The sequence below is a fragment of the Mesorhizobium sp. SP-1A genome (genome assembly GCF_032460275.1).
GTDB lineage: Bacteria > Pseudomonadota > Alphaproteobacteria > Rhizobiales > Rhizobiaceae > Mesorhizobium.
Window position 1 is genome coordinate 482541 of the sequence record NZ_JAVXZD010000004.1, and the last position, 56024, is coordinate 538564.

General features: G+C 66.4%; 58 protein-coding genes (2 of these 58 cut by a window edge). 12 read left to right on the forward strand and 46 right to left on the reverse strand.

Annotated elements, in window-relative coordinates; translation table 11 throughout:
- Positions 1-1856 carry the 5' portion of a M3 family oligoendopeptidase gene (locus QU595_RS20680; protein WP_315925386.1) on the reverse strand. Its footprint begins 7 nt before the window's first position, so only the first 1856 of its 1863 coding nucleotides appear in the window; the start codon lies at positions 1854-1856; the stop codon falls past the left edge of the window.
- 147 nt (positions 1857-2003) lie between these two features.
- Here QU595_RS20680 and QU595_RS20685 point away from each other — a divergent pair, with 147 nt between their 5' ends.
- The gene (locus tag QU595_RS20685) at positions 2004-3518 is read left to right on the forward strand and encodes a sigma-54 dependent transcriptional regulator (protein ID WP_315925388.1); all 1515 of its coding nucleotides are present in this window, start codon (positions 2004-2006) and stop codon (positions 3516-3518) included.
- 282 nt (positions 3519-3800) lie between these two features.
- Entirely contained in the window at positions 3801-5642 is a 1842-nt protein-coding gene (locus QU595_RS20690; protein ID WP_315925716.1) for a DUF882 domain-containing protein, read from the forward strand.
- Between the two features lie 209 nt (positions 5643-5851).
- On the opposite strand, the gene QU595_RS20695 is transcribed toward QU595_RS20690, so the two are convergent.
- Together QU595_RS20695 and QU595_RS20700 are read right to left on the reverse strand one after the other, a co-directional pair.
- Complete coding sequence (locus tag QU595_RS20695; protein ID WP_315925390.1) at positions 5852-6490, reverse strand: 2-dehydro-3-deoxy-phosphogluconate aldolase; 639 nt, start codon at positions 6488-6490, stop codon at positions 5852-5854.
- A gap of 98 nt (positions 6491-6588) precedes the next feature.
- Entirely contained in the window at positions 6589-7485 is an 897-nt protein-coding gene (locus QU595_RS20700) for an N-acetylmuramidase domain-containing protein (RefSeq protein ID WP_315925392.1), read from the reverse strand.
- A 179-nt stretch (positions 7486-7664) separates the two neighbouring features.
- On the opposite strand from QU595_RS20700, the gene QU595_RS20705 reads away from it, so the two are divergent.
- The 3 genes from QU595_RS20705 to QU595_RS20715 all read left to right on the forward strand — a co-directional run bounded on the left by QU595_RS20705 (position 7665) and on the right by QU595_RS20715 (position 10528).
- Positions 7665-8594 carry a rhodanese-related sulfurtransferase gene (locus tag QU595_RS20705; RefSeq protein WP_315925394.1) on the forward strand — a complete coding sequence of 310 codons (930 nt, stop codon included), beginning with the start codon at positions 7665-7667 and terminating at the stop codon, positions 8592-8594.
- A 132-nt stretch (positions 8595-8726) separates the two neighbouring features.
- The gene (locus QU595_RS20710) at positions 8727-9473 is read left to right on the forward strand and encodes a tellurite resistance TerB family protein (RefSeq protein ID WP_315925396.1); all 747 of its coding nucleotides are present in this window, start codon (positions 8727-8729) and stop codon (positions 9471-9473) included.
- A 287-nt stretch (positions 9474-9760) separates the two neighbouring features.
- The gene (locus QU595_RS20715) at positions 9761-10528 is read left to right on the forward strand and encodes an SDR family oxidoreductase (protein WP_315925398.1); all 768 of its coding nucleotides are present in this window, start codon (positions 9761-9763) and stop codon (positions 10526-10528) included.
- Between the two features lie 9 nt (positions 10529-10537).
- Here QU595_RS20715 and QU595_RS20720 read toward each other — a convergent pair whose 3' ends face one another.
- A complete protein-coding gene (locus tag QU595_RS20720) occupies positions 10538-11722 on the reverse strand; it encodes a pyridoxal phosphate-dependent aminotransferase (RefSeq protein ID WP_315925400.1) in 1185 nt (394 codons plus the stop codon).
- Between the two features lie 69 nt (positions 11723-11791).
- On the opposite strand from QU595_RS20720, the gene QU595_RS20725 reads away from it, so the two are divergent.
- The 4 genes from QU595_RS20725 to denD all read left to right on the forward strand — a co-directional run bounded on the left by QU595_RS20725 (position 11792) and on the right by denD (position 14779).
- Positions 11792-12490, forward strand: coding sequence for a GNAT family N-acetyltransferase (locus tag QU595_RS20725; RefSeq protein WP_410000543.1), 699 nt, complete (start codon positions 11792-11794; stop codon positions 12488-12490).
- 14 nt (positions 12491-12504) lie between these two features.
- The gene (locus QU595_RS20730) at positions 12505-13491 is read left to right on the forward strand and encodes a cation diffusion facilitator family transporter (RefSeq protein ID WP_315925403.1); all 987 of its coding nucleotides are present in this window, start codon (positions 12505-12507) and stop codon (positions 13489-13491) included.
- 107 nt (positions 13492-13598) lie between these two features.
- Positions 13599-13808, forward strand: a complete 210-nt coding sequence (locus tag QU595_RS20735; protein ID WP_315925405.1) for a hypothetical protein — start codon at positions 13599-13601, stop codon at positions 13806-13808.
- Positions 13808-14779 (forward strand): D-erythronate dehydrogenase, encoded by a 972-nt coding sequence (gene denD, locus QU595_RS20740; RefSeq protein WP_315925407.1) that lies wholly within the window; start codon positions 13808-13810, stop codon positions 14777-14779. Before QU595_RS20735 ends, denD begins: the two co-directional genes overlap by 1 nt.
- Before the next feature lie 102 nt (positions 14780-14881).
- Here the strand turns inward: denD and QU595_RS20745 are convergent, their stop codons facing one another.
- The 4 genes from QU595_RS20745 to QU595_RS20760 form a co-directional block, all read right to left on the reverse strand.
- Positions 14882-16003: a nickel/cobalt transporter gene (locus tag QU595_RS20745; protein WP_410000544.1), complete on the reverse strand. Its 1122-nt coding sequence runs from the start codon at positions 16001-16003 to the stop codon at positions 14882-14884.
- A 29-nt stretch (positions 16004-16032) separates the two neighbouring features.
- On the reverse strand, positions 16033-16653 hold the full coding sequence (locus QU595_RS20750) for a DUF1007 family protein (RefSeq protein WP_315925718.1): 621 nt from the start codon (positions 16651-16653) through the stop codon (positions 16033-16035).
- 126 nt (positions 16654-16779) lie between these two features.
- On the reverse strand, positions 16780-17679 hold the full coding sequence (locus QU595_RS20755) for a LysR family transcriptional regulator (RefSeq protein WP_315925411.1): 900 nt from the start codon (positions 17677-17679) through the stop codon (positions 16780-16782).
- Positions 17680-17683: 4 nt separating this feature from the next.
- Positions 17684-18883, reverse strand: a complete 1200-nt coding sequence (locus QU595_RS20760) for an amidase (protein WP_315925413.1) — start codon at positions 18881-18883, stop codon at positions 17684-17686.
- 554 nt (positions 18884-19437) lie between these two features.
- Here QU595_RS20760 and odc2 point away from each other — a divergent pair.
- Both odc2 and QU595_RS20770 read left to right on the forward strand, forming a co-directional pair.
- Positions 19438-20571, forward strand: coding sequence for an ornithine/lysine decarboxylase (gene odc2, locus QU595_RS20765; protein WP_315925415.1), 1134 nt, complete (start codon positions 19438-19440; stop codon positions 20569-20571).
- Positions 20572-20672: 101 nt separating this feature from the next.
- A complete protein-coding gene (locus tag QU595_RS20770) occupies positions 20673-21242 on the forward strand; it encodes an N-acetyltransferase (protein WP_315925417.1) in 570 nt (189 codons plus the stop codon).
- Between the two features lie 28 nt (positions 21243-21270).
- Here QU595_RS20770 and QU595_RS20775 read toward each other — a convergent pair whose 3' ends face one another.
- From QU595_RS20775 to flhA, 7 genes are all read right to left on the reverse strand, one after another.
- The gene (locus QU595_RS20775) at positions 21271-21555 is read right to left on the reverse strand and encodes an SCP2 sterol-binding domain-containing protein (RefSeq protein ID WP_315925419.1); all 285 of its coding nucleotides are present in this window, start codon (positions 21553-21555) and stop codon (positions 21271-21273) included.
- A 207-nt stretch (positions 21556-21762) separates the two neighbouring features.
- A complete protein-coding gene (locus QU595_RS20780; RefSeq protein ID WP_315925421.1) occupies positions 21763-22296 on the reverse strand; it encodes a hypothetical protein in 534 nt (177 codons plus the stop codon).
- Between the two features lie 11 nt (positions 22297-22307).
- Positions 22308-22724, reverse strand: coding sequence for a hypothetical protein (locus QU595_RS20785; protein ID WP_315925423.1), 417 nt, complete (start codon positions 22722-22724; stop codon positions 22308-22310).
- Positions 22725-22727: 3 nt separating this feature from the next.
- Positions 22728-23303, reverse strand: coding sequence for a rod-binding protein (locus tag QU595_RS20790; protein ID WP_315925425.1), 576 nt, complete (start codon positions 23301-23303; stop codon positions 22728-22730).
- 73 nt (positions 23304-23376) lie between these two features.
- Entirely contained in the window at positions 23377-23760 is a 384-nt protein-coding gene (locus tag QU595_RS20795; RefSeq protein ID WP_315925426.1) for a hypothetical protein, read from the reverse strand.
- A 5-nt stretch (positions 23761-23765) separates the two neighbouring features.
- Positions 23766-24449 (reverse strand): flagellar biosynthetic protein FliR, encoded by a 684-nt coding sequence (gene fliR, locus QU595_RS20800; RefSeq protein WP_410000545.1) that lies wholly within the window; start codon positions 24447-24449, stop codon positions 23766-23768.
- A 112-nt stretch (positions 24450-24561) separates the two neighbouring features.
- Positions 24562-26649, reverse strand: a complete 2088-nt coding sequence (gene flhA / locus QU595_RS20805) for a flagellar biosynthesis protein FlhA (protein ID WP_315925428.1) — start codon at positions 26647-26649, stop codon at positions 24562-24564.
- Between the two features lie 190 nt (positions 26650-26839).
- Here flhA and QU595_RS20810 point away from each other — a divergent pair, with 190 nt between their 5' ends.
- Positions 26840-28621: a chloride channel protein gene (locus QU595_RS20810; RefSeq protein WP_315925722.1), complete on the forward strand. Its 1782-nt coding sequence runs from the start codon at positions 26840-26842 to the stop codon at positions 28619-28621.
- Between the two features lie 54 nt (positions 28622-28675).
- On the opposite strand, the gene QU595_RS20815 is transcribed toward QU595_RS20810, so the two are convergent.
- The 31 genes from QU595_RS20815 to QU595_RS20965 all read right to left on the reverse strand — a co-directional run.
- A complete protein-coding gene (locus QU595_RS20815; protein WP_315925430.1) occupies positions 28676-30340 on the reverse strand; it encodes an MFS transporter in 1665 nt (554 codons plus the stop codon).
- A gap of 134 nt (positions 30341-30474) precedes the next feature.
- Complete coding sequence (gene fliQ / locus QU595_RS20820) at positions 30475-30741, reverse strand: flagellar biosynthesis protein FliQ (protein WP_315925432.1); 267 nt, start codon at positions 30739-30741, stop codon at positions 30475-30477.
- 4 nt (positions 30742-30745) lie between these two features.
- Positions 30746-31165: a flagellar hook assembly protein FlgD gene (flgD, locus tag QU595_RS20825; protein WP_315925434.1), complete on the reverse strand. Its 420-nt coding sequence runs from the start codon at positions 31163-31165 to the stop codon at positions 30746-30748.
- 1 nt (position 31166) lies between these two features.
- Entirely contained in the window at positions 31167-31610 is a 444-nt protein-coding gene (gene flbT, locus QU595_RS20830) for a flagellar biosynthesis repressor FlbT (RefSeq protein WP_315925436.1), read from the reverse strand.
- Positions 31607-31954 carry a flagellar biosynthesis regulator FlaF gene (flaF, locus tag QU595_RS20835; protein ID WP_315925438.1) on the reverse strand — a complete coding sequence of 116 codons (348 nt, stop codon included), beginning with the start codon at positions 31952-31954 and terminating at the stop codon, positions 31607-31609. The genes flbT and flaF overlap by 4 nt, the downstream gene beginning before the upstream one ends.
- 20 nt (positions 31955-31974) lie before the next feature.
- Positions 31975-33021, reverse strand: coding sequence for a flagellar hook-associated family protein (locus QU595_RS20840; RefSeq protein ID WP_315925440.1), 1047 nt, complete (start codon positions 33019-33021; stop codon positions 31975-31977).
- A 4-nt stretch (positions 33022-33025) separates the two neighbouring features.
- Positions 33026-34477, reverse strand: coding sequence for a flagellar hook-associated protein FlgK (gene flgK, locus QU595_RS20845; RefSeq protein ID WP_315925442.1), 1452 nt, complete (start codon positions 34475-34477; stop codon positions 33026-33028).
- 64 nt (positions 34478-34541) lie between these two features.
- Entirely contained in the window at positions 34542-35783 is a 1242-nt protein-coding gene (locus QU595_RS20850; protein WP_315925444.1) for a flagellar hook protein FlgE, read from the reverse strand.
- 85 nt (positions 35784-35868) lie between these two features.
- Positions 35869-36537 (reverse strand): response regulator transcription factor, encoded by a 669-nt coding sequence (locus tag QU595_RS20855; RefSeq protein ID WP_315925446.1) that lies wholly within the window; start codon positions 36535-36537, stop codon positions 35869-35871.
- Positions 36538-36734: 197 nt separating this feature from the next.
- Complete coding sequence (locus QU595_RS20860; RefSeq protein WP_315925448.1) at positions 36735-37328, reverse strand: transglycosylase SLT domain-containing protein; 594 nt, start codon at positions 37326-37328, stop codon at positions 36735-36737.
- Positions 37255-38493, reverse strand: a complete 1239-nt coding sequence (locus QU595_RS20865) for a flagellar hook-length control protein FliK (protein WP_315925450.1) — start codon at positions 38491-38493, stop codon at positions 37255-37257. The genes QU595_RS20860 and QU595_RS20865 overlap by 74 nt, the downstream gene beginning before the upstream one ends.
- Positions 38490-39854, reverse strand: a complete 1365-nt coding sequence (locus tag QU595_RS20870) for a chemotaxis protein MotC (protein WP_315925452.1) — start codon at positions 39852-39854, stop codon at positions 38490-38492. The genes QU595_RS20865 and QU595_RS20870 overlap by 4 nt, the downstream gene beginning before the upstream one ends.
- Positions 39851-41176, reverse strand: coding sequence for a MotB family protein (locus QU595_RS20875; protein WP_315925454.1), 1326 nt, complete (start codon positions 41174-41176; stop codon positions 39851-39853). The genes QU595_RS20870 and QU595_RS20875 overlap by 4 nt, the downstream gene beginning before the upstream one ends.
- Positions 41173-41799, reverse strand: a complete 627-nt coding sequence (locus QU595_RS20880; RefSeq protein ID WP_315925456.1) for a hypothetical protein — start codon at positions 41797-41799, stop codon at positions 41173-41175. The genes QU595_RS20875 and QU595_RS20880 overlap by 4 nt, the downstream gene beginning before the upstream one ends.
- Positions 41799-43442, reverse strand: a complete 1644-nt coding sequence (fliF, locus tag QU595_RS20885) for a flagellar basal-body MS-ring/collar protein FliF (RefSeq protein ID WP_315925458.1) — start codon at positions 43440-43442, stop codon at positions 41799-41801. The genes QU595_RS20880 and fliF overlap by 1 nt, the downstream gene beginning before the upstream one ends.
- A 116-nt stretch (positions 43443-43558) precedes the next feature.
- The gene (locus QU595_RS20890) at positions 43559-44497 is read right to left on the reverse strand and encodes a flagellin (protein ID WP_315925460.1); all 939 of its coding nucleotides are present in this window, start codon (positions 44495-44497) and stop codon (positions 43559-43561) included.
- A 181-nt stretch (positions 44498-44678) separates the two neighbouring features.
- Positions 44679-45614 carry a flagellin gene (locus QU595_RS20895; protein ID WP_315925462.1) on the reverse strand — a complete coding sequence of 312 codons (936 nt, stop codon included), beginning with the start codon at positions 45612-45614 and terminating at the stop codon, positions 44679-44681.
- A gap of 186 nt (positions 45615-45800) precedes the next feature.
- Complete coding sequence (gene fliP, locus QU595_RS20900) at positions 45801-46532, reverse strand: flagellar type III secretion system pore protein FliP (protein ID WP_315925464.1); 732 nt, start codon at positions 46530-46532, stop codon at positions 45801-45803.
- Positions 46529-47017, reverse strand: coding sequence for a flagellar basal body-associated FliL family protein (locus tag QU595_RS20905; protein ID WP_315925466.1), 489 nt, complete (start codon positions 47015-47017; stop codon positions 46529-46531). Before QU595_RS20905 ends, fliP begins: the two co-directional genes overlap by 4 nt.
- A gap of 8 nt (positions 47018-47025) precedes the next feature.
- Positions 47026-47733 (reverse strand): flagellar basal body L-ring protein FlgH, encoded by a 708-nt coding sequence (gene flgH / locus QU595_RS20910; RefSeq protein WP_315925467.1) that lies wholly within the window; start codon positions 47731-47733, stop codon positions 47026-47028.
- On the reverse strand, positions 47730-48356 hold the full coding sequence (locus QU595_RS20915) for a MotE family protein (protein ID WP_315925469.1): 627 nt from the start codon (positions 48354-48356) through the stop codon (positions 47730-47732). The genes flgH and QU595_RS20915 overlap by 4 nt, the downstream gene beginning before the upstream one ends.
- Before the next feature lie 9 nt (positions 48357-48365).
- On the reverse strand, positions 48366-49610 hold the full coding sequence (locus tag QU595_RS20920; protein ID WP_315925471.1) for a flagellar basal body P-ring protein FlgI: 1245 nt from the start codon (positions 49608-49610) through the stop codon (positions 48366-48368).
- Positions 49607-50080: a flagellar basal body P-ring formation chaperone FlgA gene (flgA, locus tag QU595_RS20925; protein WP_315925473.1), complete on the reverse strand. Its 474-nt coding sequence runs from the start codon at positions 50078-50080 to the stop codon at positions 49607-49609. The genes QU595_RS20920 and flgA overlap by 4 nt, the downstream gene beginning before the upstream one ends.
- Positions 50081-50085: 5 nt before the next feature.
- The gene (gene flgG / locus QU595_RS20930) at positions 50086-50874 is read right to left on the reverse strand and encodes a flagellar basal-body rod protein FlgG (RefSeq protein WP_315925475.1); all 789 of its coding nucleotides are present in this window, start codon (positions 50872-50874) and stop codon (positions 50086-50088) included.
- Positions 50875-50884: 10 nt separating this feature from the next.
- Positions 50885-51214 carry a flagellar hook-basal body complex protein FliE gene (locus QU595_RS20935; RefSeq protein ID WP_315925477.1) on the reverse strand — a complete coding sequence of 110 codons (330 nt, stop codon included), beginning with the start codon at positions 51212-51214 and terminating at the stop codon, positions 50885-50887.
- Positions 51211-51630: a flagellar basal body rod protein FlgC gene (gene flgC, locus QU595_RS20940; RefSeq protein ID WP_315925479.1), complete on the reverse strand. Its 420-nt coding sequence runs from the start codon at positions 51628-51630 to the stop codon at positions 51211-51213. Before flgC ends, QU595_RS20935 begins: the two co-directional genes overlap by 4 nt.
- A gap of 7 nt (positions 51631-51637) precedes the next feature.
- Positions 51638-52015 (reverse strand): flagellar basal body rod protein FlgB, encoded by a 378-nt coding sequence (gene flgB / locus QU595_RS20945; protein ID WP_315925480.1) that lies wholly within the window; start codon positions 52013-52015, stop codon positions 51638-51640.
- A gap of 77 nt (positions 52016-52092) precedes the next feature.
- Complete coding sequence (locus tag QU595_RS20950; protein WP_315925482.1) at positions 52093-52854, reverse strand: hypothetical protein; 762 nt, start codon at positions 52852-52854, stop codon at positions 52093-52095.
- The gene (gene fliI, locus QU595_RS20955; protein ID WP_410000546.1) at positions 52841-54208 is read right to left on the reverse strand and encodes a flagellar protein export ATPase FliI; all 1368 of its coding nucleotides are present in this window, start codon (positions 54206-54208) and stop codon (positions 52841-52843) included. Before fliI ends, QU595_RS20950 begins: the two co-directional genes overlap by 14 nt.
- A gap of 92 nt (positions 54209-54300) precedes the next feature.
- Positions 54301-55023 (reverse strand): flagellar basal-body rod protein FlgF, encoded by a 723-nt coding sequence (flgF, locus tag QU595_RS20960; RefSeq protein ID WP_315925484.1) that lies wholly within the window; start codon positions 55021-55023, stop codon positions 54301-54303.
- Between the two features lie 126 nt (positions 55024-55149).
- Positions 55150-56024 carry the final stretch of a DUF1217 domain-containing protein gene (locus tag QU595_RS20965; RefSeq protein ID WP_315925486.1) on the reverse strand. The gene runs 937 nt beyond the window's last position, so 875 of the gene's 1812 nt are visible here — the last part of the coding sequence; its start codon lies off the right edge, out of view; its stop codon occupies positions 55150-55152.

Sequence of the window (56024 nt, forward strand, 5' to 3'; positions counted from 1 at the left end):
AAAGCTTCCAGCTCGTCGATCAGATTGCCTATGACGCCGAGGCCGATCTGCCAGAAGGCAGGATCGGAGGCGTCGAGGCCGAACGGCTTGAGGAGCTCCGAATGGTGCTTGGTGCCGCCGGCGCGCAGCATCTCGAAATATTTCTCCTGAAAGCCGCGCTCGGAGTTCTGGTAGACGGCATAGAGCGAGTTCACCAGGCAATCGCCGAAGGCATAGGCATAGACGTAGAAGGGCGAGTGGATGAAGTGGGGGATGTAGGTCCAGAAGGTCTCGTAGCCCTCGCGCAGCCGGATCGCCGGCCCGAGGCTTTCGGCCTGCACCTCCAGCCAGAACTTGCCGAGCTGGTCTGACGTCAATTCGCCGTTCTTGCGCTCGGTATGGACCCTGCGCTCGAATTCGTAGAAGGCGATCTGGCGCACGACCGTGTTGATCATGTCCTCGACCTTCTGGGCGAGCATCGCCTTGCGCTCGCGCCTGTCCGAAGTGCCGTCCAGCAGCGAACGGAAGGTCAGCATCTCGCCGAACACGGAAGCCGTCTCGGCCAGCGTCAGCGGCGTCGAGGCCATCAGCGCGCCCTGGCCGCCGGCCAGAACCTGGTGCACGCCGTGCCCGAGCTCATGCGCCAGCGTCATCACGTCGCGCGGCTTGCCCATATAGTTGAGCAGCACATAGGGGTGGACCGAAGGCACGGTCGGGTGCGCGAAGGCGCCCGGCGACTTGCCCGGACGCACCGGCGCGTCGATCCAGTTGCGGTCGAAGAAGGTGCGCGCGATATCGGCCATCTGCGGTGAGAAGCGGTTGTAGGCCGACAGCACGGTGTTGCGGGCGTCGTTCCAGGGAATGGTCGCCTGCGGCGTCTCCGGCAGCGGCGCGTTGCGGTCCCAATGGTTCATGGCCTCCATGCCGAGCCAGCGCGCCTTCATCGCATAATAGCGGTGCGACAGGCGCGGATAGGCTTCGCGCACGGCGGCAGCCAGCGCATCCACCACGCCGCGCTCGACGCGGTTGGCGAGGTGGCGCGAGTCGGCGATGTCCTGGAAGCCGCGCCAGCGGTCGGAAATCTCCTTGTCCTTCGCCAGCGTGTTGGTGATCAGCGTGAAGGTGCGCAGGTTCTCGCCGAAGGTGGCGGCCAGCGCCTCGGAGGCCTTGCGGCGCACCTCGCCATCGGCGTCCTGCAGGCGGTTCAGCGTCGGCTCCAGCGTCAGTTCCTCGCCGTCCACATCGAATCGCAGGTCCGTCATGGTCTCGTCGAACAGGCGGTTCCAGGCGCCGCGCCCGGTGACGGATTTCTCGTGGAAAAGCTGCTCGATGCGGTCCTCGAGCTGGTAGGGCTTGTCCATGCGCAGGTCCACCACCCACGGCCTGTAGTGGCCGAAGGCCGGATCCGCATCCAGGGCCTTTTCCAGCGTAGCGTCTTCGATCTTGTTCAGCTCCAGCGCGAAGAACAACAGATGCGAACTGGCGTCGGTCATCTTCTCCTGCACGTCGCCGTAGAGCTTGGCGCGCTTGGGATCGGAGGTGTCGCCTGCATAGACGAGACCGGCGTAGGAAACGATGCGGCCGATCAGTTCCTCCAGCGCCTCATAGGCTTTCAGCGCTTCGCCCAGCCGGCCTTGCGCGCCGCGCCCGGCTTCGGCGGCCAGCTTGCCCTTCCAGCGTTCCTCGAAGGCAGCGGCGTCGGCGGCGGCCTTGGCAAGGTCGCGCTTCAGTTCGGGCGCTTCCATGCCCGTATAGAGGTCGGCAAGGTTCCACTCCGGCAGGTGGCCGAGATCGGCGGCAGCCGACGCCGTCTTTTCGGCGGCCGCAGCCTGGCCCGAATATGCCGGCGAACCCCGGCGGCCCGAAAGATCTTTCATGCCGATACCTTCCTGACGGCGTGGGATGGGAAAGCCGGTCAAATCCTAAGCAATTCGTTCACCGGCTTTTTTGAAAGCTTATTTAGAACCCTGTACCAGGATGATCCATAGGCTATTGCCTGTCGGGCGGGAGATTTCCAACATCTGATGGCGGGTTCCATTCTCATAGTCGACGACGATCCCGTCCAGCGCCGCCTGCTCGAGGCGGCGGTGACGCGGGCAGGGCATTGCGCCGTCGTCGCGGACGGCGGGGAAGCCGGGCTCGACGCCATGGACGGACCCGGCGCGCGCGACGTTTCGGTCGTCATCCTCGACCTCGCCATGCCCGGCCTCGACGGCATCGGCGTGCTGAAGGCGATGCGCGCGCGCGACATCCGCATCCCCGTCATCGTGCAGACCGCGCAGGGCGGCATCGAGACCGTGGTGTCGGCCATGCGCCACGGTGCCTTCGATTTCGTGGTGAAGCCCGCTTCGCCGGACAGGCTGCAGGCCGCGATCGGCAATGCGCTGAAGGTCGAGGTGGCGGAGGGCGAGGTGAAGCGCTCCGCAAGGCGCGGCGGCACGACCCTCACCTTCAAGGACCTCAGCACCCGCAGCCCCGCCATGGAGCGCGTCGTGCGGCTTGGCCAGAAGGCGGCGGCCTCCAACATCCCGATCCTGATCGAAGGCGAATCGGGCGTCGGCAAGGAGATGGTCGCGCGCGCCATCCAGGGGTCCGGCGACCGGCGGGGCAAGCCCTTCGTCACGGTCAATTGCGGGGCGATCCCCGACAACCTCGTGGAATCGATCCTGTTCGGCCACGAAAAGGGATCGTTTACCGGCGCCACCGAGAAGCACACCGGCAAGTTCGTGGAGGCCCACACGGGAACGCTGTTCCTGGACGAGATCGGCGACCTGCCGCTCGACGTCCAGGTCAAGCTGCTGCGGGCGGTGCAGAGCGGCGAGGTCGATCCCGTCGGCGGGCGCGCGACAATGCGGGTCGACATCAGGCTGATCTCGGCCACCCACCGCGACCTTTTGCAGCAGGTGAAGGAAGGCAGGTTCCGCGAGGACCTGTTCTACCGGCTCAACGTCTACCCGATCTTCGTGCCGCCCTTGCGCGAGCGCAAGCAGGACATTCCGCATCTGGTGCGGCAATTCATGGAGCATGTCGCGCCCGTCGACCCGCGCCGGCGGCTGAGGGGCATCTCCGAGGGCGCGCTGGCCATGCTCACCGCCTATGACTGGCCCGGCAACATCAGGCAGTTGGAAAACGCCGTCTTCCGCGCCTCCGTATTGTGCGAGGGCGACGTCCTGACGGTGGAGGAATTCCCCCAGATCCGCGCCCAGGTGGAAGGCACGGTCGATCTCGGCGCCGCTGCCGCGCAGAAGCAGGAACTGGCTCAACCTGTTGATATTGCGGCTCCTTCATCCTCGCCGGAGATCGTGGCGCCGGCCGTGACGACGGGCTTCGGCCTGCTCAAGGCGCTGGACGATCGCGGCGACGTGCGCTCGCTCGCCTCGGTGGAGCTCGAAATGATCCGGCTGGCGATCGACCGTTACAACGGCCAGATGAGCGAGGTGGCGCGGCGCCTGGGCATCGGCCGCTCGACCCTCTACCGGAAGCTGAAGGAATACGGCATCGATCCCGAAACGGGCCGTGCCGAGCGCCTCGCATCTTGAATCGTGCGCAAGCTTCGCGGTAGTTTCGATCTTTAAACCAGCGATTTACCACGATGACAGACATGCATTTTAGGCGGGAAATCGCCACGCTCCGACCGCATTTCGTCTTCAATAAGCGGTGATTAACCATTAGGATCGATATTCGGGGCGAATCCAAACGTTTCCGTTGTGTCAAATCCGGGGACAAACGGCACTGCAAGGCCATTTGATTTGAGCAGAATCGAACCGACCGAGAACCGACGCGAACTGTCAACGATCGTCCGGCCGAAGTGGCTGGCTGCGATCGCGACCGCCGTCGGACTCCTTGCCGCGACGGCTGGCAGCGCCAGCGCCGAGGTGCGCTCGCTGAAGCTGTATCATCTGCACACGCACGAAAAGGCGGAGATCGTCTACAAGCGCAACGGGCGCTACGTGCCCGAGGGCCTGAAGAAGATCGACTATCTGCTGCGCGACTGGCGCCGGAACGAACCGACGCGCATGGACCCGCGCCTGCTGGACCTCGTCTGGGAGGCTTATCGCGAGAGCGGCGCCACCGGTTACATCCAGGTCATATGCGGCTATCGCGCGCCGGCGACCAATGCGCTGCTGCGCAGCCGTTCGAAGGGCGTCGCGCAGAAGAGCCAGCACATGCTGGGCAAGGCGATGGACTTCTACATCCAGGGCGTGTCGCTCAAGACGCTGCGCGACATCGGCCTGAAGATGCAGGGCGGCGGCGTCGGCTACTATCCGACCTCCGGATCGCCTTTCGTGCATATGGATATCGGCAATGTGCGGCACTGGCCGGGCATCAGCCGCCAGGAACTGGCGCGAGTGTTCCCGAACGGCAAGACGCTTCATGTGCCGTCCGACGGCAAGCCGTTGCCCGGCTACGAGCAGGCCATGGCCGCCTACAAGTCCCGCAAGGCCAGCGGCACGCCCAATATCGAACTGGCCAGCGCCGGCGGCACGCGCAAATCCGGTGGCCTGCTGGCCGCCCTGTTCGGGGGCGGCGGCGCGGACGAGGCGGACGACATGGCCGATGTCGCCTCCGCGGAAGCGCCCGCCCCGCGCGCCAAGGCTCCTAAGCCGGCGGCGCAGCCGAAAGGGGCCGCGCCGGGCATAGCCATCGTGGCGCCTGAGAACGCGCAGCGCGCGGACATCCAGATGGCGTCCGACGAGGAGCCGGTGGCCGAAGAGAACAAGACGCCGGAAACCATCATCGCGGCGCTGCCCGTCCGCTCCGTGCCGGTCCCGGCCTTCGCGCCGCGGCCTAAGGCCGATGTCGGCCTCGAGGCGCCGCAGAACGTGCCGTTCGGCCAGGCCGACGCCACCGAGGTGGCGTCCGCGGTGCCGGCGCCGCGCCCCGGTCAGCCTGTGCCCGGCGATGTTCCTTTCGGCGCGGCAGATGCGGAGACCGCGACAGCCACGCGCGAGATCGCAGCGAACAACATCCCGCTGCCGACCTGGCGTCCGGAGCATTCCACGCCGCCGGAACTTGCGCCCAAGAACCAGGCGGCGGTGCTGATGGCGCTGGCGAATACGCCTGAGCGCGGGACGGCCGCCGTCAACGCGCTGGCCATGCTGCCGTCGCCGCGCCCCGGCAATGACGACGCCAAGGTGACGCAGGCTTCGGTGCGCAGCGACGAGGTCAAGGCGATGCTCGAAAAGGTCGCGGCCGAGAAGGTCGCCGCCGAGAAGGCCTCGGCCGACAGCTACACCGTCGCCGCGCTCGACCCGGCGCCCCGGTCCGTGTTCGAAGATTCGGCGGGCACGGATTCAGCGGTGTCGCCGCGCGCGGCGCTGGCCTCGCGGCCGGCCGGATCCGATCCTGCGGCGGCGCTGAGCGGCGTGAAGACCACGCGCAAGGAAGCGCGCCCGAGCCCCCAGGACGTCAGGCCCGAGCGAAAGGCGACGGTGGTGGAAGCGCAGCCGAAGGCCGCCCGCTGGGCCCTGCAGACCAACGAGCAGATCGTGCATGTCGCGGATGCGACGACGGCACCGAAGCTCGCCTATAATCTGGTCCGCACCGCGCCGAGCGAGGTCTACACGGCCGGCTTCCAGCCGGGCAACGAAATGGCCGATGCCCATAAGTTCAGCGGCAACGCCGTCAGGTTCCTCTCGGTGGCCCGCTTCCAGACCAAGTAGCGTCCGGCGAGCGCCGGAAAGCCCGGTTCCAATATCGAAAAGGTCGCGCCGGAAATCTCCGGCGCGGCCTTTTTTTACGGTGTGTCTCTCAAGACGTGGGAGCCGGCTCGCAGGAATTTCCGTGCGATCGTTTCAACTTGTTTGCGCCGCGCGAGGCGGAGCCCGCTCGCCGCAAAACGCCTTTGAAACGCTTGCGCCAGCCTTGAACGTCAGCGGCGAAGGCGGTTCGCCTCGCGCGCCAGTGCCTCGATTTCGTCCCAGCGGCCGGCCTTGACCAGGTCGTCCGGCGCGATCCAGGAGCCGCCGACGCAGATGACGTTGGGCAGTGCCAGATAATCCTGGGCGTTCCTGGCGCTCACGCCGCCCGTGGGGCAGAAGCGGATGCCGGCGAAGGGAGAGGCGAGGGACTTGAGAAAGGCCGCTCCGCCTGCCTGCTCGGCCGGGAAGAATTTCAGGAAGTCGAGCCCGGCCTCGCGCGCCGCCATGATCTCGCCGGGCGTGATCGCGCCCGGCAGCAGCGGAACCGGGCTGCCGGCGGCGGCTGCGAGCAACTCGCGGGTCACGCCGGGGCTGACGATGAATTGCGAACCGGCCTCGGCCGCCTCGTCGAACTGGCGGGCGTCGAGAATGGTGCCGGCACCGACGACCGCCTCCTCGACCTCCGCCGCCGCGCGCCGGATGGCTTCCAATGCGCCGGCCGTGCGCAGCGTGATCTCGATCACCCGCAGCCCCCCGCGCGCCAGCGCGCGCGCCAGCGGAACGGCGTCGGCGGCGCTGTCGATCTTCAGGACCGGAATCACCGGCTGGCCATCGAGCAGGGAGAGGAGCTTTTCCGTCTTGTTGGACACTTTTTCGGCCTTTTGAAGGTGGTTTCCTGCGTACGTGCGGAATTTCAATCGATTTGGCGCCGTCTAGCAGACAGGCGGCGCCAAGTCCACGAGCGGGCTCATGAGCGGCGTATTATCAGCTTCGAAAAACGGTTCAGCAACAACGCAAGCAATCCCGTCCCGTCCGACTTCTCCTTCGAAGAACCGGAACGCAGGGCTTTCAAAGTCTGCGGTCCGGCAATGCCGTCTGCGGCCAGGCCGTGGGCCGACTGGAAGTTCCTGACCGCTGCTTCGGTCGCGGGGCCGAACAAGCCATCTGCTGAAAGGGCATGGCCGGCCCGACCCAGTTCGTCCTGCAGCGTCCGCACGGCCTCGCCACGGCTGCCGCGCCGCAGCAGGGGCGTGGCCGGAGTGGCATCCTGCCTTTCGCTTCCCTTCGCGTGGCGGGCGTAGGCGGCGGCAAGTTTCCTGTCGTAGCCGTTGCGCTCGTAGCCCGGCCCGTTATAGCCGCGCGCGAACGCGGCCCAGTCGCGGCTGCGCAGCGCCTGCGCCAAACCGGCCTTGTCGATGTAGCGCAGCATCAACCTTATCTGGCCGGCCACGCCGGACCTCGCTTCCGCCACCAGGGCGTCGACACCGGCATAGCCGAGCCAGGCCCAGTGCGAGCCCATAACCTGCCCCAGCCCCCAGGACGTCGATTCGTAGGCCGCCTTGGCGTCGATCGCGGCCGCCCTTTCCAGCATGCGCCAGCGCGCGGCCTGCGTTTTCGGATTGGGAACCGCGCCGGCCACTGGCGCGGCCAGGCCCTGCTCGCGGGCTTCGGCGCGCTTGTCGGCATCCAGCCGGCGGTCGAAATAATGCGCCTCGAAGCGGATCAGCGGTTCACGCCTGCCGTTCACGACCGCATGGGCGCGGCCGCCGCTTTCCAATTCGGCAACGGCCAGAAGAGCGGCCGGCTCGATGTTTGCGGCGCGCGCGGCCTCGTCGATCTCGTTGAGAATATCCTGGCTGAACATGGCGGCGATCTCCTTTTGTCCGGCAGACTTTCGGCGGATTTCAGACCCCGTGGATGGATTTTGCTCCGACGTATCGGCCATGCGGCTGCAAGATGCTGGAAAGGCTTCCGCTTTTTTCCGAAGACGAAGCGGATGCGCGCGACTTGAATCCACGCCCCCGAGGCGGTACGGGCTTGCCGATGAGCCCGTCCCCAACTCCCGCACCTTTCCGCGTCGCCGCGCTGTATCGCTTCTGCCGGCTGGAAAGTTTTGCGGAACTGAAGGCGCCGCTGGCGGCGCTGTGCTGCGCGAGCGGCATCAAGGGAACGCTGATCCTGGCGCGCGAAGGCATCAACGGCACTTTGGCCGGCAGCCATGAGGCGATTGCCCGCTTGATCGCCCATCTGGAAGCTGTTCCCGAACTGGCCGGACTGGAAGTGAAGTACAGCGACGCGGTCGAAATGCCGTTCCACCGCATGAAGGTGCGGCTGAAGGCCGAAATCGTCACCATGGGCGTGGAAGACATCGATCCGCTGCGCAGCGTCGGCACCTATGTCGCGCCCGCCGACTGGAACGCGCTGATCTCCGATCCGGACACGATCCTGATCGACACGCGCAACGACTATGAGGTGGCGCTCGGCACCTTCCGTGGCGCGCTCGACCCGGAAACGAAGAGTTTTCGCGAGTTTCCGGCGTGGGCCGAAGCGCATCGCGAGGAGTTCGACGGACGCAAGGTCGCGATGTTCTGCACCGGCGGCATTCGCTGCGAGAAGGCGACGGCCTATATGCGCTCGCTCGGGATAGAGGAGGTGTTCCATCTCAAGGGAGGCATCCTCAAATATCTGGAGGAGACGCCGGCCGGGCAGAGCCTGTGGGACGGCGAATGCTTCGTCTTCGATGAGCGTGTCTCGGTTTCCCACGGGCTGGAGGAGGGCGAGGCGCAATTGTGCCGGGCCTGCCGCCGGCCGCTGACGCCGCAGGACCGGCAGTCGCCGAAATACACGGCCGGCGTTTCCTGCGCCTATTGCCACGACAGCCGGTCCGATGAAGACCGCGCGCGCTATGCCGAGCGGCACCGGCAGGTCGAACTTGCCGAGGTGCGGGGCGCCGCGCCGCATATCGGCGGCTGACCCCGGCCAGGCCTTCGGCCGGACGCGGCATCGCAAAAGCTATTGCGCCATTGCGGCGCGCCTTTGCCGTGCCTACCTCCGTTCTGTCCGAAACGCGCCCGCGCTACCGCCGGGGCCAAACTGGAGGTGTTGATGTTCGACCCCAAGAAGCTGCTCGACGATCTGCTCGGCTCGAAAATTCCCGGCACGGAAGGGACCGTCCGCGACAAGGCCGGGCAGGCGGCGCAGCTTGCCAGGGACAATCCGCTCGCGGCCGGCGCCTTGGCCGCGGTTCTGCTGGGAACCGGCCCGGGACGGAAGCTGACGGGCACCGCCGTCAAGCTGGGCGGTCTCGCCGCCGTCGGCGGGCTGGCCTACAAGGCCTATCAGAACTACAGGAACGGCCAGCAGCCGGCGCAGACGCCGACGGCCGCCGAGCCGGTGCTTCTGCCGCCCCCGCCCTCGGGAACCGATTTCCATCCTTCCGCGGCGCCGCAAGGCGAGGCCGAATTCGCGCTGGTGCTGGTGCGGGCGATGATCGCCGCCGCCAAGGCGGACGGCCACATCGACGAGGACGAACGCAGGAAGATCGGCGAGCGGCTGAACGCCATCGGGGTCGATACGGAAGTCGAAGCATTCCTGAAAGCCGAAATGGAAGCCCCGCTCGATCTCGACACGCTGGTCGCTGCCGCCCGGACCGAGGCGCAGAAGGTGGAGATCTACACCGCGACGCGGCTGACGATAGATCCGGACACGCGTGCCGAGCGCGGCTATCTCGACCTGCTCGCAGGACGCCTCGGCCTGCCCGACGCGCTCGTGGACCACATCGAGGCGACCGTGTCGGCCGTGAAAGCGCCGGTGGATGCGCCGGCCGGAACGACGCCCAATCCGCGCTGGTAGAAGCGCGCCGGCGTTAACCTTTCGTTAACCCATCAAGCGCATCATTTTACCAGTCGGATCGGTTCTCCTCCTCCCAAGCCGGTTCAGATTAGAGGGCGGTCGCCAATGACCGCCCTTTTTGTACGCCGGAGCGGCGAACGCCCAAACAGTCCGGCCTGTCGCTTGTCCCCTTGTCTCGCCGCCGTTGTGCGATCCGGGCGCCGCCTGCCGGCTGCAAAATGCCCGGCCTCCTTGCCATTGCAGGCGGTATTTGCGATGCCGTGGCTCGACAGCCAGGGAGGATCATCATGGCAAGCAGTCGCGCAATCAAGGGAACCGCGATCGTGACCGGTGCCGGCACCGGCGTCGGCAAGAGCGTGGCGACGGCGCTGCTCAAGGAGGGTTGGAACACGGTCTTCTGCGGGCGGCGCAAGCCGCTGCTGGAACAGGCGATCGGCGAAGCCGGCAGGACCGAGGCAAAGGCGCTCGCCGTCGCCTGCGACATCGGCAAGCCGGACGAGGTGGACGCGTTGTTCGCCGCCACGGTGCAGGCCTTCGGCCGCGTCGACCTTCTCTTCAACAATGCCGGAATCGGCTACAAGTCGACGCCGATCGACGAAATTCCGGTCGACGTGTGGAACGATATCGTCGCGGTGAACCTGACCGGCTCGTTCCTGTGCGCCCGCGCCGCCTTCGGCGCCATGCGGCGACAGAGCCCGATGGGCGGGCGCATCATCAACAACGGCTCCGTCTCGGCCACCACGCCGCGTCCCGGATCGGTTCCCTATACGGCGACCAAGCACGCCATCACCGGCCTGACCAAGACGCTGGCGCTGGACGGCCGGCCCTACGACATCGCCTGCGGGCAGATCGACATCGGCAACGCGCTGACCGACATGGCGCGGCCGATGACGGTGGGCGTCCCGCAGGCCAACGGCACGATAGCGCCGGAGGCGGTGATGGACGTGCAGCGCGTGGCCGACGCCGTGGTCCACATGGCCAGCCTGCCGCTCGACGCCAACGTGCTGTTCATGACCGTGATGGCCACCAAGATGCCCTTCGTCGGGCGCGGGTGAGAAGAAGCCTCAGCGCTTCAGGAATTTCTCAATGCGCTCCAGCGCGCGCAGGATGTTCTCCTCCGAATTGGCGTAGGACAGGCGCATATAGCCTTCGCCGAGAATTCCGAAATCGGGACCGCCGATCAGCGCCACGCCCGCTTCTTCCAGAAGCGCCGCAGCCAGTTTCTTGGCCTTCCAGCCGGTGCCGGAGACGTTCGGGAAGGCGTAGAAGGCGCCTTTGGGCGTGATGCAGGAGATGCCCGGGATCCCGTTCAGCCCTTCCACCACCACTTTGCGGCGGCGGTCGAAGGCGCGCAGCATCTTGTCCACTTCGTCCTGCGGGCCGTCGATGGCCGCGATGCCGGCATACTGGCTCGGCGCGTTGACGCAGGACCAGCAATTGACCGCCAGCTTGCGCACCTTGTCGTAGAGATTGGCGCTCTTTTCGCCGTTCGGCCAGATCGACCAGCCCATGCGCCAGCCGGTCATCGCCCATGTCTTCGACCAGCCGTTCAGCACGATCAGCCGGTCGCGGATTTCGGGGAAGGTGAGCAGCGAGCAATGCGTCTCGCCGTCATAGGTCATCACGTCGTAGATCTCGTCGGAGAGGACGGCGACGTCGGGATGCTTTTCCAGCCCCTTCACCAGCTTCTCGATCTCTGCGCGCGGCGTGACGCCGCCGGTCGGATTGGCCGGAGAATTGAGGATCAGCAGCCGCGTCTTCGGCGTGATCAGCGAAAGCGTTTCCTCGGCCGAGAAGGCGAAGCCGTTCTCCTCGCGGATCGGCACGGGGACAGGGGTCGCACCGGTGAATTCGATCATGGAGCGGTAGATCGGGAAACCCGGGTCGGGATAGAGGATCTCTGCGCCCGGCTCGCCGAACATCAGGATCGCGGCGAACATGGTCGGCTTGCCGCCGGGCAGGACCATGACGTTCTCGGGCGACACCTCGACGCCGGTCGTGGCGAGCGTGCGGCGCACCACCGCCTCGCGCGTCGCCAGCAGCCCGGTGGCGGGCGTGTAGCCGTGATGGCCGTCGCGCAGGGCCTTGATCGCCGCCTCCACGATATGCGGCGGGGTTTTGAAATCCGGCTGGCCGATGCCGAGATTGACGATATCGTGGCCTTCATGGGCAAGCTGGGTGGCGCGGGCGAGCACCGCGAAGGCGTTTTCCTCGCCGAGCCGGTCGAAAGCCGCAATGGTGTGGAGCATTTTTCTCGTCCGTGTGGTTCTTTTGCCTGCAAGGCGACTTGTGAGCCAATGGCGGCAAAAGTCAAATGGATGGAGGGCTTCTTGTCTCGGGATCTCAGCAACTGGCAGGCGCGGCCAAGGCCGGAACGAAAGGCGATGGAGGGCCGCTACGTGCGGCTCGAGCCGCTGGACGTCGCGCGTCACGGCGACGGGCTGTTCGCGGCCTCGAGCGTGGCCGATGCCGACGGCCGCTTCCGCTGGCTGCCGGAGTTGCCGCCGCAGACGCGCGAAGCCTTCCAGCCCTGGCTTGAAAAGGCGGCGGCCAGCCCCGACCCGCTGTTCTTCGCCGTCATCGACAAGGCCAGCGGCAAGGTCGCCGGGCGGCAGACGCTGATGCGCATCGATGCCGCCAACGGCGTGATCGAGATCGGCAATATCTATTGGGGGCAGCTCGTGTCGCGCAAGCCGGCGGCCACGGAAGCGCAGTTCCTGTTCGCGCAATATATCTTCGACGAACTCGGCTACCGGCGCTACGAATGGAAGTGCAACAACAACAATGTGCCTTCCAAGCGGGCGGCGGAGCGCTTCGGCTTCAAATTCGAGGGCATTTTCCGCCAGCATCTGGTGGTCAAGGGTGAAAACCGCGACACGGCGTGGTATTCGATCATCGACGCCGAATGGCCGGCCCTGAAACAGGCCTACGAAGCCTGGCTGGACCCGGCCAACTTCGACGCCCAAGGCCAGCAGAAGAAAAAGCTGGAGGAATTCCGCGCCGAAACCGGCGCTTGAGAGGTTTTCAGCGAATGGAGCATGCCCATTCCCACGACCAGGACGGGCACGGACACAGTCACGGCCCGGAGGGACATGCGCACGGGGCCGCCGACAAGAAGCGGGTGCTTCTGGCCGCCAGCCTGACCGGCGGCTTCATGATCGCCGAAGTCGTCGGCGGGCTGCTGACGGGCTCGTTGGCGCTGCTGGCCGATGCCGGCCACATGCTGACCGATTCCGTGGCGCTGGGGCTGGCCTGGTATGCCTTCCATCTGGGTGAGCGGCCGGCCACCGAGCGCCTCACCTATGGCTTCGGCAGGGTCAAGACGCTCGTCGCCTACACCAACGGCCTCGCCATCTTCATGGTGGCTTTGCTGATCTGCTACGAGGCCTGGCGCCGGTTCCAGGCGCCGCCGGCCATTCTGGGCGGGCCGATGCTGGTCGTCGCCTGGCTGGGGCTGCTGGTCAATATCGCCGGTTTCCTGATCCTGCATGGCGGCAGCCGCGAAAGCCTCAACATGCGCGGCGCGCTGCTGCACGTGCTGGGCGACCTGCTGGGCTCGGTCGCCGCCATCGCCGCGGCGCTGGTCATCCTGGCGACCGGCTGGATGCCGATCGACCCGATCCTGTCGGTGCTGGTGGCGGTGCTGATCCTCAGCACGGCCTTGCGGCTGATGCGCGACGCCGCCCACGTGCTCCTGGAAGGCGCGCCGGTCAGCCTGGACCGGGACGCGATCGCAAGGGACGTGGAGGTTTCTGTCCAAGGCGTGGTCGAGGTGCATCACGTGCATGTGTGGTCGCTCGACGGCGAGCAGAACATCGCCACCCTGCATGTGCGCCTCCAGGAAGGCGTCGACCAATATGTCGCTGTCAGCGCCGTCAAGACCCTGCTTGCGGTCCGCCACCACATCGGGCACACCACCGTGGAGGCGGAGTATGCTCATTGCGCCGATGGTGAGCAGAAGGCGCTTGGGTTTGACCATATGCACGGCGCGCCGCCCGACCGCCGGCATTATCATTGAAGACGGGCATTGAAGACGGGCATTGAAGACAGGCATTGAAGACGGGCGGCAACGAAAGCGGCCGGGGCCGCCGGCTTCGGAACCTTACTGCAAACCGGAGTTCTGCGATGGATCGCGATACCAGGAATGCGGCCATCGCCGCACTTATCATCTTGGTGCTGTTCGGGCTGTTTGCCTATTGGCTGCCCACGATCATGCTCGCGGCAGGAAGCGTGTCGTCCGCGCTGGCCGTGGTCGTGATGGTGCTGTTTCTGTTTTCCTTCTTCGCGGTGCTGTGGCTGCGCAGCCGCGCCCAGCGCAGAAAGGGTGAACGCTGATGCGTGTCCTCGTCACCGGCGCGGCCGGAATGGTCGGCCGCAAGCTGGCCGCGCGCCTTGCAAAGGACGGGGCGCTGCGCGGCTGGCGCATCACCGCGCTCGACCTGCATGACATCGTGCCGGCGCAGGCGCCGGACATGGCGGGCGCGGTCGTCTCGATCCACACCGGCGACCTGGCCGTGCCCGGCGCCGGCGAAAGGCTGCTGGCAGGGCGGCCCGACGTGATCTTCCATCTTGCGGGCGTCGTCTCGGGCGAGGCGGAAGCGAATTTCGACCTCGGCTACCGCGTCAATCTCGACGGCACGCGCGCCTTGTTCGATGCGATCAGGCTGGCCGGCCACAATCCGCGCGTCGTCTTCACCTCGTCCATCGCCGTGTTCGGCGCGCCGTTTCCCGAGGTGATCCCGGACGATTTCCACGCCACGCCGCTGACTTCCTACGGCACGCAGAAGCTGGTAGGCGAGGCGCTGCTGGCCGACTACACGCGGCGCGGCTTCTTCGACGGCATCGGCATCCGCCTGCCCACGATCTGCGTGCGCCCCGGCAAGCCGAACAAGGCCGCCTCCAGCTTTTTCTCCGGCATCATCCGCGAGCCGCTGGCCGGCATGGAAGCGGCGCTGCCCGTGCCGCGCTCGGTCGTGCATACCCATGCCAGCCCGCGCTCGGCGGTGAATTTCCTCATCCATGCCGCCGGAATCGACGGTCAAGCCGTCGGCCCTCGCCGCAACCTCACCATGCCGGGAGTCGCCGTCAGCGTCGGCGAGCAGATCGAGGCGCTGGAGCGCATCGCCGGCACGAAGGCGGTGAAGCTGATCCGCGAGATGCCCGACGAGACGGTCTGGTCGATCGTCAAGGGTTGGCCGACCCGTTTCGAGGCGCGGCGGGCGCGGGACCTGGGATTCGCGGCGGAGCAGAGCTTCGACGAGATCATCCGCGCCCATATCGAGGACGAACTGGACGGAAAAATATAGGCTGGACCGAGACGGCCTCTGCCGAAACCGGAGGCTCGTTCCAGGCTTTGATTTCGAGGCATTATCCTGTCCGAAAAGTCTGCAACTTTTAGGGACCATGCCTCAGCCGCTGAGGCTGGCCGACAACAGCAGCAGCCCGAACAGGAAGACGAGGGCCGCACCGCCGATCTCGACGATCGCGTGCACGCGGTTGCCGAGGCGGCCGTCGCCGGCGATCGTCACCGCCCAGTCCTTGGCGGTCACCGCCAGCGTGGCGAGCAGCGAAACGGTGATGGCCGTGCCCACCGACATGGCCAGCACCGACAGGATGCCGCCCGCCCACAATCCGTTCAGAAAGGCGAAGGACAGCACGATCAGCGCGCCGGAGCAGGGGCGTATGCCGACCGCGACGACCGCCGACCAGGCGGTGCGCCAGTCGAAGCGGTCGCCCGAGATCAGCGCCGGGTCCGGCGCGTGGGCGTGGCCGCAGGTCGCGCAGACCTCGTCGGTGGCGCGGAAGCGGAGCGGCCGGCCAGCATCGCTGCCGCAGGCATGGTCCTTCGCGCGGAGCGGACGGGCGCGTTCGTAGCGATGTTCCAGCCCCTCGGCATTTTGCCCGACGGCAGCAGGAACGGCGGTGCCACCAGTGCGCGCGGCGGAAAGGCTGTAGGCGGGTGCAGCGCCGAACAGGCGCAGCAGCGGCGGGCCGGCCTTCTTCCACAGCAGCCAGGCGCCGAAAAGCGTGACCAGCACGTAGCTGGAAATCTCCAGGAACCAGGCGGCGTCGGTCATGGAGACCGTTGTGCCACGCAGCGCGAAGAAGGCGAGCAGCATCACGCCGATCGCCGTGACCGCCTGCAGGAAGGCCGAGACGAAGGAGAGCAGGATGCCGCGCCTGAGCGCCACTTCGTTGGCCACCATGTAGGACGAGATGACCGCCTTGCCGTGGCCGGGGCCGGCGGCGTGGAAGATGCCGTACAGAAAAGACAGTCCTATCAGCAGCCAGAGCTTGGAGCCGTCCTCGCGCATCGCCTTCATGGCGCCGGCCAGCGCGCGATAGAATTCCTGCTGCTTGAGGTTTATCCACATGAGCTGGTGGGCGAACAGGCCGGTGCCGGAAGGCATGGCGTCGTTGGTGCCGATGCCGAGCGAGCTTTGGGCATGGGCGTGTCCGGCCGCGAGGGATGTCAGGGCGACGGCGGCGAGGCTCGCCACGGCGAATGCGGGCAGGGCGCGCGGGGCCATAAGGCGCGGGGGCAGACGGCGCATCGAAACTATCCTTCCGGCGGGCAGTTCAATTCCAGCTTGGTGGCAAAGATCTTCGACATGTCGGTTCCGGTCGGGTCGTTGAAGAAAGCGTCGGTCAGGGTCTTCTGGTTTTCCGCGATCGCCGTATCGGGGTCGGGGCGGACGACCTTTTGCGTGCAGCCCGCCGGCAGGCCCTCGACCGTCATGTTCGCGTCCTCGGTGAAGTCGATCGCGGTGTAGAAGGTCGGGTCGTAGACGCCGAAGTCGATCTTGCCGGCAAGCTTGATCGGCGTGGCCGGCTCGGATTCGAAAAGCACGATGAGCTGGTTGTTTTCGAAATTGGTCATGACCTGCGAGGGCGCCTTCATGTGCACGTCCTTGCCGTTCACGGTGACGAGCTGGAAATAGTCGTACTCCTTCAGAGAGGCGAAGATGGTATCGGCCACCTCCTTCAGCTCGGCATCGTCCAGCTTGAGGTCGGAGTTCTTGTCGAACTCCATCAGCACGGTCGAGGAGAACAGCTCGTCGAAGCGCCAGAGATGCCGGAGCGATTTCACGCTTTTGTGATCGGGCGAAAGCACCACGTCCAGGCGCGCTTCGGCGAAGACATGCGGATGCACCTCGGCCGGCACCGTCAGAGCCAGCATGGCCGCGCAGGCCGCTGCCGGCACCAGGATCGCTCGCGTCGTGTTCAGGCTTGATTCCCCTCTCGTCGGCAGGTCGCGCCGAGGGTTACCAGAAAGCGGGCGAAATTGGGACCCGGCGGGAAAAGTTCAGCCGGCCTCGCGCGCCTTGAACCATTGCACCAGGAAATCGACCAGCACCCTCACCTTGGCCGGAAGGTAGCGGCGGTGCGGGTAGACCGCGAAGATGCCGCCACCTTGCAGGATGCGGTCGTCCAGCACCGGCAGGAGGCGGCCGCTGGCGATTTCGGAAGCGGCGATGAAATCCGGCAGCACGGAAAAGCCGAGACCGGCGACGGCCGCCGCGCGCGCGGCAATCGGGCTGTTGACCTCGATCGGCCCGGACACGGAAACGCTGATCGTGTCGTTGTCGTCGCCTCGGAACGGCCAGTTGGACAGCCAGCGGCCATTGGTGTCGATGATGCAGGGCAGCCTGGCCAGGTCCTGCGGCTGGGTCGGCATGCCCTTGGCGGCGATCAGGTCGGGCGCGGCGCAGATCCTTACCGAGAAGGGGGCGAGCCGGCGCGCGATCAGCGAGGAATTCTCCAGCCTCGTGATGCGCACGGCAAGATCGAACCCCTCCTCGACCATGTCGACGAAGCGGTCGTCGAGATGGATTTCCAGGACGATATCCGGATATTGCCTGGCGAAATCGATCAGCGAATGGCCGATCTCGGCGTCGGCGAAGGTGCGGGGCGCGGAAAGCTTGATGCGGCCGCGCACGTCGCCGGAGGATTCGCGCACGGCGTCGGCCAGGCTGTCCACCTCGCGCACGATCTCGGAAGCGCGGCGATAATAGGTGTGGCCGGCTTCCGTCAGCGAGAACTGGCGCGTGGTGCGGTTGAGCAGCAGGGCGCCGAGCTCGTCCTCCAGTTCGCGCACATATTTCGAAAGCAAGGCCTTGGAACGGCCGATCTTGCGCGCCGCCGCGGAAAAGCCCTCGGCCTCGACCACGTCGATGAATGCGCGCATGCGGGTGAGGGTGTCCATGGGTTCAGCCCCTTCCTGCGGCCTCGAGAAGCTTGCGCCCGAGGCCGATGAGTTCGAGGTCGGAGCCGGCCAGGCCGAGCAGGGACAGGCCGAACGGCGCGCCATCGACCTTGCCGAGCGGGACGGTGATCTGTGGGAAGCCCGACAGCGCTGACAGGGACAGGAGCTTCAGCGCCCGCTCCCGGTAGGCAAGCAGGTCGCCGGCCGGCGCCGCGACGAGCGGAGCGGCTCCGGGCACGGTCGGCAGCACCAGGACGCCGTCCCGGCCGAGCAGCGTCTCCAGCTCCTTGCGGAATCCGGCGCGCAGCCCTTGGGCCTGTGCGAGCATTGCATCGTCTATCGTCAGGCCGAAGCGGAACCGTTCTTCGACGGCCGGATCGACGTCGCCGGGATGCGTTTCGATCCATGCGCCGCGGGCCGCCCATGCCTCGCGCGCCTGGATCCTGCGGAAGCACCAGTAGAGGTCGTCAAGGGTATGGTTCAGCGGCCCGGCGGCTTGCACCTCGCCGAAAGCCTTCGTCACGGTCGCCAGCATGCGGCTGTATTCCGCGGCTTCGGCCGTGCCGAAGACGAGCTCGTCGAGAGCTTCGAGGCGCAGAAGGCGCGGGGCCCCTCGACCCGGCGCCGGCGACGTGCCCATCAGGACCTTGGCGACCGCCTCGTAGACATCGATATCGCGCGCAAACCAGCCGAACGTGTCGAGCGAGGGAGCCAGCGGCATCGTTCCTTCAAGCGAAATGCGGCCATGCGTGGTGCGCAGCCCGATAAGCCCGCAGAAACTGGCGGGCGCGCGGATCGAGCCGCCGGTGTCGGAGCCGGTCGCGATTTCGGCCAGGCCGCCGGCAACAGCCGATGCCGAACCGGAGGACGAGCCGCCGGTGACCCGGTCCGGTGCGGCCGGGTTCACGGGGAAGGGAAAATGCGCATTCTGCCCCATGAGCGAGAAGGCGAATTCGTCCGTCTGGGTCTTGCCGACGAATCGCGCTCCTGCATCGAGAATCATCTGCACGGCAGGTGTGGTTTCGGCCGCGATGCCGGCTTCCTTCGCCCATTGCGGATTGCCGCCGCCGGTCGGATAGCCGGCCACGTCGAAGATGTCCTTCACCGCCAGCCGCAGGCCGGCCAGCGGCCCCGATTGCGCTGACGGAACAGGGACTTGCGGCAGATCGAGCAGGGCGTGGAGCGGAGGGCGGGCAGGCTGCATCGTTCGATACCTGAATACGACGCGCCAACCATTGTTCGCTGCGGCAAAATTTTCAAGCAGGGTGCGAATTTTTATTTGATTGTGACGACGCATGTCCCTATATCGCGCTTGCCCAAAGTCGCACGTGCCTGTGGGCGTCCCCCGGCCCCTCGAATGGCGAGGACAGTCGGGACGGTACCCGGGAAGTAACGAGCCCGGTCGGTCAAGCGGCCAACCGCATGTCCGAGGACGTCTTGAAGCAACGACGGTGCGGGCCTTTCTGGTGTCTGCCGATCGTCCATAGATCGGGGTTACTGAAGAGGCACACCTTCATTGCCGGCAGTGCGGACGGGATTTCCCCCAAGGAATTCTGGCCAAGCCAAGGCAGACAAAGCGGGCCGACGCCTCGCAAGGCGCAGGTCCATCGCCGCGAAACGGCTTTCCATGGTCCCGGGGTCTCCACCGGCCGGTCCCATGGATTCCCGCTTCGCCTTTGTCCACCGCGTGGTCGCGAGGCAGGGTGCCCGCGTTCCCGCAGCCTTTGCGCGCGCCCCAGGGCGCGATGGGAGAAACCGATGGCCACCCAGCGAATCCTCGATTTCCTCGCCACCCGACGTCCCGAAGGTCCCTGCCTCGTGGTCGATCTCGACGTCGTGCGCGACAATTTCCATGCCTTCGAGAAGGCGCTGCCGCAGTCGCGCATCTTCTATGCGGTGAAGGCGAACCCGGCGCCCGAAATCCTTGCGCTGCTCGCTTCGATGGGCTCGTGCTTCGACACGGCGTCGGTGGCCGAGGTCGAGATGGCGCTGGCCGCGGGCGCGACCCCGGACCGCATCTCCTTCGGCAACACCATCAAGAAGGAGCGCGACATCGCGCGCGCCTATGAACTCGGCATCCGCATGTTCGCGGTGGATTGCGTGGAAGAGGTCGAGAAGGTCGCCCGTGCGGCTCCCGGCGCGCAGGTGTTCTGCCGCGTGCTGACCGACGGCGCCGGCGCCGAGTGGCCGCTGTCGCGCAAGTTCGGCTGCGTGCCGGCGATGGCGGTGGACGTGCTGCGCAAGGCGAAGGCGCTGGGCCTCGACGCCTATGGCGTGTCCTTCCACGTCGGCTCGCAGCAGACCGACCTCGATGCCTGGGACCGCGCGCTCGGCGACGCCAAGGCCGTGTTCTCGGCGCTGGCCGAGGAGGGCATCGTGCTGCGCATGGTCAATATGGGCGGCGGTTTCCCGACCCGCTACCTGCGCGACGTGCCGATGGCGGAAGCCTATGGCCAGGCGATCTTCGACGCGCTGTCGAAGCATTTCGGCAACCGCATCCCGGAGACGATCATCGAGCCGGGCCGCGGCATGGTCGGCAATGCCGGCGTCATCAAGTCGGAAGTCGTGCTGATCTCCAAGAAGGCCGACAACGACAATGTGCGCTGGGTCTATCTCGACATCGGCAAGTTCGGCGGCCTCGCCGAGACGATGGACGAGGCGATCCGCTACCCGATCGTGACGCCGCGCGACGGTGATGCGGTCGAACCGTGCGTGCTCGCCGGGCCGACCTGCGATTCGGCCGACGTGCTCTACGAGAAGACGCCTTATCCGCTGCCGCTGTCGCTGACCATCGGCGACGAGGTGCTGATCGAGGGCACGGGCGCCTACACCACGACCTACTCGGCCGTCGCCTTCAACGGCTTCGAGCCGCTCCGATCCTACGTGATCTGACCGGCCGCCTGGCTGCCGGTCAGATCACCGTGGCGGGCGCGCCGCTGCGCCCGTTCCGGTTCGCTTGTGGAACAGACCTCCGCTCGTGAAGGATCGCGGATATGGAACTTGCAAAAAACCTTCCGGCCGTTGCGCCGGTCGTCCAGATTGTCGCTGAAACCGAAGCCGATATCGCGGCGCGCGAAATGCTGCTCGACCGTGCCATGGGTCCCGGCCGGCGGCGGAAGTCGTCCGAGAAGCTGCGGCGCGGCCGCCGGCCTTCCGAAGGGCTGGCTTTCGCCGCCCGGAACGGTTCGGGCGCGCTCGTCGGCACCGTGAGGCTTTGGGACGTCGCGCTGGGCGAGGGCGGCGCGCCGGCGCTGCTGCTCGGGCCGCTGGCGGTCGATCCGGCGCTGAAGCATGCCGGCATCGGCTCGGCGCTGATGCAGCACGCCCTCGCCGAGGCTCGGCGGCTCGGCCACCGCGCCGTCCTTCTGGTCGGCGACGCGCCCTATTACGGGCGTTTCGGCTTCTCGGCGGAAAAGACCGGCCGGCTCTCGATGCCGGGCCCGTACGAACCGCAGCGCTTCCTGGCGCTGGAGCTCGTCGAGGGAGCCCTCGACGACGCGGCCGGCACGCTGAAGGCGACCGGCCGGCGGATGAAGCCGGCGAAGCTGCCCCACGCGGCCTGAAACCGCCGGGTCGGCACTCTATCCGCGCTCAGCCGATCAACTGGCTGAGCGCCATGGCGACGGACATGTCGCCCTCGACCTTCAGCTTGCCCTGCATGAAGGCCATGGTCGGGTTCAATTCACCGGCAATGAGCGATTCGAGGTCGTCCATCGAAAGCCTGATGGTGCAGTCCGCCGGCCCGTCCGTGGTCGAGACCGTGGCGCCGTCGATCAGGATGACGCCATCGGCGCCGGTGTCGAGCTTCACCGAACGGTCGAAGCCGGCATTCGCCACCTGTGGCTTGAGCTTGTCGGCGATTTCCTGAATGCCCATCGCTGTCTCCTCTCGGGTCTGATTGCCGCACCGCCCTGACGGGAGTGCCCGGGCCGCCCATGCGGGAATGCAAATGAGCCCGACGGGTTGCCGTCAACGGCCATGCCGGGCGAGCACGGCGAGGCATCGACGAGATGCCCCTTCCGGCTCCAATAGCCATGTATTTACGTTTACGTCAACGTTGTACCGGGTGAAAGCCCGCTTCGGCTATTCGGTCGTCGCTGGCGCGGCCGGTGTGCCGGCACCGGCGTCCTTGGCGGCGGAGGCCCCGCTTTTGCGGCGCCTGATCGCGTTGTCACGGATTTCGTCCTGCGAAAGATAGCTCACCTGGTCGATGAGGACGTCGTGCACCAGCTGGGTGCCGATGCGCCGGTTGATGGCGTCGCGCAGGCCGTTGCGGAAACCGTCGAGGTCGAGTGTCGCCGTCTGGGTGAAGTCGATCTGCGGATTGTCGTAGAGGTAGGAATAGACCTCGTCCGTGATCAGGGCGGGGGCCGGCACGGAAAGCTTCGCCGCTTCCGCTGGCTCGACTGTGTAGACCAGCTTGCTGAGGAAGTAGCCCTGCACGGCCGAATCGCGGATAACCGGCACCGAGATCATGTTGGTGCTGACATAGTCGAGCCCGCCCAGCATCGGCTTGGACGTCTCTTCCTTGCGTTCTCCGGCCGTCTGGAAGGAATAGAACACCGACCCTACCGTAACGGCGCAGATCCACAGGGCGGCGACGATGAACTTGATCATCCGCGCGCCGATCAGGAACGCGCCCAGCCGAACTCCCCGGCGGAATAGGTGCCGTCGGCTTCGGCGTTCTGGATCGCGTTTTTCAGGAGCGTGGCCACCTCGTTGACGGCGTTCAGATGCGCCAGGATCGCGGCTTCGTTCCTCGCCAGCTTCTGCCGCAGCCGCAGCAGGCCGTCGCGATGCTGGACCAGATATTCGTTGCTGATGCTCTTCATGGCCCGGTTCAGCTCGTAGAGGTAACGGCTCTTGCGCGCGTTGGAGGCCTTGAGGTCATAGGACGTGTCGATGCGGATCGCGTCCGTTTCCTCGTCTACCGCTTCTTCGATCCGGCCGAGAAGCGCCGCCAGATTGCCGGGCCGGACCGCGGAGATGTCGGCGGCGCCAGCATGGGCGGGCAGAATGGATTGGAACTGGGAATGATCGGTCATGGCTTAAACCTTGCTGGCCGTATCGGTTGGCGCCTGCTCGCCATCCAGCGAGCGGACGATCCTGCGTTGCGTTTCCTGCACGAGCGAAGCCGACAGCCGGTGCTGTTCGCCCATGCTCGTCTGTTCCGGTCCGCCCGAGACGGGGCCGATGGGGACCTTGCGCTTGCCGTCGACATAATGGTCGGCCAGCATCGACCGCGCGATGCCGATGCCGCCGCGCTCGGCCATCACGTCGGCCAGACGCTCGGCAAGCTGCGATTTCCACATGTCCCCGGCCAGTCCCTGGCCATAGACCTGCTCGGTGTCCTTCGGCAGCATGTTCTGGATGAAGGTCTGCAGCACCATGGCCTCGAAGCGCTTGAACTTGTCCGCGCCCTGGTCAGCCTCCACCTTGCCAACCTGCACCTTGCCCGCTTCCAGTTTGCCCGTATGCCGGCCGATCGGCGCGGCATCGACGGAAAAGGTCGCGGAGGCTTCGCCGGAGCGCTTGGCCAGCGCCGTGCGCGCGGCTTCCAGGTCCGTGGGGCCTGCGGCGCGCGCTACGTCCAGCACAATGTCGCTTGGAGGAGAAATCGCCAATGCCTGTGCCTTCTTCGCTGACGGCTTCCTTGATCGTGTCGGCTCACTATCGCCGAACAAGCTTGTGGCAAGCTTACCCTGCATTGCGCTTCTGCTCGATGAGGTCGAGCCGCTCGCGGTCGCCGCGCCGGCGTTCCTCCTGGCGGTCGGCTTCGCGCCAGGCGCGCTCGACCATGTTGGTGCGTGCGGTGGCCTTCGCCACGAGGGACGCTTCCTCCCGGGCGCGGGCCAGTTCGGCATCGCGGCGCGCCAGGGCGTTGGCGATGCTGCGGTGGTAGAGTTCCGGGAACAGGACCGAGAGCGAGTCCGGCTCGTCGAACCGCCGGGAAAACTCCGCCGCTTCCGCTTCGGCGGCGACGGCCCTGGCCAGGAAGCCGGCGTGACGCGCCTCGTGCAGGGCCTTGAGTTGCGCCTGCACCTCGACCAGTTTCTTCAGCCTTTGCCTGCGGTCGCCCATGGAATTCACCGCGCCAGGGTGAGGTCGACGAAGCCGTCGACGAACAGCGACAGCAGCGTGCCGACAGCGAAGTAGAAGATGATCAGGCCGCCCGCCACCACGAAGGGCAGCGAGATGAAGTAGATCGGGATCTGCGGGACGAGCTTGTTGACGAAGCCGATGGTCAGGTTGACGAGTATGGCATAGGCGATGAAGGGGCTGCCGAGCCTCAGCACCAGGAAAAACGAATCCGAGATCGTGTCGGTGACGTCCACCAGCGCGACCCGCGGATCGAAGAAGGCGTCGAGCGGGGCGACCTTGTAGGAGGCCACCAGCGCCTTGATGATCTCGTGGTGGAAATCGAAGACGAACAGCAGCAGCAGCGAGGAAAAGGAGATGATGGCGGCAAGTGCGGCCTGCGGTTCCGGTTCCTCGATCGCCGGGCCGCCCATGTTGTTGAAGCCCATCAGCATGGCAATGGCCGTGCCGATGAAGCGCAGGGCTTCCATGTAGAGCCTCGTCATGGCGCCGATCAGGCCGCCGACGAGCAGTTCGGAAACCATCATCGGCACATAGGCCGAGGGGCGCGGATCGACGAAAGGATAGATGCGGTCCCACAGGAAGGCGAGCAGGCCGCCGGTGGCGGCCACGGCCACGAACAGCCGCACCTGCACGGGCACGCGCACGCTGGACAGGCCCGGCATCAGCATGAAGCACGCGCCGATGCGGCAGAAGGCCAGGACCGCCGCCAGGACGGTTGTCTGGGTGATGGTGGAGAGGGCGGTCACCGTATCCGCCCGCCCCGGGGGGTGAGCAGCAATGTCACGAAATCGTCCCCAGCACGCGGATCTCCACGCCCTTGGCGATCTCGACATGGCTGAGCACCGGCAGCGTGGTGAACAGCCGCTCGATGATCATGCGCACATAGGGCCGCGCGTCGGGGGCTGTGACGAGCACGAAGCGCTCGCCGGCTTCCAGATGCTTGCGTATGGCCTTGGAAGCTTCCTGGCCGAATTCCTCGAGTTGGCGAGGATCGATATCGAATTCGCGGATCTCGCCCTTGGCGTCGCGCTTGAGCGCCTGATGGAAGGCGAGGTCCCAGCGGTTGCCGAGGCGCAGCACCTTCAGCACGCCGCCTTCGGTCAGGTCGCCGCAGATCTGCTGGGCCATGCGCACGCGCACGTGCTCCACGATCTGCTCGGTGCGGCGCACATGCGGCGCGATCTCCGCGATGGCCTCGATGATGAGATGGAGATTGCGGATCGATACGCGCTCCGCCAGCAGCAGCTTCAGCACCGCCTGCAGGCCCGGATAAGAGATGTGCGAGGAACAGACCTCGTCCGCCAGCTTGCGGTATTCGGGGTCCTGCCGCTCCAGCAGCGCCTTCATGTCCTTGTAGGAGAGAAGCTGCGGCAGGTTGTTGCGGATCACCTCCGAAAGATGCGTCAGCAGCACCGACATGTTGTCGGCGAAGGTGTATTGCTCGCGCTTCAGGTCTTCCGCGAAAGTCTCCATCACCGAATAGGCACGCATGCCGAAGGCGGGCTCTCGCACCTCTTCGCCCGGAATCTCGGGCACGTCGCGATTGCCCAGCAGCACCATCAGTTCGCCCACGCGCAGTTCATGCGAGGCGACCACCGTGCCGTGGATCTTGATCTGGTAGCTTTTCGGCGGAATGGCGAAGTCGTCGGTCAACCGCACTTCGGGAACCACGAAGCCATATTGCGAGGCGAACTTCTTGCGCATCTTGGCCATGCGGAAGGTCAGTTCCTGATGCGAGCTCAGCAGGCGGGCCGAAAGCTGCTTGCCGATCAGAAGCTCGATTTCGGCCGTGACCAGCGAGGCCTTGACCGAATTCTTCTCTTCCTCGACCTTGGCGGCCGCCTCCCTGGATTTTTCCTTCTCCTGTTCGGCCACCAGCCGGTTGTGGCGCATGGGGATGACATAGCCGAGCCCGGCCATGGCGCCGGCAAGCGTGATGAAGGGGAACATCGGCAGGCCGGGCATCAGCGACAGCAGCGTCAGCAGCGCGGCGGCGACGTAGAGCGCGCGCGGATAGGCGCCGAGCTGGCCGAACACGGCCTGGTCGGCGGAACCGCGGGTGCCGCCTTTCGACACCAGCAGGCCGGCGGCCAGCGAGACGATCAGGGCCGGGATCTGCGTGACCAGGCCGTCGCCGACCGAGAGCTTGATGAAGACGTCGGCGGCCTCGCCCATGCCCATGCCGTGGCGCAGGTAGCCGATGGCGATGCCGCCGACGATGTTGATGGCCGTGATGATGAGGCCGGCGATGGCGTCGCCGCGCACGAACTTGGAGGCGCCGTCCATGGAGCCGAAGAAGGAGGACTCTTCTTCCAGCTCGCGGCGGCGAAGCTGCGCGGTCTTGTCGTCGATCATGCCGGCCGAGAGGTCGGCGTCGATCGACATCTGCTTGCCGGGGATGGCGTCCAGCGTGAAGCGCGCGCCGACCTCGGCGATGCGCGTGGCGCCCTTGGTGATGACGATGAAGTTCACCACGATCAGGATCAGGAAGACGATCAGGCCGATGACGAAATCGCTCGACATGACCAGTTTGGAGAAGCCGCTGATGACGTAGCCGGCGGCGTGCGTGCCTTCGTTGCCGTGCGACAGGATCATGCGCGTGGTGGCGATGTTCAGCGACAGCCGCAGCATGGTGGCGATGAGCAGCACGGTGGGGAAGGACGAGAAGTCCAGCGGCCGCTGGATCCACAGCGCCACCATCAGGATCAGCACGGACAGCGCGATCGAGAAGGCCAGGCCGATGTCGATCAGGAAGGCGGGAATGGGCAGGAACAGCACCGCCAGGATGACGACGATGCCCAGCGCGAAGAAGATGTCGCGCCCGTTGCGCGACAGCGTTCCCGCCGAGATGCTTTCGCTGATCGCCATCCTGTCCCCGCATAGCTTTCGGGAGCGCTTCGGCAGCGCCCGAGCCGCGACCCTAGCGGCCCAAGCTTGCGCGAAGGTGGGAAAGATCGGCTGTTGCCGCGCCTGTGAGGGCTGTGCCGTTGCCTTGCCACAATGCTCAGGCTATCAGGCGAAGAAAATCGTGCTGCCCTCGACACTTGCGAGCCGCCCCTTGCTGTCGCCAGACAAACTACCGGTCCATGCCCGCCGCGCGCGCGCGCTGCTGGTGCGCTCCTTGCCCCTGCTCGAGGCGCGCGGCATCGTGGTGGTGGTGCTGTCGGCCCTGGTCGGCGTCATGGCAGGCGTGCTGGTGATGGCCATGAGCGAGGCGGTGCAGGCGCTGCACTGGCTGCTTTACGGGTTGCAGCCGGGGGCGAGGCTGTCGGCGATGTTCTCGCTGAACAGTTCGATCCAGGCGGCGATGCCGGCCATCGGCGGCATCGTGCTCGGCCTCAGCTTCATCTGGCTGCGCAAGCACAAATTCCGGACCCCGGTCGATCCCATCGAAGCCAATGCGCTCTATGGCGGGCGCATGTCGCTCACCGATACGGCCATCATCGCGTTGCAGACCATGGTTTCCAGCGGCTTCGGCGCTTCGGTCGGCCTGGAAGCCGGCTACACGCAGGTGGGTTCGGGCCTTGCCTCGCGGCTGGCGCGCGCGCTCAGGCTGCGCCGCAACGACGTGCGCCTGCTCGTCGGCAGCGGGGCCGCCGGTGCCATCGCGGCGGCGTTCGACGCGCCGCTGACGGGCGCCTTCTACGGCTTCGAGCTGATCATCGGCATCTATTCCATCGCCAACCTGGCGCCGGTCATGACGGCGGCGATCTGTGCGTCGCTGACGGCGGAACTGTTCGGCAGCGTGCCGTTTCCGCTCGAACTCGACGGGCTGCCGCACCTGACGCCCAGCCAGTACGTGCCTTTCGTCATGCTCGGCCTTCTCGGCGGTGCCGCTTCCATCGCCATCATGCATCTGGTGACGACGGTCGAGCGCTTCTTCGCCAAGCTGGCCATCGACTCCTCGGTCCGGCCCTTCATCGGCGGCATCGCCGTCGGCCTGCTCGGCCTCATCACGCCGCAGGTGCTGTCCAGCGGGCACGGCGCGCTGCATCGCGAATTCGCCATGAACTACGGGCTCGGCGTGGTGGCCAGCGTGTTCGTGCTCAAGCTGGCGGCCTCGGCGATCTCGCTGGGCTCGGGCTTCCGCGGCGGCCTGTTCTTCGCGTCGCTGTTCCTGGGTGCCCTGCTCGGCAAGATGTTCGCCGGGGTGATGGCCTTCGTGTCGCCGGCCACCGGCATCGATCCTTCCGTGGCTGCGGTGGTAGGCATGACCTCGCTTGCCGTGGGCGTGGTCGGCGGCCCGCTGACGATGACCTTCCTGGCGCTGGAATCGACGCGCGACCTGACGCTGACCGGCGTGGTGCTGACCGCCTCCATCATGGCCGCCATACTGGTGCGGGAAACCTTCGGCTATTCATTCTCGACCTGGCGCTTCCACCTGCGCGGCGAAACCATCCGCAGCGCGCAGGACGTCGGCTGGATGCGCAGCCTGACGGTCGGTTCGATGATGCGCAAGGACGTGCGCACGGTGGATGCCGGCATGACGCTGGCGGAATTCCGCGAGACCATACCGCTGGGCTCGGCGCAGCGCGTGGTCGCGCTGGATCCGGAAGGGCATTACGCCGGCATGCTGATCGTGACCGACGTCTACAGCGAGCAGGCCGAGCCTGACAGCACGGTCCTGACCCTGGCGCAGTTCAAGGATGCCGTGCTGGTGCCGGCCATGAACGTGCAGTCGGCCGCCGAGACGTTCCGGCGGGCCGGGGCGGAAGAACTGGCCGTGGTCGAGGATTTCAGCGACCGCGTCGTCGTCGGCCTGCTCACCGAAGGCCATCTCATGCGCCGCTATGCCGAGGAACTGGACAAGGCCCGGCGCGATCTTTCCGGCGAAGGCTGAACTCGGCGATCAGCCCGAACCGCCGCCCGTCGGCAGGGACCGGCGCCCGGCCGGTCAGTGATCCGACACGTCCCGGTGCGTCATCGCCCGGCCGGCCACGCTGGTCGGCCGTTCGATCCAGCGGCGCACCCGCGGCCGGTCCGGGCCGCTGTGCAGGGCGCGGATGCGTTCGGTGACGGCAGCGTCGGCATGGGTGGCGCGCTTGTTATGGCGGATATAGTCCAGCCAGGTCGGCGTGTGATAGCTTTCCAGCCAGACCTCGGGCCTCTCCAGGTCCCGCGCCAGCACCCAGTTGCGGGCGCCGTCCCGGCGGCGGATGCGTCCGCGCTCGGCCATGACGTCGAGGAATTCCGGCACGTCGTCTTCGCGGATCACATATTCGATCATGATGGCGATGGGGCCGCTGCGCGACCTCAGGTCCAGCGCCAGCATGGGCTCGGTCCAGCGGTCGAGCGGATCGAGGTTGGGGGCGGTGTGCCGGGGCAGGGGCAGGACGACGCCGAGTGCGCCGCCGGCCAGCATGGCGACGGCCGCCGCGAGAAGCGCGACCTGCGAGCCGTGGACATCCGCCACGATGCCCCAGATCCAGCTTCCCGACGCCATGCCGCCGAAGGTCGCGGTCTGGTAGATCGAAAGCACGCGGCCGACCACCCAGCGCGGCGTGGACATCTGCACGGTGACGTTGAAATGGGAAAGGGCGACCACCCAGCAGGCGCCGCCGAGCGCAAGGCCCAGCGCGGTCTGCCAGGCCTGGGTGCTGACCGCCGCGACCAGGGCGCAGAGCGCGAAACCGGCGAAGGCGCAGCGCACCATGTTCTCGCTGGACAGCATCTGCCTGAGCCGCACGCTGGTCAGCGCGCCGGCCACCGCGCCGACGCCGAACGCGCCGAGCATCAGGCCGTAGGTCTGCGCGCCGCCCTTGATGACATCGCGCGCGACGAGCGGCAGCAGAGCCAGCACCGCGCTTGCGGTGAAGCCGAACACGGCGCCGCGAACGAGCACTTTCGTGATGTTGGGCGACAGGGCGACATAGCGCAGCCCCGCGCCCATCGCCGCGCCGAGGGATTCGCGCGGCAGCCCAGTGGACGGCTCCTGCCGCTTCCAGCGGGCCAGCACCACGATCAGGCCGATATAGCTCAGCGCGTTGGCGGCGAAGGCCGCGGCCACGCCTGCCGTCGCCACGATGATGCCGCCGATGGCCGGGCCGACGGAGCGGGTGATGTTGAAGCCCATCGAGTTCAACGCGACGGCAGCGGGAACCTTGCGGCGCGGCACCATGTCGCCGACCGATGCCTGCCATGACGGGCTGTTGAGCGCGGTGCCGCTGTCGATGAGGAAGGTGAAGGCGAGCAGCGTCCACGGCGTCATCAGGTCCAGCCAGGTGAAGACCGTGAGCAGCACCGACACCACCAGCATGAAGACCTGGGCCACCAGCATGATCTTGCGGCGGTCGAAGGAGTCGGCGATCGCGCCTGCGACCAGCGCGAACAGCATGATGGGCAGGGTGGTCGAGGCCTGCACCAGCGCGACCTGGTAGGGAGAGGTGGCGATGGTGGTCATCAGCCAGGCCGCGCCGACGCCCTGGATCAGCCCGCCGAAATTGGACGCCAGGTTCGCAGACCAGACCGCCCGGAAGATGCCGTGCTGGAACGGCGCCAGCGCCGAGACGCGTTCAGGGCTTGGCTCGTCCTCGATCACGGGCCCGCTATCATGCGCCATTCCTGTCCTCGCAAATCACTGCCGAAGCATTGATGCGACAAACTAACCGAGCCGGCAAAAAAGGCGAACGTCTGTTCGGGGAATAGTCGTGGTCCAGCAGGCGGATCGTCCTGCACCGTTGCGCGGATGCGACGTCAGAAGCCTGTTTCGATGCGCTCGAAGATGACGTTGGTGAAGGAGGAAATCTGGCCGCCGATGAAGGGGCCGGTCAGGGCCAGCACGAGCATGATGGCGACGATCTTGGGCACGAAGGTGAGCGTGATCTCCTGCACCTGCGTGAGCGCCTGCACGAGCGCGATGCCGATGCCGACCACCATGGCGACGAGCACGACCGGCGCGGAGGCGGTGAGCACCGTCCACACCGCATATTGCACTATGTCTAGTGCATCGGCCTCGTTCATGGCGTCAGCTTTGGGTCGCCGTTTCCGCCGGACCGACGACAACGCCGGGGCCGACCTCAAGTTCCTTGCCGTCGTTCAGGACGGCCGTCAGCCCCGACGTCGTGAGCCGGACCTCCTTCACGATGCCCGTGGTCTTGCCGTCGGCGGAGGTGATGGCGTGGCCGATGAGGGAATCGGCCTGCGCGAGCGCGGACGACTGCAGCATCTGGTCCAGCTTCTTGTTGGTCTGCACCGACTGCTCGACCTGCGAGAAGGTAGCGAGCTGCGCCACATACTGCGTCGAATCCATCGGCTGGGTCGGGTCCTGGTTCTTCATCTGGGCGATGAGGAGTTTCAGGAAGGATTGGTAATCGACCGCCGTCTTGGACGTCTGCGGCGTCTGGCCCGCAGCCGGCGGCAGCGTGGTCGTCATGTCCACGTTCATGTCAATGCGCTCCCATGGCGACAGAAGCCCGCGGGCCGTCGCCGTTCGCGTTTCCGGCGTCCAGAGCGATGCGTTCAAGCGGGTAGAGCGAGCGTATCGCTTTCAGCGCCTCGTAGACATGGCCTTCGACCACCATCCGGTCCACCTGCTTGAGCGTGGCGAGTATCTCCTCGTCCTCGAAGCTGGCCAGCAGCATCGGCAGCGACTGCCGGAACATGCCGCGCGCCTCGTCCGCGCCCTGCGGGTTCATCAGCATCACCTGCACGATGAAGTAGAGCTGCCGCAGCGGCGTGGAAGCATCTTCGGGCTGCAGCACATGGCCTTCCAGCAGGAACTGCACGTCGTTGAGCAGTTCGATGCTGACCTTGCGGTCGACGCGGATAACGGCTCCGTTGATATAGATCTTCTCGTTGGGCTTCAGGGACAGCCGCAAGGTGTTCTTCATCGAATGCCGTCCCGGATGATCTGCGAAATCTCGATCAGCCCTTCGAAGTTCCCGGTGCGTCCCTGCCTGATGTCCTCGGCCTCGCGCAGCACCCATAGGCCGATGGAGATCAGATTGGCGCGTAGCTCCTTCGGCAGCACGTTTTCGTCGGAGCCGAGGTCGTCGAGCAGGTTGGTCCACAGACGGTTCGTGAAGTGGAGCGCCTCGACGGCTTCCATGGAGCGATGACCCGCCGCCGATGCGCTGGTCAGCATCTCGATCGAGCGGCTAAGAAGCTGCCGCTCGCGGTCCTTCGCATCCGCCACGGAGTCGGTCTGGATGTCGGCATAGGAAAATTGGTACATCGCTTGTCCCGTCGGCGGGTTCAGGTCAGGAATTTGAGAAGGCTAAGCTGCTGGATGCGCGCGGTCAGCGCGTAGGACGTCTGGATATGCGTCATGAGGTCGTTGACACGGTTGGCGGCCTCATAGGGATCCACGCCTTCCAGGTCGAGAATGTGCCGGTCGAAGAGATCGACCTGCTTCTTCATGCGGTCGGTGGCGTCCGACACGCGCTTCTGGATGATGCCGGTCTGGGCCTGGACCCCGGTGATCGCGGCACTGGCCTCGCCCGCCAGCGACATCGCCTTCTTGGCGACGGCCTTCTTGGCCTCGTCGCCGATGTTGCTGCCGAACAGGTCGCTGACCATGGCCGCTGCCATGGCGAGCTTCTGGATGCCGGCGGTGTTGGCGCTGACGGACGTGCGCGAGGTTTCGTTGAGGGCGATGCGGCTGGTGATCGTCTCGTCCGTGGCATTCGACCAGTTCGCCCAGCCGCTTCCCGTGAACTGGTCGGTCATCGCCGGGGAATTGAGGAAAGCCTCCATGTCGGCGCCGGTGATGTTGGCAGCCTGGGGGTCGTTCTGCGAGAAGCCGAAATAGCTCGAGAACGCCGCGTCGAAGGCGTTCTTGGCGGCGGAGCCGGCCGAAAAATCGCCCATCGGCTTGGTGTCGGTGTTGATGCCGGCGAACAGATATTCGCCGTTGACGCTGGTGTTCAGCATCGAGAGCATCGACTGGAGCGCGGCGGCGCCGCTGTCGCGCGCCGTCGAAGAAGACATGTCGCCGGAAACGGCGGTCGTCAGCGACGACATCAGATTGGTCGCGACATCGGCGAGCTGGCCCAGGGCGTTCTGGGTCGAGGACAGGCGCGAAGCCACCAGCCCGTTGGAATCCACGATGCCGTTCAGCCGGTCCATGTCGCGATGGAACGTGATCGACTGCGAGGTGCGCGCGCCGAGCGCAAGGCCCAGGTCCGCGACGCTGCCGGTGTCCATTTCCTTCTGGGCCTTGACGAGATCCACCTGCATGCGCGTCTGCGAGTAGCGCATGGCGTTGGAGATGGCGGCGGAAGACACGGACACGGCTTTCATGGCGCTAACGCACTGCCTCCAGAAGCGAATCCAGCATCTGGCTGACGCTGTTCAGGATACGGGCCGAAGCCTGATAGGTGTGTTCGAGGTCCAGCATCAGCGACAATTCGGTATCGACGTTGACGCCCGTTTCGTTCGACAGCGCTTCGGCCGTGCGGGTGGCCAGCGCCTCCTTGTTGTCGGCGGAGGTCTGCGCGCGCTGACGCACGCCCTCGAACCAGCCGATCGCGTTGGCGGAGTATGAGGTGACGCTTGAACTGACGTTGATGCCGGCCGAGGGCGCGAAATCCATGGGCGCGTCGAGCTTGTTGCCGTAGTCGATCAGCAGCCCGGAATAGGAGCTTCCGGCGCTGTTGACGACATAGGCGGCGCCGTTGATGCCGCCGTCGCGCAGCAATGCGGGGTTGGCGGCGACTGCGCCGTTGACCTTGATCTCGCCGGCCAGCCCGTTGACCACGGACGGGCTGGTGCCGTTCGGTATGGCTGGCGCGCCCGACCATGTGAACAGGCCGGCGAGGGGAGGTTGACCGCCGCCAGGCCCCGTCTCGGCGAACGCCGTGATCAGTCCGCGGGCGATCTCGTCCAGCTGCGCCTGCATCGTGCCGGCGACGCCGTCGCGCAACTGGATCATGCCGGCCAGCTTGCCGTTGGCTTCGGCGCCGGTTGCCGGGCCGGCCGAAAGCGGGACGTTGTCTATATAGATCGCGTTGCCGGGCGCGCCGGCCTGATAGGCCGGAGAGGGCGCGAAAGAGACCGTGCGGGGCACTGTCTCGAACAGCATCGTTCCGTCGGCCGTGGTGACGACCATGTCGTTGTCGCCGCGGGTGAAGGTCGAGACCGGGACGTATTCCGCGATTTTCTTGAGGATCGCGTCGCGCTGGTCCAGCGCATCCGAAACGTCCGTGCCTGCGCGCGTGCCGTTGACCACAGCACGGTTGGCGGCCTGGAACTGGGAGAGCAGGTTGTTGAGTTCATTGACGGCGGTCGCGATCTCGCCATCGGTGCGGGTGCGGAAGTCCTGAATGGCCTGGGTGCCGTCGTTCAGCGAACGCACGGCCTGCTGCGCGGCCTCGATGACGTTGGCGCCGAGGTTCTGGTCGGACGGCGTGGTGGCGTAGAGCTGCAAGGCCTGCTGCAACGCGCTGATCGCCGACGACGCCGAGGAGGCGTTGTCGGCGCCGTTGACGGCAAGCTCCAGCCTGTCCATGCCGCCCGAAAGCGTGCTCTGGCCGCTCCAGGCCGCAAGGGCGGCGAGGTTCTGGCGGACGAGCTGGTCGTTGGCGGAACGCTGGATTTCCACCACCCGTGCGCCGGGGCCCATGCTGGAGACCACGGCCACGCGGCGGGAATAGTCCGGGTTGTGCGCGTCGGCGATGTTGCGCGAGACGATGCTTGTCTGTCGCGCCGTGGCCAGCAGCGACGACTGGGCAATGTTCAGGGCGGTGGACAGCGACATGCGAACCTTCCGGAACTAACGGCCCGCGAGCGGCTTCATTGCAGCCGGCTGCGCGGGCTCTTGATCATCTCTTCAGATTGACGAGGACATCCATCAGGTCGGAACCGGTCTGGAAGACCTTCGAGTTCGCGGTGTAGCTGCGCTGCGCCGCGATCATGTTGGTCAGCTCCTCGGCGATGTCGACATTCGAGTTCTCCAGCGCGCCGGAGACGATGCTGCCGAGGCCGTCCTCGTTCGCGGCATGGAAAGTCACGGCGCCGGAGTCCGGGCTCTGGACATAGACGTTGCCGGCGAGGCCGGTGAGCCGGTCCGGGCTCACCACGTCGGCCAGGGCGATCTTGTAAAGCGCGGCGGTGGAACCGTCCGTATATTGCGCGAAGATCGTTCCGTCCTTGCCGATCTGGATCTTGTTGATGGTGCTGTTGGTATTGCCGTTGGCCGCGACATCGGTGACGGAGAAGCCGCTGCCGAACTGCGTGAAGTTGGACAGGTCGAGATTGAAGGAGCCGCCGCCGGGGACCGTGAACGACAGGTTGCCGCCGCTGGTCAGGTTGCCCGAGCCATCGAAAGTCAGAGTGCCGGTGCCGAGCGCGCCGCCGGTATACGGGAACGGACCGCCGGGCGTGGCCGCCGACTGGTCGAAGACCGAGACTTCCCAGTCGCCGCTGTTGGTCTTGCTGAAATAGATGTCCAGCATCTTGGGAGTGCCGTCGTCTGTGTAGACGAGCATGGACGACTTGGACGTGTACTCGACCGGGACCGTGCCGCTCGAGGGAAGATTGCCGGTCACCGGGTCGGCGTTGCTCGGCAGGTTGCCTGCCATTCGACCCAGCGTGCTGGCCTGCGGGTCCCTGGCAGTCGAGGGAATGGTGATTGGCACCAGCGCATCGGAGCCGTCCACGCCGTAGCCCATCAGCTGGTAGCCGGCCGCGTTGACCAGCCGACCCTGGGCATCGAGCACGAAGGAGCCGGCGCGGGTCAGATAGTTCGTCTGGTCGGCGCTTGCGCCATTGCCGCCCGGCACCCGCACGACGAAGAAGCCGTCGCCGTTGATGGCGAGATCGGACACCGAAGTCGTGTATTGCAGCGCGCCCTGGGCGCTGACCGCCGAGCGGACGGTGGTGTTCACACCGCCGGAATTGTAGGCGCCTCCGGGCGTGGGAAGGAGCATCGTGGAGAACTCGACCGACGAGCGCTTGTAGCCGGTCGTGTCCGCGTTCGCTATGTTGTCGGCGACGGTGGACAGCCGATTGGCTTGTGCGTTCATGCCGGAGACCCCGGTGCGCATCATGCCGTACAAGCTCATCGAAATATCCTTTTATTGCCGATGGATGCGACGAACCTATCGGCCGTGTCTTGCGCGAGGCTGGCGCGGGTGAGCGGGCGGCCCATCAGGCGACGAGCCGGTAGCCGAGGAAGCGCTTGGAATCGATCGGGTCCTGGCCGAGGCGCTCGCGCAGCTTCTTGCGCAGCTTGGAGATGTGGCTCTCCACCACGTTCTCCTCGACCTCTTCGTCGAAGATGCCGTAGATGGCGTTGAAGACCTGGGTCTTGGTGACGCGGCGGCCGCGGTTCGCCGCGAGGAACTCCAGGATGCGGCGCTCGCGGCGTGGCAGCGGCAGGGGCTCGCCGTTGATCTCGGGGTCACGGCCGTCCATGAAGATGCGCATGGCGCCGATCTGGGTGTACGCTGCTTCCTCATGGGCGCGCCGGCGGATGGCGGTGATGCGCGCCAGGATTTCGCGGATATGGACCGGCTTGCGCACGACGTCGTCGACGCCGGATTCGAACAGCCGGAGCGTATTTTCCAGCGAGTGCTGATCGCTCAGCGCTATGACGGGAGCTCCGGACCGGTCGCGGAGCCGGCGCGGCGAAACGGCGCCTTCGCGACAGTCGCCGATCAGGAACGCGCGGACCGATTTCAGATCCTCGTCCGGCGCGCTCGTCACCCATTCGTCGAAGGCGTTCGGCGCGAAGCCCGCGCACGCCACGCCTTCCCTGTCGAAAAGAGAGTTATAACCCTCCGTCACGAGCTCGCGCTCGTCCACGATCACGATCATCGGCCGCCCTCCGAATCAGATGAATTAACCCCTGGCCGATGGGGTAGCCGCCGGGCCGAATTGTTAACATCTTTTAATTTTTGTGACTGGTTTCTTGGGAGTCAGGAATCGCGATGGTTGCAGGGTCCCGCCCGCACGGCGGACTCCGTCTTCCGGAGCCGCTGGCACTGGTGGGATTGGCCCGTGGCTGCATGCGCCTATGGGTTGCAGAAGGATCGGGCGTTCGGCGTCCATTTGCCGAAGCCGACGGCCACCATGTTGGCGATGACGCGGCAGACATAGATTTTCTGGGCAGGGTCATTGTCGGGGCCGGCATGATAACGCGCGACGGCCATCGACCAGGTCTGGTGGCGGGCGTGCAGGCTGGCCAGGAAGCGTGCCGCGTAATCGACGTTCTGGTGCGGATCGAGCATGTCGGAAACACTTCGGAAATTGGCGGAATGATAGCGATGATTGATCTGCATACAGCCGAGATCGATCAGCGTCTTGCCATCACGGCGCGCGGTTTCGAAGGCCGAAAGGGCGGCCGCCCTGCTTCCGGGAAAGAGCGCTTTGCCTTCTATATTCAAGGCGTTAGGCTGAAGGCTGCCTTTCTTTCCGGTCTCGGTCAGCCCGACCGCATAAAGGATGCCCGCGGGGATGCCGTAGCGGTCGGCGGCGCGCAGGATTTCGGCTTCGCAGGGGTTGGCCGCGGCGTGGGCCGCGTTTCCCGCAAGACTAGATAAACAGGCCGCCGTCAGCGCGCTCACGCAGCTGCGGCGCAGTGCGGCCATGATCCTGCCCGTCGTCATTGCGGTTCCTTTCCGGCTGGTGGCCGCCCTGGCCGCCGCCCGTTCCGGGCTGCGAGAACGCCTGGTCGCGACCTGCCTGCATCGCCTGCGATCCGGTGCCGTCGGCGCGTGCGGCGGGAGCGGTCGCCAGCGAGGGTTGCAGGACAGCGACCTTGTCGATCTCGAAGCCGAGGGCCCTGAGCGATTTCACGATCGTCTCGGAATCGGAGGTCAGTTTCCGATAGGCCTCATGCGTCTCAGGCCTGATTTCAATCGTGAGTTGCTCTCCGGCCATGCGAAGATTTGCGGTGACCGTTCCCAGTTCGGCCGGATGCAGTTCGATCTTCAGTGTGTGGGCAGGAGCCGCATTGGCCGCCGTGCCATGGAGGGACGGGGCGGACGCCGCGGCCGTCTGGCGCCAGCCGCTGTCGGACGCAATCCGGTTCGCGATTTGCGAGGCGGCCTGGCCGAGCGGAACGGCTGCCGGCGCGGGGAAACTCTGTTCGGCGATCACCGTCGTGTTCTGGAGCGCGGCGGCGCGCGGACCCGCCAAGGGGCGCTGCGTCTCGTGCGCGGTTCCCTCCTTCTGCGGGACACTCAGCTCGATGTCCGGCATATCGGGCAGTTCAGGACCTGTTCCGGATGTGGCGTCCGGATCGGCCGCCGACACGGTTGGCATAGGTCCGGCGACATCGGTGGAACGGGCTGGCTGTCCCGGCATCGCGCCCGTCGTGACGGGGCGCGGACCGGCCATCTGGTGGAAATGGTGTCCGATCACGGTCTGGGCGGGATGGCCGGCTTGCGCCGGTGCATCGGCTTCGGGCGCGCCGGGCTGTTTCCCCGGTTTCGCATCTTCGTCATGTCCTTCCGAATTCGGGTGCAGGCCGCGCACCACCGTCCACAAGGGCAGGCGATCCGGCAGGGGCGCGGTTCCGTTTTCGTCGTCGTCGGAGGGGCTGGCCTCCTCCTGCACGTCCTGGTCTCGGGTCTTGCCGGATTGGGGTGGGTCCATGCGTGCCGCATGCGCCACCTGCTTAGGACTGGGCTGGCCCGACTTGCGCGGCGGACCATTCAGAAGCAGGTCGGTAAATGCGGTGTCTTTCTCGTCGTGCCTGCCGGCTGAATGGCGAGGCGAATTTTTCGCCTGACCGCCAACGGGAACGTTCTGGCCTATCGCCGCTGTCATTGGGGGGAGGCTCCAAGCATCTGGTCGATGGAATCGAGCTTGCGCCGCGCGTCCGCGATGGCGTTGTCGGTGGCGTCGCTGCCCACGGCAACATCGCCGGCCTTGCCGGCTGCCGGCGGCGTCGGTGGGGCTGGGGCGGGGACAGGCGTTGCCGGGGTGCCGGCTGCCCGGACAGCCGGGCGTTCGGATACCGCGCCTTCGACCGGCGGCAGACCCGCTGCGGCGGCGGCATTCGCCGCTTCCGCCAGCGCTGGGGCGGCCTGCGCGGAGGCGGGAGAGGTCTTGCCGGGGGCCGTTGCCGTGTCCGCCGGCAAGGGCGGCGGAGGTGCTATCACCTCCTTGGTGATCGTCTGCGCGGCTTCGAGCAGGGAGCGGTCGTTTGCGGAGAGGCGGTCGCGGTCGATGTTCTTCAGCCGGGCCTGGATCTCGTCGACATTGTCCGTGGTCAGGGCGGACAGGCTGGCATAGAGCTGCGCCCTCGGATCGCTATCCACCCCCGCAGGGCCTTGTCCCTTCGCCGCCTTGGCCGAGGCGAAGGCGGAAAGGCCCGCCAGCCCGTCTATGGCGGCGCGGCGCGCAATGCGCAGATAGATTACCTGCTCGCGCTCCGGGTCCATCATGGAGGTGATCTCGGCCAGTTTGGCCTCGCCGACAGACTGGTTCAGGGCCACGGCTCCAGACACGAAACTGTCGGCGAACTGGCTTGCATAGGGAGAGTGCAGGAAGCGCTCCACATATTGCGTGGAAGCCAGAGCAAAGCGGGCGGCCTCGCCCGTCGTGGCCGCGATGCGGATCGAGCGCCGCAACGCCGCTTCCTCCACCAGCGTTCCGGGGCTGAGCAGACGTGCCTGATCGAACAGGGCCAGCGCCTTCTGCGGCTCCTCTGCGGCCAGAAGCGAGCCCTTCACCAGCGCCACGAAGGCCCCGATTTCGCTCGGCAGTGCCATGGGCTGCACGTCCTTCAGCGCATTCATGGCGCCGGCGGGATCGCCGTTGAGATAGGCGATCACGCCATCGGCGACGGCGCGGTCGCCGCCTTCCAGCCCGAGCCGCGCCGTGGCGGCCGCGACCGTCGTCGGGTTGCCGCCGCTCATGCCATAGACCAGCAGGGCGTGCAGGTTGCGCGGTTGGCCCATCTCGTCCTGCCCGGCGCTGCGGAAGCGGGCGTCGGCCATCTCCAGAAGCTTGGCCTGCATGGGAAGCGCGGCGTGGTCGCCGGCCGCGATGCGGTCCTGCACCAGTTGCAGCGAGCGCACCATCTGGTAGGGCTGCAAGGTTTCGCCGGCCCGCGCCGGCGACAGCGTCGCGGCAAAGGTCGCGACCAGCGCGGCGATGCCGATTGTCCGCGCGCGGCGGCTCATCCGCCGGTCTCCAGCAGGATCTCGATGCGCCGGTTGACGGCGGAAAGCGGATCGGCCGCGTCCTTGGGCTGGCGATCCGCCAGGCCCGCCACTTCCGAGATGCGGTGCTCGTCCACGCCGCCGCGCACCAGCATGTAATAGGCTGCGTGCGCCCGCGCCGTGGACAGGCGCCAATTGTCGTAGGTGGCGCTGCGGAACGGACGCGCGTCGGTGTGGCCCTTGATGGTGATCTTGCCTTTCTGGCCATTGACGATGCGGCCGACCTTGTCCATGGCCAGAACCAGTTCGCGGCTGGGAACGGCCGAGCCGATCTCGAACATGCCGAAGTCGAGCTGGTCGGTGATGGAAATGGAGACACCCTTGTCCGTCGCCTCGACCGAAATGCCCTTCGCCATCTTGTCGTCCGCCTTGAAGGCCTTGGCGATCTCTGCCTTGACCTCGGCGGTCGCCTTCAGGGCGGCGGCGTCCGGCGTGTTGCCGGCTTCGCTCGCCTTGGCGGTTTCAGCCTGCCGCGCGGCCGCTGCCGGCTTTTCAGGCGCGGCGCCGGGAGCCGCCTTTGCGTCCTTCGCGAGCGGTTCCAGCGGCGCTTCCTTGAGAACGGGCGCCGTGTCGGGGGTCTGCCGGGCCACCTCTTTCACCGGCGGGGCGTCGGCCTCGGCCGTCTTGTCGCCGGGCGTGGCGGGCACTCCCTCGACCTTCGGCCGCTCCGCGCTGGCATCGGCGAGGGGGGCCGCCATCTGCTGCGACCAGAAGTCGGGCGCGAACGGATCGCGATAGGATTCGCCGCCGGAAGCGCCGGTGGCGGGACCCGATTTCTGTGCGCCGCCGTCGCCCCTGGCGCTGATGTTCTGCATGACGCCGGTGTCGGCCGCGATCTCGGCGAGCACGGCATAGGGGTCCGCGAACAGCTTTTGGTCCGCGCTGCCGGCATTCTCGGCGGATTTGGTTTTCTGGTCCTTCTGCTCGGCCTTGGCGGCCTCGCCGCCCTTGCCCTTGTGGCCGGCGTCGGTGGATTTTTCCTGCGGCCCGCCCGCACTCGCCTCGGACTGCGAGGGGTCGTTGCCGGCGTCGTTCAGGCCTTTGCGGCTGGAATTGCGATCCGTGAGCTTGATCGGATTGAAATAGCTGGCGACCGCATTCTTGGTCTGGTCGTTGGCGGCGTTGATGAGCCACATGACCAGGAAGAAGCACATCATCGCCGTCATGAAGTCGGCGAAGGCAATCTTCCAGACGCCGCCGTGATGGTCCTCTTCATGATCGTGCCCCCCGCGGCGCACGATGATGATTTCCTGCCGGTGGCTTTCCCCTTCCGCGACGCTCATGACAGGACCTCGGTCAGGGCAGCCGCCCATTCGGACAGGCGGGTTTCGATGAGGGCGTCATCGACCGACACGGTCAGGTCGATCCCCGGCGTCTCGGTGAAATCGAGATTGGCCGAGGCCGGGCCCAGCGCCTCCTTTAGCGGCTCGAAAAGCGAAAGCGGCCCGCTCACGCGGATCCGGGCGGCGTCGTGATCGCGCAGGGCCTCGCCGATGGTCTGCGCCAGCGCGGCGAGCGAGCGCGTCCGCAGGTCGTCGCCAAGCAGGCCGCCGAGGATGCGGGCGACGGCATCGCCGATAGCAGACCGCAGACGCGCTTCCATCTCGTCGATGCCGGCCGCGACCGAGGCGCCCATCTCGCGGCCGAGCCGCGCCATCAGCGCTTCCGACCGGTCTGCCTCGGCGCGGCTTTGCGCCTCCATCTCCTCGCGGTGCCTGGCCTCCAGACGTGCGGCAAGCGTCGCTTCGGCATCGGCGACCGCCGCCGCCACCAGGGCGTCGATGTCCACCGGCGGCGGTTCGGCGACCCCTGCCGGCTGCGGCCGCCTGACATGAACCGGCTCCGGCGCAGCCTTGATGCGCGGCTCGCCGAAATCCGGCAACAGGTCGAACAGTGCCGTGCGCATCAGGCGGCGACTTCCGGCGCGGTCCATTTACGCAGGATCTGCGCGGTGCGCTCCTCGTTGAGATCGACCATGCGCGCCAGCCGCTCCTGAGGGGCGGGCCTGAGCTTGCGGCGCAGGTCGTCCAAGGGCGCGGGGCCGGCGGACGCTGCCAGGGCGGGGGTGGCGGCGGCTTCCGCCACATCGGAGGATTCAGGCGTGGGCAGCGAGCGTTGCACCTCGTCGAAACTCGGACCCGCGATCGCCGGTGCGGGCTGCGCGGTAAGCGCCGCCGCCATGGGCCTCAGGCCGAAGAAGGCGACGAGGAATACCACGACGATGAAGGCGGCGGCGTTGATGAGGCTGCCGGTATATTGGCCGACGGCGTCCAGTATGCCGGGGCTGGGGGCGGCTTCGCCGTTCAGCCCGTCGATGAACTCGACCGAGGAAACCTCGATGACGTCGCCGCGCTTTTCATCGAAGCCGGTGGCCGAGGCCACCATCTTGCGGATATCGGCGACCCGCTGGGCGATCTGCTCGGGCTTGGCGTCCTGGCCGAGAATGGCCGCCAGCCTCTGCCGGTTGACGACGACGGCGACGGACATCCGGGTGACCGAGTAACCGTTGGAGACGGTGGCGATGCGCTTGGAGTTGATCTCGTAATTGGTGATCTCCTCCTTGCGGTCGTTCTGCGAGGAAGATTGCGGACCTTCGGTCGCGGTGGACTGGGCCTCGGGCAGGTTCTGCTCGACGCTGGCCGGCGTCGAGGCCTGCTTCTGGCTGTTGTTCTCGTTGGTCCGAACCGACTGCACCGAGCGTTCGACGCGCGATTCCGGATCGAAGATGGTCTCCTCGGTCTGGCGCGTATCGGTATTCACGTCGGCCTTGACGCTGGCGCGGAAATTGTCGGGACCGAGATAGGCGGAAAGGGCGCGGCGGATATTGTCGCCGATCTGGGCCTCCACCGTCTGCTCGACGCCGAGCGCGCGGGCAGCGCTGGTGTTGGAAGGATCGTCGCCGGCGGCGAGCAGATTGCCGCCCGAATCCAGCACCGTGACCTTCTCGGCCGAAAGGCCGGGCACCGCCGCCGCCACCAGATGGCGGATCGACATGGCGGTCTTCTCGCCGTCTATGCCGGCATAGCGGATGACCACCGAGGCCGAGGGCTGCTGCTCCTCGCGGCGGAAATTGGCGCGCTCGGACATGACGATGTGCACGCGCGCGGCCTTGATGCCGGCCAGCGACTGGATGGTGCGGGCGATCTCGCCTTCCAGTGCTCGCACGCGGGTGATCTGCTGCATGAAGGAGGTGAGGCCGAGCGAGCCGACATTGTCGAACAGCTCGTAACCCGCATTGGTGCTGGTGGGCAGGCCCTTCTCGGCCAGGAGCATGCGCGCCTTGGCCGTCGTGCCGGCCGGCACCAGCACGCTCGTGCCGTCGGAGCCGACGTCGAAATTCATGCCGGCCTCGCCGAGCACCATGCCGATCTGGTTCACGTCGGAACGCTCGAGCCCGACATAGAGCGTCTCGTAGGCCGGCCTGTTGAGATAGAACGAGCCGATGCCGATGACGGCGATGACGAGCGCTGCGATGCCGCCCAACAGGGCGAGCTTCTTCGGCCCGAAACCCTGGAGGTTGGAGATGATTGTCTTGATCTGTTCCGGCACGGCTCGGAAGCTCCCGCATGACTGCCCGCCATCAGACTAGAGCGCGAAGCTTGTGCGAAAATGAAATGGGCCGCGCTGGCGGCGCGGCCCATCGGCATAGGAGCGTCTGCGGCAGATCAGCCCTTGAACAGCGACAGGATGTTCTGCGAATTGGTGTTGGCGATGGACAGCGCCTGGATGCCGAGCTGCTGCTGCACCTGGAGCGCCTGCAGCTTGGTCGATTCCTTGTTCATGTCGGCATCGACGAGCTGGCCCACGCCGCGGTCGATGGAATCCATGAGCTTGGAGACGAAATCCTTCTGCATGTCGATGCGAGCCTTGGCCGCGCCGAGCTCGGCCGCCGCGTCGGCCATGCTGCCCAGGGCTTTCTCGGCATCGGTGAGCAGCGCGTCGAACTGATCGGATTCGGTCGCCCCGGTGACGCCGGTGAGGTTCGTAACGTCGATGTTGAGGATCGATTTCGTGGACGCTGTCCCGGCCTTGTCGAGGATGCCGGTGCCCGCCGCCGGCGGCGTCACCGCCGCGTCGATCAGGCGGATGTTGCCGAACGCGATATCGATGGAGCTGGTGGTCACATTGCCGCTGGAGTCGCGGTTGTAGCCCGAGATGATGCTCACCTCGGTGGGCTGGCCGGCGCCGCCCTTGGTGTAGACGAGGTTGGAGCCGGCATAGCTCGCACCGCCGATGCTGTCCTTGAGCTGGGCGACATAGGTGTCGATCTCGCTCTGGATCTTGGCCCGTTCTTCGGCGCTGGACGTCTTTGCCAGCAGCACCTTGTCCTTGATCTTCTCAACGGCGTCGAGGGCGTTGTTCATCGCCGTATAGGCCGTGTCGACCTTGCCGGCGCCGAGGCCGAGCGCATCCTGCACCACCGAATTGGCCTTGTTGTCGGAGCGCATGGTGGTGGCAATCGACCAGTAGGCGGCGTTGTCGGCGGCGTCGGCGACACGATAGCCGGTCGATATGCGCCCCTGGGTCTGTTGAAGCGCCTTGTTCGTCGCGCTCAGGCTCTGCAATGCGGTCATCGCAGATGCGTTGGTCAAAATGCTTGCCACTGGTGCCACCCCTCGCTGATCCAATGCCTCCGCTTCGCGGAGCACGCCGGCAGATACGGCCGGTTAACCATGAGTAGGATCTCATGGTTAATATCAGATTAAGTTGAAGTACCTGCAGCAAAGCAAACGGGCCGCGCTTCGGCTGAAGCGCGGCCCATTCCTATTGGTCAGTAAAAGATCTTTAGCCGCGGAACAGCGACAGGATCGACTGCGACGAGCCGTTGGCGATGGACAGAGCCTGGATGCCGAGCTGCTGCTGGACCTGGAGGGCCTGCAGGCGGGTCGATTCCTTGTTCATGTCCGCATCGACGAGCTGGCCGACGCCGCGATCGATCGAGTCGGAGAGCTTCGAGACGAAGTCCTTCTGCATGTCGATGCGCGACTTGGCAGCGCCGAGCTCGGCGGCGCCGGTGGCCATCGAACCGAGAGCCTTTTCGACGTCCGTCAGGATCTTGTCGAACGAGTCGCCTTCCTTGGTCGCGTCGTAGCCGGTGACGCCGGTGACGTCGGTGACGTCGATGTCGAGAATGGCCGTGCCGGAGGTTGCGCCCTTGTCGTCCAGGATGCCCTTTGCCGCCGCGTTGGAGTCGATCAGCCGAAGATTGCCGAAATCGACATCGATCGTGCCGGTGGTCACCTTGCCTGCCGAGTCACGATTGTACGAAGTCATCACCGTGAGCTTCGTGTTGTTGGCATCGGTCGAGTCGGTCTTCAGCAGGTTCGAGCCGGCATAGTTGGCGCCGGCGATATTGTCCTTGAGCTGCGCGACATAGGTGGCGATCTCGGACTGGATCTTCTTGCGATCCTCGGCGCTGGACGTCTTGGCGAGCAGCACCTTCTCCTTGATCTGGTCCACCACATCGATGGACTTGTTGATCGCGGTGTAGGCGGTGTCGACCTTCGCGGCGCCCAGACCGAGCGCATCCTGAATGACCGAGTTGGCCTTGTTGTCGGAGCGCATGGTGGTGGCGATCGACCAGTAGGCGGCGTTGTCGGAAGCGTCGGCGACGCGCAGGCCGGTCGAGATGCGGGCCTGGGTCGTCGTCATGTTCTTGTTGGTGGATGCGAGGCTCTGCAGAGCCGTCATCGCGGCGACGTTGGTATTGATCGAAGACATGGATACACGTACCCGTTTTTACACGTATTTTTGGGGAACATGCCGGACTGGCCGGTATGGCGGTGGGCATCATGCCAATGATCGCTGAAAAGGATCACCCGCCATCTGTCAGCGACTATGGCGGGCAGTTCCTGCCAATTCGATAAGCGGTATGGTTAACGGAAATTATTCCGCGCGGCCGGCGGTTCAGGTGAAGGAGCGCACCAAGGAGCCGACCAGCAGGTTCCAGCCGTCGATCAGCACGAAGAACATGATCTTGAACGGCAGCGAGATCACCGTCGGCGGCAGCATCATCATGCCCATGGCCATGGTCACGGTGGCCACGATCAGGTCGATGACGAGGAACGGCAGCACGATCAGGAAGCCGATCTCGAAGCCGCGGCGGATCTCGGAGATCATGAAGGCCGGCACCAGGATGCGCAGGTCCACCGTATCGCGCGAGACCTGCTGGCCGCGCTCGCGCGCGAGGTCGGCGAAGAGGTCGAAATCCTTGTCGCGGACATTGCGCAGCATGAAGGTGCGGAATGGATCGGAGATTTTCTCCAGCGCCTCGCTTTGGCTGATCCTATTGTCCATCAAGGGCTTGACGCCGGTGTTCCATGCCTGGTCGAAGGTCGGCGCCATGACGTAGAAGGTCATGAACAGCGACAGCGAGATCAGGATCAGGTTGGCCGGCGTCGATTGCAGGCCGATGCCCGAGCGCAGGATCGAGAAGGCGATGACGAAGCGCGTGAAGCTCGTCACCATGATGAGCAGGCCCGGCGCCACCGAGAGTACGGTGAGCAGGCCGAACATCTGGATGATGGTGGCGACGGTCGTGCCGCTCGCCTGGCCGATGCCGCCGAGATCGATCTGCTGCGCGGCGGCGGCCGTCGCGGCGGCCAGCAGCATTGCCAGCGAAACAAGAAGCTTTTTCATTCGAACAGCAAAGTCCTGATCAGCACGTCCCTGGCATGGCCGTCGCTGCGGATCGCGGCGCGCTCCTTGAGATCGGCCTTCAGGTGCTGGAAGCCGCTGGCCCCTTCCACCTGATGCATCCTGAGCGTGCGCAGGAAGGCCAGTATGTCCTGATGGATGGCCTGGGTGGTCTCGGCCGGCTGGGGCGCGTCATAGACGACGGATGCGTCCATGCGCACCCATGTCTCGGTGGGCGCGGCGAGGTTGGTCGTGATGGCGGGCAATTCCACCAGCGTCGTTCCGGCTCCGGCTTCGGCCGAGCTCGCGGCATCCGGCTGGGGCGCGTCGTGCTTCATCTTCGGCGGCGGAGGCGGGACGAGCGAGTTCTTCAGGTAACTGCCCGCGAGCCAGCCCACGCCCAGCGCGGCGACGGTCATGCCGGCCAGAAGGCCGATCTGCACGACGATCGAAGGTCCCTTCGCTTTTGTGTCCGCTGCGTCCGCCATGACCGTCTCTAGAAGGGAAGGACCTGATCGAGGACCTGCTGGCCGTAGGGCGGCTGCTGGACCTCGCTGACGCGTCCCCGGCCGCCGTAGGAAATGCGGGCCTCGGCGATGCGCTCATAGGAAATGGTGTTCTCCGCGCCGATGTCTGACGGACGCACGATGCCGGCGATGGTGAGCACGCGCAGCTCGTAGTTGACGCGCACTTCCTGCGATCCCTTGATCATCAGGTTGCCGTTCGGCAGCACGTCCGTGACGACCGCCGCGACGTTGAGCTCGATGCTCTCGGAACGCTCGATGGCGCCGTCGGCCTTGGTCTCAGTCTTGGAATCGACGCTGCCCTTGCCGGACCCACCGGTCTTGTAGCTGTCCCAGCCCAGATCGGCGGCCAGCCCCAGCGTGCGGTTGGCGGTGCGGCTGCGGTCGTTCTGGTTCTTGAAGCGGGCGCGGTCGTTGATCTTGATCTTGACCGTGAGGATATCGCCCGCCTGCAGCGCGCGCGGGTCCGTGAACAGGCGGCTCTGACGGTCGTCCCACAGCGAGAAGCGCTTGACCGGCGCCGACGGCGTTTCTGGATAGCGGTAGACGGAGGTGGCACCCTGCTCGATGCCGGCGCCGACGGGCGACATCGCCGGTTCGCGATTGACTTCCTTGAGGTCGGCGGCACAGCCGCCCAGGCCGGCAGCGGCGGCGAGCAGGATCAGGCTCTTGCGGATCATGACGGGTCTACCCTGCGTGCGGCGCTCGCCATGATGCCGGTGAGCGCGGCCGCCGCCTTCTTGTCCATTTCGTTGAGGATCGTGCTGGCCTTGCGGGCATTCAGCTTCATGAGGATCGCGGCGGCAAGCTCGACATTGACGCCAGCCAGCCGCTCGGCGGCGGCATCGGGCTTCATGCCGGCATATATCTTGACCACACTGTCCTCGGCGCGGGCGAGGAACACCTCGCGGCGTTTCAGCCATTCCTCATATTCAGCGCGCTTCGCCTCCAGCGCGGCGATGCGCTTGTCGACGGCCGTCTGCAATTGCTGCAGCTCGGCCGCCTGCAAGGCATAGCGGCGGTCGCGGGCCGCGTCGGCGATGTTGGAGCAGAAGCGCTCGATCTCGCTTTCCTGGGCGGGGGCGGGCGTGGTTCCGGTAACCTCGGGCGATACCGCCGGCGTCTCGCGGACAAGCTCCTGCGGCGCTTCCCGGACGAGCTCCTGCGGCGCCTCGGGCGCGCCGGGCAAAACCTGCCGCACGGGCTGGCCGCCGGCAGGCAGCGCCAGGGCGAGCGACGCCAGCAGCGACAGGACGGCTGCCGAGGGAAGCTTGCTGCGGGGGAAGATGAGAGACGCGATCATCGGCGCGGCCTATTGGAGAACCAGATCGGCCTGCAGCGCGCCGGCCGATTTGATGCCTTGCAGAATGGCGATGATGCCGTCGGGTTTGACGCCGAGACGGTTCAACCCGGAAACCAGCGTCTCCAGGTCGGGACCGTCGAGCACGGCGACACGGGCGTTCGGCTGCGAGATATCGATCGCGGTGTTGGGTTCCACCGCGGTCTCGCCCCTGGAGAAGGGCTCCGGCTGCACGATCCGCGGCGCCTCGGTGATGCGCACGGTGAGCGTGCCGTGGCTGATGGCGACGCGGGAGATCTTGACCTGGTTGCCGATGACGATGGTGCCGGTGCGTTCGTCCACCACCACGCGCGCCGGCATGTCGGCGCCGACGACGAGGTTCTCGATCTCGGCATAGAAGCGCGCCGCCGAGATGCTTTTCGGGCGTTTGATGGAGACCGTGCGGGCGTCGCGCTCGGCTGCGACGCGCGAGCCGAAGCGCTGGCGGGTGTAGTCGTTGATGGCGTCGGCGATGCGCACGGCGGTCGAAAAATCGGGGTTGCGCAGTTGCAGGGTCAGCACCGGCTGGTCGCCGAATTCCGCCTCCACGGCGCGCTCCACGATGGCGCCGTTCGGTATGCGACCCGCCGTGGGCACGCCTTGCGTGACCTGCTGGGCCTGGCCCTGGGCGGTGAAGCCCGAGACGATGACCGGGCCCTGGCCCACGGCATAGATCTCGCCGTCGGCCGCCTTCAGGGGGGTCATGATCAGCGTGCCGCCCTGGAGCGATGTGGCGTCGCCCATGGAGGAAACGCCGATGTCGATGCGCGCGCCCGACTGCACGAAGGGCGGCATGTTGGCCGTGACGATGACGGCGGCGACGTTCTTGGCCCGCGCGCGCCCGCCTTCGGTGGCGATGCCGAGGTTCTCCAGCATGGCGCGGATGGATTGCTCGGTGAAAGGCGAGTTGCGCAAACTGTCGCCGGTGCCCTGCAGGCCGATGACGAGGCCGTAGCCGACGAGCTGGTTGTCCCGCGCGCTCTGCAACTGCGCGAGGTCCTTGATGCGCGAGGCGACCTGGCCGGGGGGCAGCGAACTCGGCGCCGAGGCGACCTCGAACATGCGGCTTGCCGTGGCGCCGTCGTAGGAAGGCTCGTCCAGCACGCCGCCGTTCCTGGCGGCGATCTCGCGCTTGGCCTTGGCGGTCAGGCCGTCGGCAAGCACCGGCTGGGCGCACAAGGCGGCCGCGACGAGAAAGGAAAGCGCACGCGTCTTCATGTGGCGCCGACCCTGACGGTGCCGTCGGCCATCACCGTGCCGGAGAACACCTTGCCGCTGTCGAGATTGCGGACCTTGACCAGATCGCCGGCCGAGCCGGGCTGGAGGGTGACGGCGGTGGCCGAGATGGTGAGCTGGCCGGCGACGAACAAGACCTGCACGGAAGCTCCCTGTTCGACCAGCCAAGCGTCGCGCAGGGCGTCGTTGGGAATGTAGCGGCCGGGCAGCAGCGTGCGCTTGGCCACCTTGCCGTCCAGTTCCCGCGCCTCGGTGGCGACGGCTTCCGGCTTGTGGCGCCCGGCGGCCAGCGTGACCTCCTTGAGGATGGCGAGGCTGATGGTTTCGCCCGGATAGATGACGCGGGCGGGAATGAGCACGGTTTCCTCGGCGCCCGCCGGGGCGATCCCGGCAAGCAGCGCCGCCGCCAGCGCGAGCCGGCGCAAGGTGCGATGGAAAGCGTGCGCCGCCATTTTCGTCACCGGATGTTCTTGGAAACGACCGCAGCCATCTCGTCGGCGGCCTGGATGACCTTCGAGTTCATCTCGTAGGCGCGCTGCGCCGAGATCAGTTCGGTGATTTCCTTGACCGGATCGACGTTCGAATTCTCCAGATAGCCCTGCTCGATCGTGGCGTAGCCGGGATCGCCGGGGACGCCGACATTGGCGGGCCCGGATGCGGTGGTTTCCTGGAAGAGATTGTCGCCGAGCGGCGCGAGCCCCGCCTCGTTGGCGAAGGTGGCGAGCGTGAGCTGGCCGAGTTGCTGAAGGTCGGTCTGACCCTCGATGCGGGCGAAGACCTGGCCGGTCTTGTTGACGATGACCTCGACGGCGTCGGCCGGCACGGTGATGTTCGGAACCACGTTCGCTCCGTCCACGGTCACGAGCTGCCCGGTGGCGTTGGTGTTGAAGGCGCCGGAGCGCGAATAAAGCGTGCTGCCGTCGGCGCCCTCGATCTGGAACCAGCCCTTGCCGTTCAGGGCCATGTCGAACGAGTTTCCGGTCTGGGTCAGTTCGCCCTGGATATGGACGTTGCGGACCGCGCTGGTCTTGACGCCGAGGCCCAGGGTTACGCCTTCGGGCACGATCGAGGCATTGGCGCGGTTCGGCACGCCTTGCGTGCGGTCGACCTGGTAGAGCAGGTCGGAGAATTCGGCGCGGGCGCGCTTGTAGCCCGTGGTGTTGATGTTGGCGATGTTGTTGGCGATGACTTCCAGGTTGGTCTGCTGGGCGTTCATGCCGGTGGCGGCGATGGCTAGGGCTTTCACTGGCCGGACCTCAGATCTGCATGCGGCTGACGTCGAGCCAAGCGCTGACGATCTTGTCGCGGATGGCTATGGTCGTCTGCAGCGCCTGCTGGGCATCCATCACCGCGTCCACGACCTGACGGGTGTCGGCTCCGCCGGTCAGCGCCTGGACGGACATGCTCTCGGCGGTGTGGAGCGTGTCGACCGTCCTGGACGCGGCGCGGCCCAGCGCCTCCGCGAAGGTGGCCGGAGTGCCGGCTGCGGCTCCGCCGGTGGCCGCCGCTCCGCCCGGCATCAGGTCGCTGGCCGCGCTGTCGCCGACAGCGGGCCTGAGCTTGATTGCACCGATACCGCCGATCATGACTGGCTCCTCATCAGGTCTATGGTCATGGAAATCAGGTCGCGGGCCTGTTTGATGACCTGGAGGTTCGCCTGATAGGAGCGGTTGGCCTCGGTCATGTCGGCCATTTCGACCAGCACGTTGACATTGGGCATCTTGACGTAGCCGTTCTGGTCGGCGGCCTCGTTGCCGGGCTGGAACTCGACCGGGAAGGCCGAAGGGTCGCGGTCGATGGAGTTGACCTCCACCAGCGAGCCGCCCGAGGCGCGGTCGAGTTCCGAGGCGAAGCTGATGGTCTTGCGCCGATAGGGATCGGCGCCGGGAGCGGTGCCGGTCGATTGCGCGTTGGCCATGTTTTCCGAAACCACGCGCAGTCTTTCGGACTGGGCGTTCAGGCCGGATGCTGCAACCTTGAGGGCGGCTGTCAGGGCGTCCATGGCCGTCTCAGCCCTTCACGGCGCTGAGCATCATGGCGTGGAAAGCCTTGACGATCGCGGTGTTCAATTCGAACGAGCGGCGGATCTCGCCGGCCTTCATCAACTCGTTCTCCAGCACCACCGTGTTCTTCGACGGCATCATGGCGCCGGTGAATTCCTGCGGTTTGACGGTGTAGGCGGCTTCCGTCGCGCCGCCGAGATGACCGCTCTGCGTGGCGCTCATGTGCACGGCGGTGCGGTCCAGAACCTTCTCGAACGGCTCGACGTCGTTCGCGACGTAGCCCGGCGTGTTGGCATTGGCGATGTTGCCGGCCACCGCCGACTGGCGCACGGCCAGCCATTGCGATTGCTTCGAGGCAAGGTCGAAAAGATTGACGGGTTCCATGACGGCGCTCCGGGCAGGTGGCTGCACACTAGGCCGTCAGTCTTGCGCGGGCCTTGCGCCGGCCCGAGCGGGAATGCCTACCGGGCGATCTCCAGCACCCGGTCCTTGCTGGTGACCAGGACCCATTTCCCCTTGCGCTGCTCGATGGAGACGACGCGGCTGGAATCCGGCAGCCGCGAACCGGTCTGCACGACCCACAGCCCCGCCTGATCCTCGATCATCGCGCGGCCATTGGCGATGTGCACCAGCCGGAACGCCGCCGCATCCGCCGGAAAGGGCTGCTTGTCCGGGCCGGGCGCTTCGGCGGGGCTCATCGGGGCATCCTGCAGGGCGCCCGTCGCGAACGGATCGAGGCCGTCCGGCACCGTTGCGGCCACAGGCGACGGAGCGTCGCTGCCGGGTCCCGATCCAGGGGCGGAGCGGCCGGAATTCGTGCCCTTTCCGCCGAACCTGATGCCCTGGACGCCGAACTGTTCCTGATTGAAGAAGATGTACCAGGGAAACAGCGCGCAGGTGAGGCCGAGCGTCACCCCGAGGGCGGCCATGACGAGATCGCTGCGCCTGCTGTCCTTGTCCCGCTTCGCGACGACGCGCGGAAGTGCCGGACCATTCCCGCCGCCGGACGCCCTGGGCGCGAAAAGCTGCTTCAAGGCGTCGTCGCTTTCGATGGTCCCGGTCGCGGGAGACCTGCTTCGCCGCCAATGCCTGCCCAGGCTGCGCATCCGCTGCAGACGGGTCGGGACGGGCAGGGACTCGGCCTGCTCTGCCTTCTGCGCCTCCGCGAGCATCTCGCGCAGGATCTGCTCGGTGCGCTGCATTTCGGTTTCAGGCCTCGGCATTCTGCTTCACCTTGAGATGGCGGGCGAGATACGCGAACGGGTCGGCGGAAGTCCCGTCCTTCGGCGACTGTGTCAGCGCTTCGTAGATCAGGGGAACCTGCCGCACGGCCATGTCGAGTTCGGCGTCGACGCCGCCCTGGTAGGCGCCGAGCAGCCGGATGTCGCGCGTGTCCTCGAAGCGGGCGATCATCGATTTCAGCTTCGCCACGAGCGCCTGCTGCTCCGGCGTCCAGGCCTTGCCGGCCAGGCGCGAGATCGAGGACAGCGGATTGACGGGCGGATAGCGGCCCTGCTCGGCGATGGCGCGGTCGAGCACGACGTGGCCGTCGAGGATGCCGCGCACGGAATCGGCCACGGGGTCGTTGTGGTCGTCGCCGTCCACCAGAACCGAGATGATGGCGGTGATGGAGCCCGTGCCTTCCGCGCCGGGCCCGGCGCGCTCGAGCAGCTTGGGCAGGTCGGTGAAGACGGACGCCGGATAGCCGCGCGCCACCGGTGGCTCTCCGGTTCCGGTCGCCACCTCGCGCAGCGCATGGGCGAAGCGGGTGACGGAATCGAGCACCAGCAGCACGCGGTGGCCCTCGTCGCGGAAATGCTCGGCCACGCGCATGGCCGTGTCCGGGGCGCGGCGGCGCATCATGGCGCTTTCGTCGCTGGTGGCCACCACGGCCACGGTCTTGGCCATGCCGGCCGCGCCGATCGTGTCTTCCAGAAACTCGCGCACCTCGCGGCCGCGTTCGCCCACCAGCGCCACCACCACCGTATCGAAGGCGTCGGCGGCGGCCAGCATGGCGAGCAGCGTCGACTTGCCGACGCCGGAGCCGGCGAAGACGCCGAGACGCTGACCGAAGCAGAGCGGCGTGAAGATGTCGATGACGCGCACGCCGGTCATGAACGCCGTATCGACGCGCTGGCGCGACAGAGCGGCAGGCGTGGCGGTACGGGCCTGTTCGGCGGTGCGGATCAGCGGGGACCCGCCGTCGATGGGACGGGCGAGGGCGTCGATGGCCCGACCCCGCCAAGACAAATGCGGCGTCACCGCCAGCGGCCCGCGCCGGAAAACGCCGTCGCCGATGCCGGCGTCGGCGCTGTGCTCGAAGGGGGCGACGACGACATGCTCGCTGCAGATGCGCACGATTTCGCCCCGGCGCATGCCGGCACGGGTGCGGTGCTCGACGAGATCCCCCAGCCTGGCCGTGCCGGACAGGCCGCGCACCTGATAGTGCGTTGCCGAAACTTCCACGATGCGGCCGCCTTGCTTCAATGCGGAGCTGTCGCCATCGAAGCGCCGCCAGACGGATTCCAGCAGCGCCAACCGGTCGCGGGCGAGGGGCTGTCGCTCCGCGGCCCGCACCGAGGTGTCTTCGCCCGGGCCGGGCGCCGTCACCGCTTGTGGTTCGGCCGGCTGGAGCGCAGCCGCTTGAGGGACCGTCACTTGAGGGAGCGTCACTTGGAGCCGAGGGTTTTGATGGCGTCGTCGGTGGTGGATTCGGTCTGCCGCATGAGTGCGGCGACGTTCTCGAAGGCGCGCTGCACCTGGATCAGCCTGGTCATCTCAAGCACTGGGTTGACGTTCGACTCTTCGAGGAAGCCTTGCGCCACGCCGACGTCAATCCGGTCGGTGACGGGTTCGGGTTCGCGCGAGGGAACGATGCCCGAATTGCCGTAGCGCACGAAGTTCGGCCCGGGATCGAATTTGTACAGGCCGATGGCGCCGACCTGCTGCTCGCCCTGGCGCAGAGAGCCGTCGGCGCCCGCCTTGGGCGGCCCGCCCCTGGGGTCGAGCTGGATCGGCGCGCCGCCGGCATCGAGCACGGGATAGCCCTCGATCGACATCAGCTGGCCGTTCTGGTCCATGGAGAAACGGCCGTCGCGCGTCATGACCTTGCCGCCCGGCGTATCGAGCGCGAACCATGCGTCGCCCTGGACGGCGAAGTCGAACGGGTTCCCGGTTTCCGTCATCGAACCGTGGGCGTCGGAAAGATAGGTTTTGCCCGACGAAGCGAAGGAAACCGCCTTCTGGCCGGCACCGGAAACGACGTCCTCGAACTTCACGCCGGTGGCGCGGAATCCCACGGTCGAGGCGTTGGCGACGTTGTCGGCGATGGTGTTGAGCCGCTTTTCCAGCGCGATCTGCGAGGAAAGGGAGACGTAGAGACTGTCCTGCATGGCTATCCGTCACCGGGCTGAGCATTTTGCGGCGAGGCCAAGCCTCGAATGGAAAACTCGAACAAACACAAAGATGTAGAGCGTGTTCCGATCCGAAGGCCGGCGCCCGTCCTTCGGGGAGATGCCCTAGTATTTCAATTGCTGCATGGCCATCAGCAGGTCGGTGGAGACACCGATCGTCGTGGGCTGCGCGAAGAGCACGCTGACCGAGCTCATGGCGGTGGAGGTCGGGTGGTCGATCTCGTAAAGGCTGGTGAAACGGGTGATGAACTTGTCCAGCTTCGCGGGGTCGGCGAGATCGGCGATGTTCATCTTCTGCTCGAACAGCTTGACCTGCTTGTCGATGTCGGCGGAGGCGAAGGAATCGGGCAGGCCGAAGGCGGTGCGCACGACGCTGGCCAGCGCCTTGTCCGCCAGCACCTCGTACCAGTTGGTCAATGTCGGCGCCTTGCGCTGGAAGTAGAGCGCCAGCCGTACCCCGTCATTGCTCTGGCCCGCATCCTCTTCGAGCGTCTGGCGCATGTATTTGTCGACGACCGCCTGCCGCGTGGGATTGTAGGTCGTGGCCTGTTCGCCATAGGCCTCGAAATTGAAGGCGGCGGCGATGCCGGCATAGGCCTTGTTGGTCAGCTTGTTGGCGACGCTGTTCTTGTCGCGGATGCCGCCCTCCAGCACGGAGCGGATCAGCTTGGGATCTTCCTTCGCCGGATCCAGCCCGTAGCTCGACAGCACATAGTTGTAGAGCCGCTTGTCCGCGAACAGGTCGTCGATGGACTTCACGTCCTGGACATGAGCGAGATAATAGCCGGTCTCATTGGCGATATAGGCGTCATCGGGCTTGATGAGGCCGAGGCTCGACTTGGCCGTGTAGAAATTCACGGTGTCTTTCTGCACGCTGTCGCGCTGCGTCGCCTGGTCGCCATACTGGGCGAAGTCGAAGGCCGAGACGAAAGCAGCGTAGCGCTTGTCCACCAGCCTGTTGGCGGGGCTCAGGGGATCGC

Coding starts and splice junctions, on each gene's coding strand:
- QU595_RS20685 (WP_315925388.1), top strand. CDS start 2,004: ATGGCGGGTTCCATTCTCATAGTCGACGACGATCCCGTCCAGCGCCGC.
- QU595_RS20700 (WP_315925392.1), bottom strand. CDS start 7,485: ATGTTCAGCCAGGATATTCTCAACGAGATCGACGAGGCCGCGCGCGCC.
- QU595_RS20705 (WP_315925394.1), top strand. CDS start 7,665: ATGAGCCCGTCCCCAACTCCCGCACCTTTCCGCGTCGCCGCGCTGTAT.
- QU595_RS20710 (WP_315925396.1), top strand. CDS start 8,727: ATGTTCGACCCCAAGAAGCTGCTCGACGATCTGCTCGGCTCGAAAATT.
- QU595_RS20715 (WP_315925398.1), top strand. CDS start 9,761: ATGGCAAGCAGTCGCGCAATCAAGGGAACCGCGATCGTGACCGGTGCC.
- QU595_RS20720 (WP_315925400.1), bottom strand. CDS start 11,722: ATGCTCCACACCATTGCGGCTTTCGACCGGCTCGGCGAGGAAAACGCC.
- QU595_RS20725 (WP_410000543.1), top strand. CDS start 11,792: ATGGAGGGCTTCTTGTCTCGGGATCTCAGCAACTGGCAGGCGCGGCCA.
- QU595_RS20730 (WP_315925403.1), top strand. CDS start 12,505: ATGGAGCATGCCCATTCCCACGACCAGGACGGGCACGGACACAGTCAC.
- QU595_RS20735 (WP_315925405.1), top strand. CDS start 13,599: ATGGATCGCGATACCAGGAATGCGGCCATCGCCGCACTTATCATCTTG.
- denD (WP_315925407.1), top strand. CDS start 13,808: ATGCGTGTCCTCGTCACCGGCGCGGCCGGAATGGTCGGCCGCAAGCTG.
- QU595_RS20745 (WP_410000544.1), bottom strand. CDS start 16,003: ATGGCCCCGCGCGCCCTGCCCGCATTCGCCGTGGCGAGCCTCGCCGCC.
- QU595_RS20750 (WP_315925718.1), bottom strand. CDS start 16,653: ATGCTGGCTCTGACGGTGCCGGCCGAGGTGCATCCGCATGTCTTCGCC.
- QU595_RS20755 (WP_315925411.1), bottom strand. CDS start 17,679: ATGGACACCCTCACCCGCATGCGCGCATTCATCGACGTGGTCGAGGCC.
- QU595_RS20760 (WP_315925413.1), bottom strand. CDS start 18,883: ATGCAGCCTGCCCGCCCTCCGCTCCACGCCCTGCTCGATCTGCCGCAA.
- odc2 (WP_315925415.1), top strand. CDS start 19,438: ATGGCCACCCAGCGAATCCTCGATTTCCTCGCCACCCGACGTCCCGAA.
- QU595_RS20770 (WP_315925417.1), top strand. CDS start 20,673: ATGGAACTTGCAAAAAACCTTCCGGCCGTTGCGCCGGTCGTCCAGATT.
- QU595_RS20775 (WP_315925419.1), bottom strand. CDS start 21,555: ATGGGCATTCAGGAAATCGCCGACAAGCTCAAGCCACAGGTGGCGAAT.
- QU595_RS20780 (WP_315925421.1), bottom strand. CDS start 22,296: ATGATCAAGTTCATCGTCGCCGCCCTGTGGATCTGCGCCGTTACGGTA.
- QU595_RS20785 (WP_315925423.1), bottom strand. CDS start 22,724: ATGACCGATCATTCCCAGTTCCAATCCATTCTGCCCGCCCATGCTGGC.
- QU595_RS20795 (WP_315925426.1), bottom strand. CDS start 23,760: ATGGGCGACCGCAGGCAAAGGCTGAAGAAACTGGTCGAGGTGCAGGCG.
- fliR (WP_410000545.1), bottom strand. CDS start 24,449: ATGCTGATGCCGGGCCTGTCCAGCGTGCGCGTGCCCGTGCAGGTGCGG.
- flhA (WP_315925428.1), bottom strand. CDS start 26,649: ATGGCGATCAGCGAAAGCATCTCGGCGGGAACGCTGTCGCGCAACGGG.
- QU595_RS20815 (WP_315925430.1), bottom strand. CDS start 30,340: ATGGCGCATGATAGCGGGCCCGTGATCGAGGACGAGCCAAGCCCTGAA.
- fliQ (WP_315925432.1), bottom strand. CDS start 30,741: ATGAACGAGGCCGATGCACTAGACATAGTGCAATATGCGGTGTGGACG.
- flgD (WP_315925434.1), bottom strand. CDS start 31,165: ATGAACGTGGACATGACGACCACGCTGCCGCCGGCTGCGGGCCAGACG.
- flbT (WP_315925436.1), bottom strand. CDS start 31,610: ATGAAGAACACCTTGCGGCTGTCCCTGAAGCCCAACGAGAAGATCTAT.
- flaF (WP_315925438.1), bottom strand. CDS start 31,954: ATGTACCAATTTTCCTATGCCGACATCCAGACCGACTCCGTGGCGGAT.
- QU595_RS20840 (WP_315925440.1), bottom strand. CDS start 33,021: ATGAAAGCCGTGTCCGTGTCTTCCGCCGCCATCTCCAACGCCATGCGC.
- flgK (WP_315925442.1), bottom strand. CDS start 34,477: ATGTCGCTGTCCACCGCCCTGAACATTGCCCAGTCGTCGCTGCTGGCC.
- QU595_RS20850 (WP_315925444.1), bottom strand. CDS start 35,783: ATGAGCTTGTACGGCATGATGCGCACCGGGGTCTCCGGCATGAACGCA.
- QU595_RS20855 (WP_315925446.1), bottom strand. CDS start 36,537: ATGATCGTGATCGTGGACGAGCGCGAGCTCGTGACGGAGGGTTATAAC.
- QU595_RS20860 (WP_315925448.1), bottom strand. CDS start 37,328: ATGACGACGGGCAGGATCATGGCCGCACTGCGCCGCAGCTGCGTGAGC.
- QU595_RS20865 (WP_315925450.1), bottom strand. CDS start 38,493: ATGACAGCGGCGATAGGCCAGAACGTTCCCGTTGGCGGTCAGGCGAAA.
- QU595_RS20870 (WP_315925452.1), bottom strand. CDS start 39,854: ATGAGCCGCCGCGCGCGGACAATCGGCATCGCCGCGCTGGTCGCGACC.
- QU595_RS20875 (WP_315925454.1), bottom strand. CDS start 41,176: ATGAGCGTCGCGGAAGGGGAAAGCCACCGGCAGGAAATCATCATCGTG.
- QU595_RS20880 (WP_315925456.1), bottom strand. CDS start 41,799: ATGCGCACGGCACTGTTCGACCTGTTGCCGGATTTCGGCGAGCCGCGC.
- QU595_RS20895 (WP_315925462.1), bottom strand. CDS start 45,614: ATGTCTTCGATCAATACCAACGTCGCCGCGATGACGGCTCTGCAGAGC.
- fliP (WP_315925464.1), bottom strand. CDS start 46,532: ATGAAAAAGCTTCTTGTTTCGCTGGCAATGCTGCTGGCCGCCGCGACG.
- QU595_RS20905 (WP_315925466.1), bottom strand. CDS start 47,017: ATGGCGGACGCAGCGGACACAAAAGCGAAGGGACCTTCGATCGTCGTG.
- flgH (WP_315925467.1), bottom strand. CDS start 47,733: ATGATCCGCAAGAGCCTGATCCTGCTCGCCGCCGCTGCCGGCCTGGGC.
- QU595_RS20915 (WP_315925469.1), bottom strand. CDS start 48,356: ATGATCGCGTCTCTCATCTTCCCCCGCAGCAAGCTTCCCTCGGCAGCC.
- QU595_RS20920 (WP_315925471.1), bottom strand. CDS start 49,610: ATGAAGACGCGTGCGCTTTCCTTTCTCGTCGCGGCCGCCTTGTGCGCC.
- flgA (WP_315925473.1), bottom strand. CDS start 50,080: ATGGCGGCGCACGCTTTCCATCGCACCTTGCGCCGGCTCGCGCTGGCG.
- QU595_RS20935 (WP_315925477.1), bottom strand. CDS start 51,214: ATGATCGGCGGTATCGGTGCAATCAAGCTCAGGCCCGCTGTCGGCGAC.
- flgC (WP_315925479.1), bottom strand. CDS start 51,630: ATGGACGCCCTGACAGCCGCCCTCAAGGTTGCAGCATCCGGCCTGAAC.
- flgB (WP_315925480.1), bottom strand. CDS start 52,015: ATGGAACCCGTCAATCTTTTCGACCTTGCCTCGAAGCAATCGCAATGG.
- QU595_RS20950 (WP_315925482.1), bottom strand. CDS start 52,854: ATGCCGAGGCCTGAAACCGAAATGCAGCGCACCGAGCAGATCCTGCGC.
- flgF (WP_315925484.1), bottom strand. CDS start 55,023: ATGCAGGACAGTCTCTACGTCTCCCTTTCCTCGCAGATCGCGCTGGAA.